We start from the raw sequence: 57,671 nt of genomic DNA, 5'->3' as shown, positions 1-57,671 counted from the left end.
TATGCCTGCCGTCCCGCGGATCTACATTAATGTTGCCAATATTGGATTCAGCTTCAGAAATAGCTGTAGCTAACGCCGCAAGCACCCCGCGCTGATTCGTCACTTCAACGGTAACATCCACAGTGAATTCGCCCTGTACGTCCTCATCCCAGCGCAAGGAAATAAATTGTTCCGGATTGACCCTGATTTTTTTAATGCTTGGGCAATCGCTGATGTGCACCAATATCCCCCGACCTTGTTGAAAACGTCCAACAATGTTATCTCCTGGAATGGGCTGACAACATTCGGCAAAATGTACCACCATTCCTTCCGTCCCTTTAATGGCCAAAGGTCTGCTTTTGGCTGTTTTTACCAAAGCACCACTTTCCTCTGCAACCACCAGACGTTTGGCGATTACCATAGACATTTGATTACCAATACCGATGGCGTAAAGTAAGTCTTCTATTGTTTTGTAGTTTAAATCACTTAATAAGGCTTGCATCGATTCCTGCGGAATTTTGCTGTAATCGCTTCCCGCTTCCGAGAAGGCCTGCTCAAGAAGCCTTTGCCCTAAGATGACGGACTCAGCATGTTGCTGGCTCTTCAGGAAACCGCGAATGTTGCTGCGGGCTTTACCGGTGACTACGAAATTGAGCCATGAAGGGTTGGGACGTGCACCGGGGGCCGTGATAATTTCAACCGTCTGCCCATTCGTAAGCGGGATGCTTAAAGGTACGAGGCGGCGATTTACTTTTGCAGCAACGCAACGATTTCCTACATCTGAATGAACAGCATAAGCAAAATCAACTGGCGTCGCCCCTTTAGGCAATTCCATGATTTCTCCCTTAGGCGTGAAAACATAAACCTCATCAGGGAATAAATCAATTTTAACGTTTTCAATAAATTCAAGCGAGCTGCCCGTACTGCTTTGCATTTCCAACAAACGTTGCACCCATTCCCGTGCACGCAACTGGGCTTCATTGACTTCCAACCCGGATGATTTATATATCCAGTGGGCTGCCACGCCATTTTCCGCTACATTATCCATATCGCGCGTGCGGATTTGCACTTCCAGGGGAATGCCATAAGGCCCGAATAGGGTCGTGTGCAGGGATTGATATCCATTGACCTTGGGGATACCAATGTAATCTTTAAAACGTTGCGGCACAGGCTTGTAGGTTTGATGCAAAGCCCCAAGCACGCGGTAGCATGAATCAATGTCTTCCGTAATGACCCGGAAAGCAAACACATCAGTAATTTCTGCGAAGGAAGCTTTTTTATAGCGCATTTTACGATAAATGCTGTATAAGTGCTTTTGTCGGCCAAATACGTGTTCGTAGGGAATGTTTAATTTCTCTAAGGCGGCTTGCAGATCATGTTCTATTTTTTGGGTTAATTCGCGACGGTTACCACGGGATTTTTCTACTGCTGATTTAATAGCGCGATAACGCATGGGATACAGGGCTTTGAACCCCAAATCCTCCAAGCCGGTATAAAGTGCGTGCATACCCAAACGATTGGCAATGGGTGCATAAATTTCCAGCGTTTCTATGGCAATGCGCTTTTTTTTACCCCGTGGCATAATGGACAATGTCCGCATGTTATGCAACCGATCGGCAAGCTTGACGATGATGACGCGAATATCCTTGACCATCGCCAAAACCATTTTACGAAAATTCTCTGCCTGTGCCTCTGCCTTGGATTCGAATTTTATTTTGGTTAATTTTGTGACGCCATCTACCAAAGCGGTAACTTCTTCACCGAATTTGCTTAATAAATCGGCTTTGCTGAGCATGGTATCTTCCACCACGTCGTGCAATAAAGTGGCCATGATGGTTTGATAATCCAAACGCATCTGAGCAAGAATAAGGGCGGCAGCCACCGGATGAGTAATATAAGGTTCACCGGAACGGCGCATTTGACCATGATGAGCTTTTTTTGCTACCAGATAAGCCTGATAACATTTTTTAATATGCAAAGGCTCAAGGTAGCATTTTAACTCCTCATGTAAATCCTTAAAGTAATTCACGCAGCGCTCCTGCATTTCCGCCACATCTGTTGTCATGCATCGTTCCTATGACTCGATCTTGGGCAACCTGAGTTTTAACACTCAGGAATGGAAGAATGAGGCAATAATAAACCTCTTATCGAGTAAAGCAGAAAATCATTATTTGAGCAAAATCTTATATATTTATCTATAAAGTTTAGTCTTTATCCAGAATTTCAGGCGTAATCAACCCTTCAGCAATTTCCCGTAAAGCCACTACAGTAGGTTTGTCATTTTCCCACTCGACTAAGGGTTGAGCACCGCGTACTGCAATTTGGCGGGCGCGCTTGGAAGCGACCATGACCAGTTCAAAACGATTCTTAACATTTTCCAAACAATCTTCTACGGTTACACGAGCCATAATACCCCCAAAGTTAAGCGACTAAATCAAAATAAAGCAATTTCATTGTGCGCAGAATTAACTGCTTAAGCGATTACATTATAAAAAGTCAAACATTATATTTTACTGCGATGACAAAAGGAAAGAAAGCAATTTTCCCAAATGCCTGGTTTGCCGCGAAATATGCAGACGGTTGGCCAATACAATGGCTTGCAATTCCTGCGACGCCTTATTGAAGTCATCATTCACAATTAAGTAATCAAACTCGGAATAATGGCTCAATTCATCCCGGGCGCGCTGCATACGGCTGCTAATCACTTGTTCATTATCCTGTTGCCTTGCCAGCAAGCGTTCTCTTAATGACTGCAGGGAAGGTGGAATCACAAAAATCCCCACAGCTTCGGGGAATATACGACGGATTTGTTGAGCACCTTGCCAATCGATATCCAGAACAACATCTATTCCCGCCTGTAGACGGCTATGAATTTGCGCGGTGGATGTACCGTAATAATGATTAAACACACGAGCATGCTCAATGAAAGCTCCCGCATCCATCATGCGTAAAAACTCGTCTTCATTTACGAAAAAATAATCCACTCCGGAAATTTCCCCAGGACGCTGGGTACGTGTCGTATGCGAAATAGATATTTCAATATCCTCTAAATCATTAACCAGCCTTTTTACCAGACTGGTTTTCCCTCCCCCGGAAGGCGCAGCAACAATAAAAAGGTTTCCTTGACATGCATTAGCCATTCTTAATCCTGTTCAACAACCCGTTATTCGATATTTTGAATTTGTTCCCGCATTTGTTCAATTAATACTTTCATTTGCACGGCGCATTGCGTTAGCTCTGCTGAATCGGATTTTGAACTCAAGGTGTTGGCTTCCCGGTTTAATTCCTGCATTAAAAAATCCAAGCGCCGCCCTATCGCTTCTTTTTGGTTATCCAGCGTACGACCTACCTCTTGCATATGCGTTTGCAAGCGATCCAATTCTTCGCTAACGTCCAAGCGGGTTAGCAATAGAGCAATTTCCTGCTCTAATCTGGATTCATCGACGCTCATTTCTAAATTATGCAAGCGGCTTATTAACTTTTCCCTGGTTTGCAAGACCAGTGACGCTGCCTTTTTAGCAGCTAAACTTACTTCTTCATGTAATAAGTGCAAGCGTGTCTGGATGCAATCCTTCAATGCCTGCCCCTCCGCTTTTCTTACCTGAACCAGTCGCTGCAAAGCCTGTGAAAACAACTGCATTATTTCTTCGTTCAAAGCATCTGTATCTGGTTGGTTAACTCTGACCACCCCAGGCCAGGCCAGCACCTGACTGACAGACAAATCATTAGCCAACTGCTGCTCTGAGGTTAAGCGGACCGCCGTATTTAATAATGCCTGCACCAATTCTTCATTAATCAGCAGGGATGGAGTATAGGTAAGAGCGTCACTTATTTTCAATTGGCATTCGAGCTTGCCTCGATGAATAAATTCCCGTAATTGATTGCGTAAATTCATTTCCAAATGGCGGAAAGGCTCGGGCAAACGAAAAGACACATCCAAATACCTGTGATTGAGCGATCTAAGCTCCCAACACAATAAATTTGGGCCCATTTGATTTTGCATTCTTGCAAAAGCTGTCATACTTTGCGGCATTTTTAAACCTTTCTCGGAAGAAACCATTAACACTTGCTTAATATTAAGCCATTTTGCGCCTTGACTATACCCTAAATTTGCACAAATGCAAGATTCTGGCTTTGTTTTCGCCAGCATTTAATCGCTACACAAACAAATTGCAAATTACTCGATCTGCACGAAATATTTGCAAAAAATATAAAATTAGTGTACATTTAAAAAGCAAAAATTTTTTTTAAAATTATTATTTTGGGGTGCACCCACTTGGTTATCAAATTATGTTGTTAATAATAAATAACTTTAGAATTTTTGATTTTATTCGATTTTTTATCGCTTCTTCCTGCGCCAAACAAATTACATTCCCAGGGGAATTTCTATGAAGAAACAAATTAAAGAGCTCACGACTACCTTAGAACAAACGATATTAGATTCCTTTCGTGTTAGCCTATTACAAGCGTGGATGAAATTTCACAAGAGCAGCATTGAGCGTGAAGCCGCGGAAGAAATTAGGAAAGAAGAAGCGAGAATTAACGAGCTTAAGCAAAAATATCAACAGAATTTGGCAACACACAAAAAAGAACTTGAAGTTCTTGAGAATGCTTTTACAGAATGGAAAGAAAAACATCCCACTGCCTTTGATTCTGAATTCCCGCAGGCAGAAGCACTTCGTCGGAAAAGACATAGTGCACCTTGGCCAGTAGACGAATTCGTCAATAAAGATGAGATTGAATTCGAAATTAGAGAGAAATATCGCAAAAGATTTCAGAATGAACAATGGGCTTGGAATTCCAGTTTACGTACCACCCTGCTGGAGCGAATTAAAGCATACCCCAACCCCCAAGCTTTTGTTGAGCAATTAGATACACGACACCCCTGGTTCATCGAAGGAAAGGATGGTCCGGCTGCAGATTTTGCAATAGGTTTCTACACACGCCATATTAGCGGTTGCCTGCCACCCCCTTATGACAGCGACCCTGAGCAGTGGCCGTGGAATGAAAAAACGCTACAAACTTTTGCAAATGCAAGTGCCTGGAAAACCCTTGATGCGGAATTGGTTCGCAAGGAAATTGAAGGTGCACCATTCCTTGATATCGGAAAAAATTACAATCGCAATGCAAGAAGCATACCCAATTTAGTAGCGACTCTTGAGGATGTTGAACTGCGTGCGCCATTGTTAAACCGTGCAGGCGGCCTATCTTCGTATGCATTGCAACGTGTGGATATATTCCGTTTTCTTTGTACCCATTATGAAACACAATGCCAAGCCACGCTTGTCGACCAGAAGACCATCGCCGTACCAAAAATTGCCCCATTTATTCATACGGAATTAAACGAGTTAGGAACAGCGCAGTTAAATCATTTGCAAACCATGTTAATCAACATTAACGATGAAGCCAACCCGGTTTGGATTTGTTTGCAAAAAAAGAGTGGCAGTCAATGGACCGCTTATATTCCTGACATGGCAGAGCCAATATTTCAAAATATCCCTGCGAAATTGCAAGAATTGAGCAATAAAAATCAAAAAATAGATTTTGTTAAAGTGGATTGCACCCATAATATTGCTAAAAATGACATCCAACATTTCAGTAAAACTGCTCAATGGCAACATATTTTGTTAGCCAGAGTATTGCCTTGCTGTATGGAACCTAAAAAAGGCCCAGTAGAGAAATACCTTGCCAATGTGCCGGTAACTTCTTTTATGGAGCATGTCTTTTTATCTTCCCTGGGCATTCTTTATTCGAACACTGAATCCCTTCTAAAAACAGCTTTATTTATCAGGGAACCTTTCTCGGATAAAGCCAGCGAATCCCTTTATCCCAATTCTTGGACAGCCCAGTATTTATTATCGCGTGATACATTTGATTTTATTCAGCCCAAAGAAATCCTTAATGTTTTCCATGAGAAAACCCTGCAAATAAACGACGACTCACAGCATATCCTTCATTTAAAAAAAGGCGCCAGTGAAAGAGAATTAACGCACGCTTTATATGTTGCCCACCATAACCCTGCCTTAAGCAGATTTGAATTACCAGCCGTTACGAAGCGGTTTTGGGATGAGACTGCTGAGTCTCTATTTGATTTCAGTACGACCTTATTCAGTATCATTCCTGGCCAGGATAATCCGGTCAAAAACTCCACAGATGACTTCCTGCCACTGGCGATGCGTGCTACTGCGCGTAACCGCTTTTTAAAATCTATTCTACCCAATGACGAGTGGGAGAAGGCGCAAACAACCGTCAAGGGCAAACGCTCCATTTGGAAGACGGCTGGAAAAGAAACAACCAAATTTTTCCAAGCAGCAGGCAAAAGCATTGATCTTGATTTCATCGACGAGATGCTGAAGTTCAAAGCCAATTGGCTTAAAAACAGCTGTAATCATGAGCAAGAAAACGAAATTTCTGCAGCAATGTGGCAATTCGCGCAAATTTCCCAATTAAGCACAAAAGGGTTAGATGAATTATTCGACTACGTAAATAGTGCTCACATTTCCAGCTGGAAAACCACCTTAAGGCTTAATCCGCCTAATTTATCTGCTGTATTCGATTTGGCAGGCAGCATTACCGACAAGCCTGGCGATTATCTCACCTACCTGCATAACAAGATAAAAACTTACGGTCAAAACTCGCGACAATGCAGCCCGTTGTTCTCCTCATTAGCACTGATTATGCCGGGGACCGATGCGATAAATCAGCGGTTTATTAATGAATTGGCTTCCGTATTTACTACAGTCAATGGCCAAAAATTATCCCCGGCATTTAAAGACGGCGTGGGCGAGATTACCTTATATAATCTAAATATTGACGATCAATACACCAAAGAACTTTTTAGCAAACTGGAAGCAGCAGCGGGTTCCAATAACCTTTTCTCCCTGCAAATCCAAATTCGTATCCCTGCCTGGGACAGAGCAGCCTTTATTACCCCCGAACAACGTGAAATGAAGGCGCGCTATAAAGCCTTGCAAGATAAAATCCTTGATAATCAAAGAATTGCAAAAAATCGAGAGTTAGAGCAACAAACCAAAAACATTTATCTTTGTACGACGGAAGAACTGCAGCCTGAGGTCGTCATTGACGAAAAAGAAGTATTGCAGGCTCAACCATTTGAAGGCAAGGATGTCCTTTATCCATTAACCTCAGCCAGACTGCAAGTCCAACAACAACAGCAGCAGCAACAGCAACAACAACAGCAGCAACAACAAGAACAGGAGCAAGAGCAGGAAGAAGAACAAGAGCAAGAACAAGAACAGGAAATATCCCGTTACATGGGAGACGAAGGGCTGCTTATCACCCGGGATAATATTGATGAAAAATGCATGGCTGCCTGGGAAAAAATACCGAAGGAAACCAAGCAATATTCAGGATTTGACAAAAAATTAGCTCAATTATTTTCTCTCTGGGTCGGCAGTGACCTGGATGCTGAACTGGTCATTAGAAAAATAACTCCTGAAGCCATACAAAGATTAATGGAAACGGCTCCGCAATTTCGCTTGTCTCTAAACAAGGATAATCTACCACCAGGTTTTTGGCTGGAGCGTTCTCAAAAAGATTCCGGATTGGTTCTTTGTTATACTAAAGAACGTGAGGCGCAAGACTTATTAGCCCTTGATGCCAAATCCTTTAAGGATAGAAACCCTTTTACCATTCGTTTTCCCAAACCTATGCAAGCGGAGATTTTTAGAGGCGATTACCGTCAATTTGCGCCGCTTTCATCACACTTGAATGATCAATTGTTATTCTGGAAATACCTTGCACTGGAAGACAAAGATCCAAAGCGGATAGCTAACCTGTCCGCTCTCTCGCAACTCAATATTAATGCGAAAGCTGAAGACCGCTCTGCACTCATGCAAGCTTATACGGTTGACTCCCAGAAAATCAAACCGGGCAATCTCAGCGTAGGTGAGTGGAAAGCTTGTCTTGAGAAATTAAAACATTGGGCCACTCAAAAATTTGGTAAAGAATTAACCGTTTTTAATGCAATCTTTAATCCGGAAAGCCCACTCGCCTTCACCCAGGATAACCTTCTTGCGTTTGGCCAATTATTTTATGCTTATGATCCGCTCTCGCAAACTTATAAAAAGAAAGATGGTACCGCTCACTTCTTGTTTATGGCGGAACAAATTTACACCACCTTCGGTGCAGAGCACTTTGCCGTCTGGAAAAACCGTCTGCTAAACCCATCGCAAAATTTAAGTGAATGCTTGCGTAAAGAAGAAGTAGACGCTGTCGCATTAAGCATCAGCACCCTGCGTAAATTAAACAATAAAAGCTATGCCAACGTCTGGTGGAAACTGGTGGATGCTCATGGCAGGGCTACAGGTAACATGGACTATGCACCCTTATGGCACAGTTATCAGAAATTAGTGACTTATCTTGAGAAAAATAAAAAGGCAAAACTGCCGTTTAATGAACAAAGCATGGCGGAATACCTGGGCAAGGTAGAGAATTTTAATGGCCTGGTATTCCTGGAGCGCCTGCACACTGTATTGCGTAAATGTGAAAAACAAGCTGATCGCCTAGAGATCCAGCGTGATATTTTAGATAACATTCATCGAATCGATTGGCGTCACAATGGCTTGTATTACGCTATGAAATATGAGAGTTATCCTTATTGGGATGACTCCCTCAAATTAAGCGAATTTACATCCGTATTGGATCGCAAAAAACCAAGCTATATACCTGGTTTGGATCGGTACGAAACACTGCAAAAAGAAGAAATGCTCGATCAGAGTTTGCGGTTCGTCACGCAGCGCCTGCATCCTAATAAAGAAGAATTCGTGCGTTACCGCGACTTGATTAAGCTCGCCTTCCCTAAAGAACTACTGGAAAAAAATGCAAACGCACCTTATGTCTTGCGCTTATTGGTTGCCTGCATGTCACGCGGTGTAAACCGGCTGGTAGACCTCAATCCTGAAGAGGTAGCAACACAAGTTAAGCTCCTGCTAACTGCCGATAAGGATGTATTAAAATGGTTGAACAAATCCATTCCGCTGGATGGAGATATTAAACCAGGTTCCCTGCATCTTAAATTTGAGCATATCGGTGTATTGGCCCAGATCATCAGTCAAGAACAATACAAGAATCAAATCTTCCAAACTAAATCCCTGGAATTTATCAATTCTTGCGGCCGCGCCTTACAATGCTACCACAGCGCCACCACCCCGAAACAATATCTAAAAAATGATACTCCTGCCCAGGCATTAAGCAAGTTAATTAAAATGCATGGATTGGTGGATAATGAAACATTTAAATCCTTCCCCTGGCTTTATCAGCAGGAAAATCATGCATCATTTAACAAATTATTTGAACCGCTATCATACTCGCACAACACCACCATGTTTGGGCAATTGCAATTATTCACCCGGCAAATGCAATCCATTGATTTTACTGCTTCAAGGCACCTCCCCGCAGCAGGCGATGTCATCACCCTGATGACTGACTTGCAAAAAATTACTAAGCAATATGAATACATGCAACGCCAGGAAATGCAGAAAACACGTAAGCAATTTGTCAAACAGGAAATTCAGAAAGGATGCGCCATTCGTTTCCAAGATGCACCGTTTCGCCCACTAAATGAAGCGGAAAGAGAGCATGGCTTAAAACTGCTCAATAAAGAGCTTCTCGCCAATTATAAAGAACAAAATAATAAATTGTGCGTTCGGCTGTTTGAAGAGTGCATGGCAATCGGAGTAGAAGGAGCCGAACAAAAAGAACTCGTCAAACGTTTTACCGATAAATTAAAGCGTATTGACAACAAAGACTATTACAACGACTTAGGACAGGTTTTAGGTTTACTGGTTGATAAAGCCACTTATAAAACTATTTATAACGAATCCGGGCAAGTAGTAGGGAAAGAGAAAGATCCCAAACGATATTGTCTGGAACAATTAACGCTATGGCTGGATACACTGACCGATCCACAAGGCATTGACAACCAGCATTTTCCTGTAAGTCTACTCAATGAGCTTTTGGAAAAAGAATTGGCCAATCCAAATTCTTCTTTAATAAGCAAGGACTTAAATAATCTTGATTCTCGTTTAACTAAGCAGGCAAGCAAGGTGGAAAAACTCATGCGTGAAATTGTACGCGAGTCTTTTCCTGCTCAATTTAAAACGGTTTTAGTCAAATACTTACTCTCTAATCCCAATGAGACTGCCTTTATCGAGGCTGCAAAAAATACCATCGAAGAATTATATAAAGGCTACAAAACAGAAAAAGATAAAAAGGAAAATGCGGATTATCATCGCCTCAAACTCCTCAATACGCGTTTGAACAATGTAGCCGACTTAATCGGCCTGTGGAGCAGTAACAAAGTAAATGTTGTCGGGGAATACCGCTCTGCAATCCTCGAGCAGCTTGAACTCAGTCTCGATGATATTATCTCATCTCACCGGGATCTTGCTACACAAGACATGTGGAATAAAACCCAGCTTACTTTAAACGAAATTTATATTAACGAGGTAAGCAACAAAACTACTGTGGTCGATCGGAACTTCATTTCCTTATTCAATACGCCTTATAACGATAAAGGAATGTTTATCCGCATCATCCTGTTGCAAGCCCTGGGCAACCAGTTACAAGTGGATCGCACCAAACATCTCAAGAAAGAACACATTGCATATCTAGGGATGCTAAAAGGAAATTTAGAAAATCTCAGTGTGGAACAGCTGCGTGGCCTAGCGAAATATTGCAACACGCAACCTATCCCAACTCTGAAAACATTCAATGAGTTGCTGACTAAAGGCTATAGTCAACCACAGCAGTTTATTCATCGATTTGAAACCCATCATCAGAATTTGGATGCCAAAACGGGAAGCGGCAAACGTCATTACAGCATCACTAAGAATGACCGGGTTAATTTCGTTCGTATATTGGAGAATTTCAAACGCAAAGGCGAAGGCGATAAATCCGGCTTTATTCCCGATACGGAAAAGAAAGAATTAATCAATCTGCTGTACTACCTAAACAGTTACAGCCAAAAAGAAGATTTAAGCAATATTCAATTTGATGACCTACGAGAAAAATTAAAGGTTGCCAGATCAAAACTGATTCCTAAGAAGGGATCGGAGCAACAGCCACTGACGCTGGAACAGCGAAAATATGCAGCACAATTGCTTGCCTGCATGCGCGAAATGATGCTGCGTAAAACCGGTATGTGGGCCAACCATACGCAGATGCTCATTCTGATTTATGCGGCTATATACAATGAAAGCATCCTCTATCAGGTTAAAACCGGGCAAGGAAAAAGTATTTTAACCGGGATGAGAACCGCATTCCTGGCCTTACAAGGATACGTAGTCGATGTCTTTTCTTCGAAAGATAGTTTGTCCGAACGCGATCATGAAGAATTTAAGCATTTCATGGATGCCTTGGGCATCCGCAATGCCTATATCACGCCACACTCCAGGGGTGAAACATATCAAACCAACCATGATCGTGGCGACATCGGCGCCATCAACTATGCAACCATTGGTAATCTTGCTCTCTTTAGGGCAAACCAGGTATGGAAAAAAGATAATCCTATCTTCATGGAAAAAACAATGCGCCGCGCCTGGATTGATGAATGCGATCATGTTCTTACCGATGAAGACACACAATTTAACTATGCGGACAATGCCGGTGTGGACAGCATTTACAACTATGAAGAATGGGTTTATCGCGCAGCATATGAGTTCTATGAGCAACATCAGAATGATTTCAAACAACATTCGCTGCAAGAAGTCCCCATGATTTCCACGCAGAAACATCTGCAGGGTTTGTGCAAAATGTTGCAGCAGAAAGCACGTACCGCGCCTAAAGAATCGCAATTCATGCAGAAATACATCGTGCCTGCTTTGGCTAAAGATCCGCAAATGGTGCAAAAACGTGACACAGAATTGAAAAAACTTCTAGTTGCTGCCCATGCTGCCAAGAATCTAAAAGAAGGCCGTGAATTCACAGTTTACAATGAAGATAAAATTGTCGCCGATGGTGTGGTCATCGGTACCCGCTTTGCCAAAGTCCTCATTGCCAACCAGGTGAAACACGGTTCTACGTACAGTGAAGGGGTACAACAAGCCAAACACGCGGCGTTGAACATGAAAGCCATCGAAGAGGGTGAAGCACCCAACTTCTTCACAGAACCGGACAGCGTCATTGCCATTTCAAGCAATGCCAAATACATCATTAACAATGATTATACCGTTAAAGAAGGTTGTACCGGTACAGCTGGCGACCTGCAGGACGTGAAAAGCTATGAAGACATTTTCGATATTGATCACGTCATTAAGGTCCCAACGCATGAGGAATCACGGACTACCTTCCTGCCTCCTGTTTATTGTAAAGATGAGAAAGCACACATCACTGAAATTGTTAAGCAGATTCTTAATCGGACAGATAAACATCCGATTTTAATCACTTGCGAAGATGATATTGCCGTAAAAAATATTGCCGCAGCGGTTAAACAGGCGCTGGAAGCTCAATCCAAGGATGCGATCCTCAACCGGATCACGATAGACACCAACGACAGCGGCAAATCTGAAAATGAGGTGGTTCCATTTGCCGGTAAACCCGGTGCCATTACCTTTAGCGCCAGGATGGGACGCGGCACAGACATTAAACCGGAAACTAAGGAAGGTTTGATGGTCTTGCGTACTTATCCGGATATTAAGCGTAAGGCAAACCAGGAACGCGGACGTCAAGGACGAAACGGTTGGCCTGGATTAACCCTCGATGTGTATAACGATGCGGAAATTGATAAAAATTATCAATCCTTATTAAAAGGCCCTTACAGAGAGAAATTTCAACAGTCTGTGCAGGCCCAAATTGATCGCATTAAAAAGAAATTGGAAACACATCCGCAGGGTAAATACCAATATCTTAAGGGCAATGAAGACTTATTATTCAAGCATTGCCGAACCCTGGTGGTACAGCAATTAATGTATGATATCAATAAACAGAATCAATCCTTTTTACGACGAAAAGAATCATTAATGTCTGTCCTTTGCGGTGATGTACTTACGGTATTAAATGACTTCGTTCGCGAGAAAAACGATAAGGCTACGCAGTTAAAAGAAAAATGGATGGAGTGCCGTGCCCAGATCGAAGAATACTGGAACGTACGCTTGAAAGGCGAGCCCGGTGACAGCGAAAAAGTTTTTGCCAAATTCCAGTCTCAATCCGCCCAGTCCTGGGGCGATTTATGTTCCCAGTTCCCTGAATTAAATCCAGGCTTATGCAGTGACTTTAGCGAGCTTACTGTTGAAAGCTTCAAGAAGGCAGCCCAAGAGATCGATCCGAGGAAAGCCAAAGCCTTGATAACGCGCCTGCGTTTGCTGTTCGAAGGGGTCAAGCATAAAGATATGCAACCAACCCAGCAGGTAGAAGCCTTATTCAAAGGGTTAGTGGAGGATAATACAAACATTTATAAACGTGTATATAAGCAAGTAGCGGAGACAGGATTTGAGGCAAAAGCACGCACTTTATTTAACGACATCAAGAATTATTTACATCCAGAACTGCAAATACCCCTGCAAGAAAAGGGGGAAACTCAAGCCAGCAAGCCCAAAAACCGCGAGTTGAAAAAAGCAGTGGCATTTTATCAATTGTGGGTAGCAGGTGCTGATATTCATTATTTTGACCATGGCGCCGAGAGGATTAATGAAGAGGTCATTCAATATGTGTATGAGGATTTGGATACATTCTATGACGTTTTGTATAAAGCAAGTTATGGCAGTCAGGAACAAAACGAGGAAAGAATCAAGCTCTTCCAGACGTTAAGAAACCTCCGTAACGAATACAAAGAACCAATACCCCAGCTCTTTCTTGTCTCTACGAAGGCTTTAGGTGCGAGCATTGCAATGCTGCATTCCCTCCAGCGACATCAGGATTATGACAATTATCTAAAATGTTTTACGCAATTTTTCAAGGCAGAAGCATTCAAGGATGATCACCCCAGCGATATGGATGTAGAAGATATCAAGAAATACGATCGCCTGCTCATGCTGGTTGGCGCCATAGCCACTACTAAATATTTCGATATTGAGGAGGAGTATGACCTAGAGTTGGGAACAAGACCTGCACGCAGCACCCTGGTTTTAATTGAAAATTTATGCAGGGTCATTCGCGAGGAGTTTTGGGAAGATTTTGACGATAAGTTGGCGAGCAATATTGCGGAAGTATTTGCAAAGGATAAGAATGCGACAGAAGTGTTGTCAGCCAATATTCTTGGCCAGGATTTGCATGAGCTTATCGACAATATTAATCATTACACGAAACATGGAGCCAGGAACCAAGAATATCGCCTGAGAGACTTAAGAGACTATTTGGCCAGGAATAAGGAGCAGTTGCTTACTGAGAAAGTGGAAGCGGTGCGGCCTATATTCCAGGCCGTATTGGGCAGCTCGCATAATCGTACTCAAGATTATTTCCTGCCAACACAACCCTATGGTTTCGCAGGTTTGAATGAAAAGGAAACAGGCCAGTTCTGGGATTTCCTGGCACAAAGGCACCCGGTTACCAAGAAAGATGTTGAGGCGCTTATTACCTTCCTGGAAACCATGAGTAAAACCGAGCATTTCCGCGAAAAATGCTTCCTGCCTTTAGTTGGCTTACCGCCTTATATTCCGGTCAGTTATATTCTTGCCAACTTAAAAATAACCGGCAGTAAAACCAACCCGGGCGATATTGCGCGCGGTCTAAAAGAAATTGGCGAAGCCGCTGAAACATTTAATAAACTGGCTTCACGCTACAATTTAATTGTGTCAGCCCGCGATTACTCGCAATTAGAACATGATGACCGTTACGATGATTTGCTCGCGCAATTCTGTAAAAAAGCACCGGAAAAAAATAAACAATTCTTTGAGTTGTGTGCGCAATATCCGACGTTAACCATAGAATCCATCCAGCAGGTTAAGGCGCTGAGTCAAACACCTGAAATGCTGCAACAACCTCAGAAAGTGTCGCAATTACTGGGGCTGGCAGCAAATATTGACGATGGCACGATGACGCAGGTATGGGCTGCCTTTGAAGCTAAAAAAATAGCCGATGCATCTCAACTGCAAGAGCATTTGGCGGGGATAGCTAAAACCCAGCAAAAAATGCCAGCTTTGGGCAAAGAAGGTACTGCCGGGATTTATGAAGCAGTTGCTTCCAACCGCTTGACATCGCAACAGGCGGAACAATGCGTAGCCATGATGCAGAATATGTCTAATTTCAGTAAAAAATATCCTGATCTGGCGAAAACAGTGCTTCCTAAATTCCTGGATGAAGAGGATAAAGGCGAAAAAACAGTTGCATCCTATAATGCCTTTTTTACTGCGGTAAAAGATAAAGCGTTCCCCGGTGAAACAATGAATGGGCTATTTACCGCTTATTTTGATAAAAGAATCCATTCTGTAGAAGCATTAAACCGTTCGATCAAAACGATTGAAATTGCGCAAATTTTAAATCAGAACTTGCAAGACCACAGCATGTGGAATAGATATTTTGGCAAATTTAATAGTCAACGCTACGAACGCCAAAATTTGATGCAGCTTCTGGTCCAGGGTGTTTTGGATCTTGGCAAAGCTTTCAGCGACGCGTGTTTTGCCGCTTATGAAAAACTTGCCAAATCCATTGTGACCGTCCCTGAATTGACTAAAAATGCAGCACAGCGGCGCAGCGCTTTGAGCGCAAGCTATCATCAGGTCATTGAATTTACCAAGGAACTGGCTTATGTAAGCTCTGAGAACCTGGCAGCAGATAATACGCAGCTTTCCGAAGAAATTTCCAAAGCGCAAATTTCTTTCTTTCATGATAAAAGACTCGCTTATGCTGGTGAGTGGTGGGTAAGCCTGCAAAGACGCGCTGCTGCCGAAATGTTTTTTAATGCCATGGAAGGGGCAGCCAGCAATACAGCAGGAAAATCGGCGCAACAATATTTAATGGGTCTTTTGCAAACACTCGGTGAGGCGCAGAAAATGCTTTTGGAAGCAGATAAAAACACCCGGCACCATAAAAAAGGATACAGCCGTCTTTATGACATTTCCGTACAAATGGTGCTGCATGTGGTGAAACAATACGTCGAGTTGGAAGGCATCAGTATGGCTGATAAAGCACAACTAAAGACTTTTATCGATGGCCAAATGGATACTCAGGTGGATATGCTGCTGCAACGCTTGCCTGATGACCATAAAATGAAAAGCTTCCTTTTGGCTAATCGGGAGCGAGCCGAGGTAGCAACCTATCTTAAATCAATGAATTTAACCGAACTGGAGGAATTCAGGAAAGGATGGAATACCCATAAAGCTGCGGTTCCAAAACATCTGCAATATCTTGTTACCAATGTGGAATGTTTTATTGATGTGAACGAACCCAGCAGCGGCTCTCGTTTAGGAAATTCCTTGGGTGCACATTAAGAAAGTAAGTATGGGTTAGGCGATCGCCTGACCCATCCCTGACAGGCAAATACACAATCTTCCGCCAGCGTACAAACCAGCAAAGATTGTGCCTTCGGTGGTTGCAGTTATGTACTTCCCTGTAATGGCAGCTTCTCTTTTATCTCGTAAAGTAATACTTAAATAAGATATACTCATTCATTTTTATCAAGGATCAATATGCGTCCCAGCAATCGTGAAGCGGATCAATTAAGAGAAATTAAAATAACCCGCAATTACACTAATCATGCGGAAGGTTCCGTATTAGTGGAATTTGGTCAAACCCGTGTACTTTGTACAGCATCGGTAATCGATGGGGTGCCAAGGTTTCTTAAAGGGAAAAATCAAGGGTGGGTAACGGCTGAATACGGCATGTTGCCCCGCTCCACGCACAGCCGCAGTGAACGTGAAGCCAGCAAAGGTAAACAAGGCGGCAGGACTCTCGAAATCCAACGGCTCATCGGCCGCTCTTTGCGCACCTGCCTGGATTTAAAGCTTATTGGGGAAAACACCATTACGCTTGATTGCGATGTGATTCAGGCTGATGGCGGTACACGCACTGCCGCCATTACCGGTGCCTGTGTTGCACTCAAGGATGCCGTAGACTGGATGGTCTCGCGCGAAAAATTAAGAAGACGCCCCGATTTTCATTTTGTTTCGGCCGTTTCAGTAGGAATTTACCGCGGCCAGCCAGTCCTTGATCTCGATTATGCTGAAGATGTATTGGCTGAAACCGATATGAATGTGGTCATGGATGAAGCAGGCAATTTCATTGAAATTCAAGGTACAGCGGAAGACGGCAGCTTTAATCGCAATCAGCTTAACGACATGCTGCAACTTGCCGAACACGGGATACGCCAGTTGATTGAATTGCAACGCAATGCCTAACGGCACAAGTCTCCTCTGTGAAATAAAACTCAACTATTGCCAAATTCATAACCGGATGCCGCATAAAAGCATCCGGAGTTGTTATTACCCATTAAAAGAGAGTCTTATTGATGGCAATATCCCTCGCGGTGATGCGCGAGACAAGATTGGCATTGACCAGTTGCGTTAAATGTTGATCCAGAGTCATCATTCCCTGTGCTTGCCCTGTCTGAATGGATGAATACATTTGCGCGACTTTATCTTCGCGAATTAAATTGCGGATGGCGGCATTACAAATCATAATTTCCAAAGCAGCAATCCGCCCGCCTCCTGTTTTTTTAAGCAAAGTTTGCGCGACCACGGCTTGCAGTGATTCTGAAAGCATGGAGCGCACCATCGCTTTTTCCTCTCCCGGGAACACATCAATGATGCGGTTTATGGTTTTGGTGGCGGAATTGGTATGCAAAGTCCCGAATACCAGATGGCCGGTTTCAGCAGCAGTCATGGCCAGGCGTATGGTTTCCAAATCGCGCAACTCTCCAACCAAAATAATGTCAGGGTCTTCACGCAGCGCAGAACGCAAAGCCGCGCTAAAACTCTGGGTGTCGCGGTGTACCTCGCGTTGGTTCACCAGGCATTTATTACTCTGATGAATGAATTCAATCGGATCTTCAACCGTCAGGATATGATCATAGCGACTGCTGTTAATGTAATCGATCATGGCAGCCAACGTGGTACTCTTCCCCGAACCGGTAGGCCCGGTTACCAAAACCAGCCCCTTGGGGTAAGAAGCCATTTCCACAAATACAGGCGGCAACTGCAAATCATCCAGAGTCAAAATTTTAGAGGGAATAGTACGAAAAACTGCTGCCGCACCACGGGCCTGGTTGAATGCATTCACGCGAAAACGGGCAAGGTTGGCAACCTCAAAAGAAAAATCGGTTTCCAAATGTTCTTCATATTCCTTGCGTTGCTTATCATTCATGATGTCATAAACGATTTTTATCACTTCTTTATGTTGCAAAGGAGGAACATTGATCTTACGCAAGTCCCCATCGACGCGAATCATGGGCGGCATTCCAGCCGATAGATGCAAATCGGATGAATTGTTTTTTACTGCAAAACCTAATAATTCGGTAATATCCATGGGCAATAACATCCTGTTAATACTTAATTTTTGTAATTAGAGTAGGGGCCGTGTTGACAATTGCCCCAACCTATGCCTCGGCTTGCAGGAATCTAGATTAAGAACAAATTCCTTTATACAGATCATGCCATTCAGGGTTAAGCTCTTCCATCAAATTAATTTTCCATTGTCTGCACCAGTTTTTAAATCGTTTTGCACATCGAGCAGCTTCTGGATAAATTGAATGCGTTTCATAATAGACCAACAGATGAACATTATACCGAGCAGTAAATCCTGGTACCATCTTATTTTTTATGCTCCCAAACCCATTTAATCAGATCTGAGGTTAGGCCGACATATAGAGTGCCATTGCGCTTACTTGCCAACATATAGACGTAAAATACTTTCATCTTCTTTCTTCCTTGATATCGAGCATTGGACTTACTCACTTCGATAATATCACTCAAATTGAACTGATTACATAGGAAGCCCAATATAAGAAAACATGCCATTGCCAACATGGATGCATAATTTCGCTGAGCAATTCTGCTTTCAATAATCACTTTCTTGTTATATTTTTAAAACTCGCATCCATAAAAACAAGGAGAACAAAATGGGACTGTCTAAACAAAAAAAACAGGAAGAACAGGAAAAAATTAAAAAAGAAAAAAATAAGCTGGCGAGCGCTATGGAAACTGTACAAAAAGAAATAAACAGCATCAATTCAATTGTTTCCTCTTATGAAAAAAGTAAAAACTCAATTCTGTACAGTTTTGAATCGACCAATCCCGAACGCATGCATGACGTCGCTTTGCTGAAAGCCATCAGTCATTTAATCAGCCATTCTACCTTTAAAAATCTGGAGCAAGCCCCCGAAAAAATACATCCATTAAAAGAATTAACCAAGAAAATCAATAAGGAAATAAGAACGCTACAAGGTGTAAAAAGTGCACTTGCCTATAAAATTGATAAAAGCTACCAGGGAAATTTTTTCTTTAAAAGTGCAGCAAGAAGCAATTTTTTTGTGGAATTGGATAAATACATGGAAAAAGAGCCACAAGAGCAAGTATATAACCTCCAGGCTCTACAAACTTATTTGCAGCCTGCATCGCAACAGAAGATAGTAGAAGCAGTGGTCACGCAACTTAAAGAAAAAAGTGCAGCAAAAGAAGAAAAAGAATTGTTACAAATAGCCCATTCTCAAATAGCAAAAGTTAACGCCTTCCTCCCGGGAATTATAAAAGAAATAGAACTTTCCATGGAAAAGCCGAAAGCCAAAGCGTCCATTTCAGTATAATAATTTGGCATTGATTCCCTCAATCAATGCCAAAGTTAAGCTATTATTGACCAGACATTACCTATTTTTTCGAAACATATTGTATTTAAATTGAAAATAATGTATAAATACAAATCAATAATCTACTACTACTCTTTGAAAGAAGAACAGAATGTGATAAATCTTAACATCTTTGTCACTCTTATATCGAGTGAGCAATTAAAGCAGGATAGTTATTAGACAGAAATGATGAGGATTAGTTTATGCCGCCAGATGTAGCTCTAGCTAAAGAAACACCCATTGTAAAAGAGCGGAAACAAGATACCGTTTGGATGCTCAGCTTATATGGCACAGCCATAGGTGCGGGTACTCTGTTTCTCCCCATTGATGCGGGCTTACACGGCATCTGGCCGCTAATCATCATGGCCCTTCTAGCTTTCCCGATGACTTATTTTTCACACCAGGCACTTTGCCGGTTTGTGTTATCCGGTTCTGCGGCAAAAAATGATATTACCGATGTGGTGGATGAACATTTTGGTCCCTTTGCCGGAAAAATACTGACGCTGTTTTATTTTTTTGCAATTTTTCCAATCTTACTGATGTATAGTGTGGCTATAACCAACACAACCAACAGTTTTATCGTTAACCAGTTGGGTGTTTCTGCTCCCCCAAGGGCTTTGTTAGCCTTGTTGCTCATTCTCGGTTTGATGGGTATCGTGCGTCTTGGGCAACAAGTCATTATTCGCTCGATGAGTTATCTTGTATACCCATTCCTCAGTATTTTAATTTTATTATCACTTTACCTCGTGCCGCACTGGAATGGTGCAATTTTCCACCACGCAAACACCACGCATCATCCACATGGTTTCCTGATGACTTTGTGGCTGGTCATTCCGGTAATGGTATTTTCATTCAACCACTCCCCTATTATCTCTTCTTTTGCCGTCAGTCAAAAACAATTGTTTGGGGCAAAAGCCGATAAAAACAGTTCACGGATTTTAAGAAATAGCCATATTTTAATGGTTACCACCGTCATGTTTTTTGTATTCAGCTGCGTTTTTAGCTTATCTTCACAGGACTTAGCTTTGGCCAAGCAGCAAAATATTTCCATCCTCTCTTACCTCGCCAACCATTTCCATACACCTTTTATAGCTTATGTCGCCCCAGTGATCGCCTTTATTGCCATCGCCAAATCCTTCCTTGGCCACTATTTGGGCGCGAGCGAAGGTTTGCATGGCCTCCTTGGCAAAACATTGCAATCACGCGGCAAAATGATAGGCAAGACGCCTTTGCAATACCTGATTGAAGGTTTTATTATCTTAAGTTGCTGGTTGGCTGCAACGTTTAACCCCAATATCCTCACCATGATAGAAACATTGGGCGGACCAATCATTGCCATCATCCTGTTTCTTATGCCGATGTATGCGATTGCTGCGGTTCCTGCGATGAAAATCTATCGGCGTCCGCTGCAAAATGGATTTGTTACCTTCATAGGATTAATCGCCATCTCAGCCATACTCTATGGTTTATGGAAAACAATATGCGGTTAATATGACGATTGCAGAGCGTATACAAATTATTAAAGCTTGCATCCATCAGGCAGAACAGGCGGGCAACAGAGAACCAGGTGCAGTAAAATTACTGGCTGTCAGTAAAAGCCATCCGGCTGCTGCAATTGCTGAAGCTTATACTGCTGGCATCAGGGATTTTGGCGAAAATTATTTACAGGAAGCTCAACTAAAGATTAAGCAATTAGCTCATCTACCCATCAGCTGGCATTTCATTGGCCCTATGCAAAGCAACAAGGTCAAGGGGATAGCCAGCCAATTTTCCTGGGTGCATAGCTTGTGCCGCTATGAAATAGCAGAAGCACTTAACAACTTGCGGCCTCCTCATCTGCCACCGCTCAATATATGCCTGCAAGTTAACTTTGATGATGAGAAAAAATCCGGTATCAAGCCGGAAATGGCCCACACCCTGGCTGCACAAGTTTTCAACTTACCGCGCTTGACATTGCGCGGCCTGATGATGATACCCAAACCATTGCAAACTCATGAGCAGCAATATGCAAGTTTTATGCGTTTAACCCACTTGCGGCATGAGTTGAATGAGCAATTGCATGTGCAGTTGGATACCCTTTCCATGGGAATGAGCGATGATTTGTGTGCAGCCATTGAAGCCGGCAGCACATTGGTTCGCATCGGCAGGGCAATATTCGGTGAACGGCGATGAAAATAACTTTTATTGGTTTTGGCAACATGGCGAAAGCTATTGCTGCAGGATTGGCAGGAAACAGCAGGTATGAATTGCGGGCCAGCGCTCCTTCCCTGCCCCAAAACACATCCACTGCAAAAATAAAAACCGATCCCAGTAATCTGGCTTTTTTAAGCGATGCTGATGTGCTTATTTTGGCGGTTAAACCTGCGCTCATGAAAACGGTCTTAACAGAAATTAACGAACATCTTTCACCCAGTTGCCTAATCCTCTCCATTGCTGCCGGACTTAGTTTGGCCTGGTTCGATAAGCAGTGTAAAACCACCAAACCGGCCATCGTGCGCGCCATGCCGAATGTTGCCGCTGCAGTGGCTAAAAGCGCTACTCCGATGATTGCCAATGCACGAGTGACTCCTCTACAAAAAAAATGGGCTGAAGAATTGTTTCGGCAAATCGGATTAGCAGCCTGGGTTGATGATGAGCAGCAGATGAATGCATTTACTGCCCTGTCAGGCAGCGGTCCTGCCTATATCTTTCTGTTTATGGAAAGTATGATGCAGGCGGCGGTTCGTCTTGGGCTTCCTGCAGAGACTGCCCAATCGTTTACATTACAAACGTTTGCAGGTGCAGTAAGCTTGTCTTTGGCAAAAAAACAACCTTTAGCTGAATTGAGGGAACAAGTGACTTCACCGAATGGGACAACTGCAGCAGCCCTGGACATATTCATGCAACAAAATTTAAATACTCTCGTTGAAACGGCTATGCAAGCTGCTTTTAAACGTGCAAATGAACTGGAACAATCATGAGGTTACCATGGGCAGTGGCTTAGTTGCGGTAGGTTATTTTTTATTCCACCTTTTTTTCGGTCTACTTATTTCTTTATTGTGGCTGCGTATTTTGCTGCGTTACTTCCGCATCAGTGCGTTAAATCCCGTGAGTCAGTTGCTGCATAAATTTTCGCAACCCATGTTAAAGCCCATAACAGGGTTATTTCCCGTAAAAACGCTGATCAGTCGCTACGATTGGCCGGCGATCATTGTATTAATTGCCATAGAAATCATCAAATTTGCCTTAATCAATATATTGTTCTTAGGCATGGCATTGCCTTTGCTATGGATTCTCATTTATGTACTCGCTGATCTCATCATCCAACCCTGCAATTTACTGTTTTATGCCATCCTTGCTTATGCGATTATGAGTTGGGTTAACCCGATGTGGAAGCACCCCCTGGCGGATATTTTATACCGGATTACCCAGCCAGCTTTAAGCATTGGCCGCAGAATCATTCCAAACATTTCAGGATTTGATTTTTCCCCCATTGTGATCATGATCATTTTAAAAGTTATTGTTTTATTCATTCAGGCATCGTTACCTTTGCCATTAATATGACGTCACTTCGTTATCTTTTAGGCGAAAGTGCCAGAGTGAAATTGCTTGTACCTGACGCATAAATAAGGCAAACGAAGCTATAATAAGAATAGCAGCTCATGTCGGGGATAGGATAATGAGATTAAAACATCTTGGCTTGCTTGGTATTTTTTTATTTCCATTCGATGCATGTGCTGTTCAATCTCTCTATTGCCCGCAAAATCAGGGATATATTAATGTAGGCATGACGGAAGCAGAAGTGATTGCAGCTTGCGGCGAACCGCTTAGCAAGGAAGAAAGCAATCGACCTGTGACACAAAAAGTCCCCGTAAAACAATTGATTTATTCCACGGTCAATAAGGGCAGCATTTATCCAAGCCTTGATCCGATTTACAACCAATGGTCGCTTCCAAGCGGCACTAATATTAACCTTGAAGTGGACATCATCAACGACAAAATCAGCGAGATCCGCCTTAATGGCTCAGATACCAATGCCATGACCGTATGCGATGGCATCAATGTAAATGTCGGAGACAATGAAAGCGCCGTGTATAATGCTTGCGGCAGTCCAGATATGGTAAACAATACGTTTATTAATCAGCCTATCCCAAGCAACGAACCGCCGCACGTATGGGTCTATCAAGTTGATCAATTCCAACAACCCTTCACCTTGACATTTGTGAACGGCCAATTACAATCCATTGATTAACCCCGAAGGCTGAAATTATAAGCTTTGGTGCATTTCTCTTGAGAAATTGCATGTAAGCTGCACACTTCAACTTCTAACATTCCGTTTTTTTGGAAATTATTTTATGAGTGAAACCATTGAAGATTTAACCATTGCGTTCAACGAAGATGGCATGGATACAGTAAAAGAATTGGACAAATACGTATTATCGAAAGGTGCATGGACCACCATTCTTTTTCGTTATCAAGAATGGGATCGAACGGCACAGGAATACGGGCCTGTTAAATATTCAATACGGCGCTATCAAAAACGCAATAACCAGTATTGGCAAAAATCAAAATTTAACATTTCCAGTGAAGAACAAGCCCGCAAAATCATCAGCGTACTGTCAGACTGGCTAAATAAAGATGGGGCTTAAGACTTATGGTGAAGATATGCCCAAAGCCGCCCTGCTATTTCATGCCATGCTTGGTTTAAATAAACTAAATTATGCGGATTGGGTAAATAATATTTTCCCCAGCGTTCATCATACCAGTAATAAGTAAAATCCGTGGGTGCTGCAATCGGATGCAATCCCTGTTTCCTGCAAAGCGCTATCGCTCTAGGCATATGGAGAGCCGAAGTCACCAAATAAAAAGGCTCATCCCGCACCCATTGCCTAATTTTCTCAGCTTGCGACGCCGTATTGGTGGACGCAGTTTCCAGCACTCTGTTGTCTTCGGGAATTTGCAACCAGGCTGCCAATAAATCCAATTGCTGCGCTTCTGCCAATTCCCCGGCAAACTCGCCACCTGATAATAACAGTTTGGCATGCGGTAACTGCCGGTATAATCGCACCCCTTCAATGAGGCGACGTAAGCTTGCTGTATAAATTTGGTTGATTGCCACATCAGCCTTGGCAAATTGTGCCTGCCCTCCTGACAGCACCACTATCCAATGTATATCTTTATTTATTTTAGTAACGACAGGGTATTGATCTTCGAGCTTGCGCGTTAACAATTCAGGAATGATGCCTGTACTTAACAATAACAAGCTGGCCAAGGCAATAGTCAATAATATGCCGGCGCGACGATTAGCTTGGCGCAAAAATAATATCCAGCTAACGGTTAATAAGAAAATAACCAGAAAAAAGGGATTAAGCAGCGCTTCAAACAAATGCCTCCAGATAAACATCTTTATCGAACCCGGCGCATCAAATACATCCCCAGGAAGGCAAACAAAAAGGTGGGCGCAAACGCGGCAATTTCAGCAGGCCACTGAAACACTTGACTTATAGGCCCAAAAATACGGTTGACGATATGAAATCCGAATCCCATCACCGCTCCTGCCAGGAGTTTCGATCCCATGGTAGAGGAGCGCAAGGGACCAAATATAAAAGGGATGGCCAATACCATCATAACCACCGTGGTAAATGGCTGCAACAAACGCTGCCAATAAGCCAACTGGTAATTCAAAGCAGTTTGATGATTCTTTTTTTGCACGCGTAAATAGCGGTTTAGTTCAGGCAGGGTCATTTCATCCGGCTCATTGCCGCTGATTTGTAAAATCTTGGGGTTTAGCGGCACATCCCAGTTCATTTCCTGATACTGAGAAGCTTTGGTATTGTCTCCTCCAATAATGGATTCTGCTACGTTGGAAGCTATCCAGGCACCATTTTGATAAACCACTTTTTCAATCTTGCGCGCCAATTGCATATGATGGGTGTCGTCAAAACGGAATTGTGACACATCATGCAAAGTATTATCCTTGGAAACCGAACCTATGCTGATAAAATCATTTTGATTACGCAACCATATTCCCTTGGCTGTACGCGTCGCTTGCCCCTCACTCATGGCTTGCAGTTTTTTATCAGCTGCCAGGGCAGCCAATTTTGGGACTAAAGTTTCCCCCAAAAGTGTGACCAGAACAATGGTAATCAAAGCTGCTTTTAACACCGCCACGGTCACTTGCCATACGGACATTCCGGCCGCTCTCATCACCACCAGTTCGCGATGGTTGGCAAGAATTCCCAAGCCAATTAAACTACCCAAAAGGCTTGCCATGGGAAAAAACAAATAAACCTGATAAGGCATTTGCAGCAAAATAAAAACAGCAGCCTCCACGATGCCATAATTTACTTTGCCCAAATCATCTAACTGGTTCACAAATAATATAAAAACTTGCAAGCCTGCCAGCATCAGCGTAATCAAAGCAATCGATGCCATGACAGTTTTGGCGATGTAGCGATCTAATAAATTCATCTTCATGCTAATTTCACCTGATTGCGCCAAATTAAGAACAATCCCAGCAAAGCTACTGCCAAATGCAGCCACCACATCCCTAACCATACTGGAATTTTTCCTACAATAAGCCAATCACGTGCCACGAATATAAAATTTGCATAAATGATATAGAGCACGATTGCAGGCAATAATTTTGCAAATTTGCCAGCACGTGGATTAACTCGGCTTAAAGGCACTGCCACCAGAGTTAAGGTCAACACCATCAAAGGCACCGCAAGTCGCCATTGCAATTCCGCCGCCTTACGCGTATCAGGGTTGTTCAGAGGAAGAAGGCTTGCCGTATCCGATGTGCGTATATCGTTTTTTAAAGCTACGACAGGGTGTGGGAGCCGCGCTTCGTAGTTACCAAATTCCGCGATTTCATAATCTGCGCTGCCGGGAATTCCTTGATATGCTTTACCTTCTTCAAAAACGACGTAATCTTCAAAAGTTTGCGCATCGGTTTTGGCAAATGCTTTATCCGCCCACAATATATTCCATTGTTGCTTACCGTCTTTTTCCCCAAGTTTTGCCAAAAATACATTTTTCGCTACTGTATGCGCCGGATTCATTTCCTCCACATAAAAAACCTGCCGCCCGCCCGGCAGCTCACGAAAGCGCCCTGGAACAATAGTCTTAATTAACGTTTGTATCCCGGACGTACGCAGCAGTTTGGCGCGCTCGATTGCTATCACAGGACTTGCCCAGATCATAATGATTAATACCAGGACGGCCACTACCGTCGCCATGATGAGGCTATGCTTCAAAAGCTGGTTGGGTCCATAACCGCAAGCTTGCAATACGGTCATTTCGCTTTCCGCATAGAGACGCCCGTAAGCTACTAAAAGTGCTACATAAAAGCCAAGAGGCAGTAATAAACCCATGAGATTGGGTAATTCGAGCATCATGAGTTTCATGATGAACATAGCGGGAATTTGGCCACTGGCTGCGCGGGTCAAATAACGCATGAATTGATTACTCATAAAAATCAGCAATAAGATGGTCGTCAAACCTGCCAAGGTTACAAATACTTCTTTGGCTAAATAGCGAAAAATGAGCACCGGTTTTCCACCTCTTTTGAAAGAATAGAGTAATTAGCTAACAATAACGCCAAATTATATACTAAAAACCCGATTGGGGATATCGGTTAACAAGTGCTTTGCCACTTAAAAAGTATGCTCGCTTTATTATTTACCGAGGCAATTCCATAGTAATAATTGGCCTTAAGAAACTTTTATAAATCCATCATGAATACTTAATTAACCTTAAGACTATACCTGACCTAGATTCGAGTAGCCAACTCAAGCAAACCTAAGTAAACTAGCAATTTTTTATTGCATGGGATACTCATATGGAATATAAAATGGTTGCTGCGCCAAGCTTACATACCAGCGAATGCTTAGTTTTAGGTATTCTAAACGATCTATCCCTGCCTTCTTTCACCAGTAATTTTCCTAAAGAACAGCAAGCTCTTTTCCAGAAATTAACAAATAAATTATCAGAGCCCGGCGATGCAGTTTGGCAAGAAGATTGTTACGGCGCAAGCTTGCTACTTATCCATTGTGGTGCGCGAGAAAAATTTAGCATCGAAGCCTTAAACAAATGCATTGAAAATATAGTTTCCACCTTATTAAAACAGCGTGTCGAGACAGCTACCATTTGCCTGCCGCAATTAGAAACACGCGATGCCGACTGGCAGATGCAACATATGATCTTGCAATTTGATGCACAAGCTTATCAGTTTCTGGATTTTAAAAGTAAAAACAACAAACCCCACCGACTGAAATCCCTTTCTTTTTTCACCCCAAATGCACAAGCAACGTGCTTACACAAGGCCGAAGCATTGGCTCAAAGCCTTCGTTTGACCCGCACCCTGGCCAATTTACCGGCTAACATTTGTACGCCTTCCTTTCTTGCCGAGCAAGCTCAGGCACTCGCAGAGGAGCATCCGGAATTGCAAACCAAAGTTTTGAACCGTACGGATATGGAACAATTGGGTATGGGCGCCTTACTCGCTGTCGCCCAGGGCAGTCAGGAACCCCCTAAACTGATTGAAATAAGTTATAAGAACGGTGAAGGTGCTCCTGTCGTGCTCGTTGGCAAAGGCATCACGTTTGATTCAGGCGGACTTTCCCTGAAACCAGCCGATGCCATGACGGAAATGAAATATGACATGGCCGGTGCTGCGACGGTGTTGGGTACATTAAAAGCTTGTGCACTGCTCAAACTGCCCATAAATGTAATCGGCTTAATGGCTTGTGCTGAAAATATGCCCAGTGGCAGTGCGATGAGGCCAGGTGATGTGGTAAAAAGCATGTCGGGACAAACCATCGAAATCATCAACACCGATGCCGAAGGCAGGCTGGTTTTGGCTGATGCGCTCACTTATGCTGAACGGTTTAAGCCAAAATTCGTGATTGACATTGCCACGCTGACCGGAGCCATGGTCATTGCGCTTGGTTATTTAATGACGGGCTTCATGACCAAAGACGAAGAACTTGCAGAACTTATTTTATCTGCAGCTGCACGAAGCGGTGATAAGGCTTGGCGCTTGCCGTTAGACGATGCCTATCAGGAAGCATTGGAAAGTCCAGTTGCGGATATGGTCAATGCAACGGACCGGGCTGGCAGCAGTATTACAGCCGCCTGCTTTCTTGCAAGATTCGCTGAAAATTTTCGCTGGGTGCATATGGATATTGCAGGCACGGCATGGATTTCGGGTAAAAAACGCAACGCCACTGGACGCCCTGTTTCTCTACTCATACGGTTATTAGAACATGTCGCCTATTCGCATTGATTTTTATTTATTAGCTCACGAATACCAGCAAAATGAATGGCTAACTGCCTGCCGCTTGCTGGAAAAAGCTTACACCCGTGGCCATCAAGTATTTGTTTTTTGCAATAAAAAAGAAGACGCCGAATTAATCGATGAATTGCTATGGACTTATAAGGAAGACAGTTTCATCCCTCACAATTTACAGGGTGAAGGCCCGGAGCCACCTCCACCTATCCAGATAGGATACAGCACCGAGCCAAGAGGATTTAGCGATATTCTTCTTAATATGTCTTCCATCATTCCGCCGTTTTTCACGAGATTTCGCCGCATTATGGAAATTGTTACACCAAATGATGCGGCAAAGGAAATCAGCCGCGAACATTACCGGGAATACCGCAAGCATGGCTGTGAGTTACACACGCACACCATTGAAACCATGCGTGCGTGATGGCTAGTTAACCATAGCGCCGAAATAGGTACTGGCCTACAGCTTGTACACCCATGGCCTCGCCCCCTTCGGGTTTACCCGGCTTATTGCCAACGTTCCAGGCCATGATGTCGAAATGCACCCAAGGGATGTTGTCGCTAATAAAATATTGTAAAAACAATGCGGCAGTAATTGCACCTGCGTAAGGAGAGCCGCTGCAATTTACCAAATCGGCAATGCTGGATTCCAGCAAGTCTTTATAACCGGAATGTAAGGGCATCCGCCATATATAATCATTGGTTTCATTTGCAGCTTCGCATAAAGCTTGCGCCATTGCATCATCATTGGAAAACATGGCCGAAATTTCAGTGCCTACGGCCGTGCGGGCAGCTCCTGTTAATGTTGAATAATCAATGATTAATTCAGGCTTTTCTTCGCATGCTTTGACCAGTGCATCAGCCAACACCAACCGGCCCTCAGCATCTGTATTGTCAATTTCAACCCGCAAACCATTACGCATGGTCAATATGTCCCCGGGACGGTAGGCATTGCCGGATACGGCATTTTCGACTGCAGGAATCAAGACGTGCAAACGGATGGGTAAGCGCTTGGCCATAATCCATTGCGCCAAACCGATGACTTGAGCAGCTCCACCCATGTCTTTTTTCATCAGCCGCATAAAATTGCACGGCTTGATATCCAGTCCGCCTGTATCAAAGCATACCCCCTTCCCAACCAAGGTGACCTTCGGGTGTTCAGGATTCCCCCAAATTAAAGACAATAAACGAGGTTCGGCAGCCGCCGCTCTCCCGACCGCATGGATGGCAGGGAAGTTATGGTGCAATAATTCTTCCCCTACCCATTGTTTAAATTCAGCCCCATGCGTCTTAGCCAGTTGGGATACTACAGCCGCAAGCTCGGCAGGCCCCATATCATTAGCTGGCGTGTTAATCAAATCCCGAATTAAAAAAATTGCATCGGCTTGCGCCAATATTTCCGCGAAATCATGCGCTGCAACAGATAAAATTTTGGGAGCACGCTCTTTTCTTTTGTAGCGATCAAAATAATATTGCCCCAAAGACCACATGACTTGCGAAGACAATGACAAGGGTTGCTCAAAAAAATAATGGCCCGCGGGCAAACGGTTTAAAGCATGCGCCACCGCTTGTGCCTCTGCTCCTTCACCGGTCCCAATATAAATTTTTACGGTGTTTCCTTTTTCATCACCCACGATACCAACATCACCATACCGGCCCTGAAACTGTTGAGATGCCAAACAATTACGATCATAGGGGTTAGTTAATTCGTGCATGTCGTCTTTACCCAGCAACACAAGTGGTAAAGCGCCTTCAATTCTGGTTTGATAAAAAATTTCCGCTCGCATGCTTACTCCTTCATTTGCCCTCGGAATTGAGAAGGCCTCATTCCGCAAAGAACCAAAGAGAATACGTAAATGATCGCAGCCGCCAATACATGAAGCAGCAAGGTAGCCAATCGCAGGCTGACTGGTTTGGCTACCCAAAGCACAGGATCACCGACCGCCCATAGCAAATAAGCACTCATGATCAAATTGGCCACACCCAATTGCAATAAAAAACGGCGCCATCCGGGACATGGGTGGTAAATATCACGTTTTATCAATAGGACCAGCAAAATACCGCAATTAATATACCCGGCGAGAGTGGATGCAAGGGTCAAACCGGCATGAGCCAAGGGTTTTATTAACAACGCGCAAAAAATAGTATTGGCTACCATAGCCAATGCACCTACTTTTACCGGTGTTTTAATATTTTGACGCGCGTAAAATCCTGAGGCAAGAACTTTGACCATCATAAAGGCCGGCACGCCTAAAGCCAAGGTAAACAAACTTTTTTGAGTTTGCACTACATCAGTGAGAGAGAATTCGCCATAAGCAAAACAGCTTGCTATCAACGGCATGGCGAATAAGGCAAGACCTAGCCCGGAAGGGACACCAACCAGCAATAAAGTCCGCAACCCCCAATCCAAAGCGCGAGAAAAAAGGTTTGAACTTTGCTCGGCATGGCGGCGCGACAAATGCGGCAAAATCACCGTCGCAATGGCGACGCCAAAAACTCCGAGCGGGAAATCGGTCAAACGATCGGTATAAAACAGCCAGGAAACGCTGCCTACTGCCAGAAAAGATGCAAAAATGGTGTCCACCAGCAAGTTAATTTGTGCGATTGAAACACCGAACAAAGCAGGAACCATTAATTTCAAAACACGCCTTACGCCTTCATCCTTCATCATCAAACTGGGTTTGACTAACAATTTCCTGTGGTAGAGAAAAGGCAACTGGAACAATAACTGGGCGATCCCCGCGATGAATACCCCCCATGCAAGCGCTACCACCGGTTCTGCAAAATGAGGACTTAGGTAAATCGCGGCTAAAATCATGCATATATTCAACAATACCGGCGTAAAAGCGGGCACCCCGAAATATCCGTAGGTATTTAAAATAGCCCCGGCCATAGCCGTTAGTGAAACCAGCATTAAATATGGCGAAGTGATGCGCAGCATTTCGGTCGCCAATACTGAGCGGCTGGTATGCTCCCCAAATCCTGGGGCAAAAATAAAAACAATATAAGGAGCCGCTATAATGCCAATTAAAGTCACCAGGGTTAAAACAATGCTTAAGCTTCCGGCAATTCGTGCCAGAAACAAACGGATTTCCTCAAGTGTTCTTGTTTTCTGGTATTCGCTTAAAACCGGAACAAACGCTTGTGAAAAAGCGCCTTCGGCAAATAAGCGTCGCATGAAATTAGGAATTTTAAAGGCGATGAAAAAAGCATCCATTCCTGCCTGCGCGCCGAATAACTGTGCTAAAATCATGTCGCGTACAAAGCCCATAATACGGGACATAAACGTCATTGCGGATACCAATGAGGTAGAACGCAGTAAACTTTGTCGTTTGGGCAGCATGGTTTCCGTCACAGACATAGGCGAATGAAGTATAATTTGAAGTGTCTGACCAAGCATAAGCCACCTTGACAATTTACGTCAAGATAGGCATGATTAATCTTTTTTATTATTGTAATGAGTGGAGAGTGTAAGTGGCAAATATTAAGTCAGCTATTAAGCGCGCACGCCAAAACGTTAAACGACGCCAGCATAATGCAAGCGCACGTTCTATGTACCGTACCTATGTCAAAAATGTGTTAAAAGCTGTAGAAACCGGTGATCAAGACGCCGCTCGCGCAGCCTATGCAAAAGCCCAGCCTGTTATTGACAAAGCTGCTGGCAAAGGTCTAATTCATAAAAATAAAGCAGCCCGCATCAAAAGCCGTTTAAGCGCCCGCGTAAAAGCTATGGCTGCTGCCTAAGGTTCCGTTGCTCTAACCGAAATCCGAACCGGAAAACCGGTTCGGCCTTTTGATTATTCTTCGACTCGGACTTCTATCTTTCTGGATTTATTTTCTTTCTTAGGAATAACAATTTCCAAAACGCCTTTTTTGTATTTTGCCTTGATTTTAGATTCATCCGTGGTTTCAGGCAGTATAAAACGACGATAGAATTGTCCCTGCATGCGTTCAATACGGGAAAAACCTTCTTTTTCTTCCGTCTTCTCGTAGCGGCGCTCACCTTTTATGGTCAAGGCATTATTTTCCAGTGACAAATGAATGTCGTCTTTTTCTACACCCGGAAGATCTGCGGTTACAATATATTTATCATTAGTTTCTTTAATATCAACAGCCGGACTCCATAAACTAGCATCTGTTCCCGTATCTTCTTCATAATTAAAAGGCCGTAAAAATTGGTTTAACATGGTACTTAAATAATCTCTGGGCCAAATTTGTTGATCGCGTTTGATAAGAGCCATTTTTCTTCTCCTTGTTAAGTAAGTATGTTTACTACAACTAGAAAATGATTACAGCAAATTGAAAGCTACATAGGGTAATATAGGGAGTTTTTACAGAAAATCAACTCCCTGAAACGATACCTTTTATGTTTAGCCAAAGATAGGTGAATTTAAAGTCTGGTTGAGTTGCTCATAGGCACGCTTGGCCGGGACATAATGAGGAAATTGCATCATGATTCTATCCAAGATTATGCGCGAGGATTGTTCATCTCCCAAATTCCATTCATTTAATGCATCCAGATACATTAATTCCACAGGGCGGCCTGCTAAATGGGGCGCAGAATTCAAGGAAACAGGTTCGATGTAGCTTAAGCGTACTTGCCCTTGAGCTTCCAGTCTTTGTAATATTTTACGCGCCTGGGCACTGCCATTTTCTTGCGCTTGCAGCAATAATTTTTTACCTTTCTCTGGCATGCGCTCCCCAGCGGCACCATCATAATAAAAAGTGGCCAATTGATATTGTGCATAGGGATTATTCAGTGCGGCTAATTTCTCATAGAATTTTGCAGCTTGTTGATTATTTTTCTCAACCCCTAACCCATATTGATACATGCGCGCCAAGGCTAACATGGCTTTTGCATTGCCTTTATCAGCGGCTTGTTCGTAATATTGTAGTGCTTCTGGAAAATCAAGTTTGAGCGCTACTCCAGTTTCAGATAATAAACCCAACTGATATAAAGCCTCACGTTCGCCTAAAGCCGCTGCCTTCTTGTACCAATAAAGAGCCTGCTCTTGATCGCGTGGCCCACCCTGTCCATTGAAAAATAAACCAGCCAATTGCGTCATAGCCTGGCTATGATTTTTTTCAGCAGCCGATGCATAAAGCTCCCTGGCTTTTTCGAAATCAACAGCACGGCCTTTCCCTTTTTCATAAATTAAACCCAGGTTAAATTGCCCATTTGGATCATTTTGCAAAGCTGCCATTTCATAATCAATAAAGGCTTGCTCATAATCATCCTCAACCGTTTCATGAATAAAGCCAAGCGCCACGGCAGCAGGAGAGTAATTCGATTGCGCCAAGCCATACCATTTTTTCGCTTCGACGTAATCAGGCAATTTTCCAAGCCAACCTAATTGATATAAATGGCCTAGCAAATATTGCGCCACAGGCTGCTCTTGATTGGCTGCAGCGGTATACCATTGTTGCGCCATCGCCATATCTACAGGGCCACCCAAGCCCTTTTCATACATAAAACCAAGCTTTAACTGTCCTTCCTTATCTCCCTTTTCAGCCAATTGCTGATAAATCTCACGGGATTGCTGCATTTTTTGCTCATCTGTTGCTTGCGATAAGTAATAATCTGCCAATAATAAACTGGCCTTGCTGTTACCCAGAGCATGAGCTGCATCGAGTTCCGGTAAAAAAGGTTCGCCTTGTTGTTGTTTTAAAACAGCGAGGTTCAGATCTGCATAAGGAAAGCCTGCATCGGCTGCTTGCTGCAATAAAGCCCGCCCTTTTTCTTTATCCTGGTTCACCGACTTGCCCTCAATAAAATACGTACCCAAAATAAAGGCACTCACCGGATTTAGCGAAGCTTGCTGATACCAGTACATGGCTTCAGCGCTATTTTTTTCAACGCCGAGGCCGCGGTCGTATAAAATCCCCAACAAAAGAGCAGCTTGACCATTGCCTTTGCTTACTTCGTTCTTGGCCACGTTAAACGCTTGCACTTGTTTCGCCTTATCGGAATCCATGGCATGGAAAAAAGCGAGCGGTAACGCAGCTTGTTGTACTCCGCCGGCTACAGCCCCTTCGTATAATTGTTTAATTAACTGATTTCGCCTTGCTTTTGCAGCCATGCTGACATCGGCGGGCTTTTCCCGTACTAAAAGTTCAGCCAAGCGATATTGTGCCGTGCCGAAATCATTGGCCGCAGCGAGATAATACATCGCGGTTGATTCATCTGCATTAGCCGCTATCACTTCTTTGCCGCTTGCATCACGTAAGCCTCGCTCATTGATGCGGCCTAAAGCAAATTGCGCATACGCATTGCCTTTAAATGCAGCGTCTTGCAGCCAGTTCATCCCGCGTTGATAATCAGGGGCCATACCTCCTTTACCCTCAAGATATAAGAGACCCAAATTATATTCGGCGCGCAAATCTTTTTGCTCGGCAGCCAATTGATAGAATTTTATGGCTTCCTGGACGTTTTGTTTAACATCGATGCCATCTTCATACATTTGTGCCAACAGAAATTGAGCGCTTGAATTCCCAAGAATTGCTTGCTCATAAAGGCGATCAAAAAATGATAAAGAAGGAGGCGCGGCAGGTTTGCTTAACAAAGTGAATACATCAAATGATTCGCTCTCTACCGGATTAGCAGCCACTTCCCATAATTGCGGGCTGTTGGGCACGCTGGGAGGACTGTGGATAACAAATTCGTTTTTATTAAGCGCATATTTGGGAAAATTAACAACATCATCCAAATTTCCCAAAGAAGCGGCTAAGGCATCATAATACTCGCTGACTACTATTTCATTAGGTGTAGTAAACACAAAATTAGGACGATACAGGGCGGTCCTATCAACTACATCCATTTTTGGAGACTGGTTGTAATTGTTTTCCTTTAAGGCTTCGGGATTTTGCCAAGCGCTGAAAATCCCACCCAGTTGATACCCGCCTTGGGCGAAAGTAACCGCTTTTTGATTGCTCAACCATTGCGCAGCCTGTGCACTTAAAGCCGCAGGCCCCTGCATTGCTTTTTCAGTGGCAAGCGCTTTTTGCTCCCATTCTTTGCCTAAAACTTCATCCTTCGCAATGACCTTACCTTCCTGGTAAAGCTTTGCCAATAAATGTTGAGCCTCAGCAGAGTCGTGTTGTGCAGCTTTTAATACCCACAAATATCCTGTATGTGGATTGTAAAGCGGGCTGTCAGTCCGTAAGTATAATTGGGCAAGAGCGACTTGTGCAGGTAAATAATTTTTAAAAGCACCTTTTGCGTACCAATCTTTTGCAGCATTTAAATCTTTTTGTTCTTCAGCAATTTTTCCGGCTTCATAAATAGCATCTACATAATCTTGTGCTATGGCTTGATTGATAAGCTGGCTGGATTTATCCAAGTCTTTCGGGACAAGTTTTCCCTCTGCATATAATTCCCCCAATTTTAACTGCGCCTGCGGGTTGCCTTTTTCAACTGCCTTATTCAGCCAGATTAAACCCAGTTTTTTATCATTGCCATGTCGGCTTTGCAAAAAGTGCTCGGCCAGTGTGTATTCAGCGATGCTGTTGCCATTTTTGGCGGCGTCAATGTAATATTTTTTGGCAAGATTGGAATTCTTATTGGTGCCAATGCCAAATAGATAAGCTGCTGCGCAATACATTTGCGCCTGTACGTCATTACCTTCAGCCGCTTTTTTAAACCAGGACAAGGCTTGTTCTGGATTATTTTCCACAAGTAAAGTATATCGCGCCATGATATTCTGAGCAGGTAAAAAACCTTTTTCTGCTGCTTGTTTGAAGTGACGCAAAGCCAAGGCATTATTCTTAAGCTGGCCATAACCATATAAACGCATGCGGCCTAAATAGTAATCCACGATTGGATCCTTGCCGGCATCCGCTGCCAGTTTTGCAGCAGCGTTCACATAATCACCTTCCCGGTAGGCATCTAAGCCCTCATTTGCAAAGGCTACCTGAACGCTTGCGGTAGCAACTAAACAAACCCATGGCATCAGCGATTTCATTATATTCCCCTTGTTATTGCGCCAAGGCAGCTAACCGGCATTAGCGCACGCAATGGCTTATGTATAAATTCCCTGCAAATACATCACTATCAATTACTATTGCGGAATAATGCCATAATGGACTACTTCCCTTACCGCACCGCTACGGTTAGTGCTCTTGACCACCCAATAATTGCCCCGATTATTCAATCCAAATCTAACACGTGCATACTCACAAACTTGCAGACTTTCTCCACAATCCACTATTTTTCCATAGGGAGATTTGCCTTCATTCACGGTGCAAATGTATTTAAGATTTTTCTCACAGGTGGAAAGTACCGCCCATTGATTACCCTGAATAACATGGTTTAAATACATACTCCTCGCGCTGTCATTGCTACGCATTTGATACAGATTAATGGGTTTGTCCAATTTATTTAATATAAAATAAAGTGAGTTTCGCTCACCCGCAGCTTCTGGCAGAAGCTCTAATACTTTTAATTCGAATTGATACCCTACGTCGCGACAACCTAATGGATTCTGCCTTTCTTCATTTGGTTTTTCTTTTTTCGGAGCGGAGGGCGCTGCAGCCTGCGCCAAACTTATACCGCATACACAGAGAAGCAATGGGAGAGTGGCGTTACGCATAATTGTTTTTATTTTTTTCATTGTATTTTCTCAGTTGCTTGTTTTTTTCCAGTCACTTGCTTTTTTTCGACCGCAATTAATGGGCGTATGACAACTTTTGTGCCAAGGAAATTATTCCGCTCATTGGATAACTGTACGAAATTTAAATTCAACCATTTTGCATCTTGAACAAACATGCGTATGCATCCATGGCTTGCCCGATAACCCGGGATGTCATCCGAACCGTGTAGAGCCAAACCTTTGTGAAAATACATGCAATAAGGCATTTTTGCCCCCCCCTTACCTAAAGGGAAAACATCGGACTTGCACTTCTCATTTTCTTTACTAAACACCCGGAATATTCCAGTCATGGTCCGACAGGTAGGGCTGCTGTTATCAGAGCAACGATCGCTACCGGAGGAGATAGGGCCCCACTTAACCAAGTTGCCTTGCTCATCGTAAGCCCCCCATGCAAGCTTTTCTTGATCAACGATGATTTGTTTTTCTTTTTCTTCAGGGTTAATTTTTAATGGGAAAGGCGAAATATCGAATAAAGTGATCTGCGAGAGATTTTTAGGAACCACAATTTCTTTCCCTGGCCATAAATGGTTGTAGCTGCGATTAAGCCTCTGCACCAAATCGCGTTGATTTTCATCAGGAAATAAACGTTCCCACGTGTCACCGCGTCCCGTTTTTATGCATTCAAATTGCGGATAGGCGCACAAGGCAGGCCCGTAGTAGATTGGTGTGTCAGCAGCTTTGGCAAGCATTGCCGTCATAGATAACACAGTTGTTATTATTAGCTTCCATCGGTTCATAATAGATACCTTCCAATTATTCTAATCAAGGAATTTTCTGTGCTATTGCTTATATTAATTATCGGCCTTTTTTAATAAAAGTTTAGCCCAAAATTTAAATAAAGCTATTTGAATAGTAAAAAATATCTATATATATCGGTAGCTTAGAAGAAATATACCTGATGCATACGCAGTTTAATTGTGTAAGTGTTGATAAATCCGCTCCGCCAAACTGCGGCTTATTCCCTGCACTTTAGCAATTTCTTCGACAGGAGCACGCGTCAACTCACGCAACCCTCCAAAACGCCTTAATAAAGCTTGCCGCCTTTTCGCGCCGATGCCTTCTATAGATTCTAAAGAAGAATCGAGCCGGGCCTTTTGTCTTTTTTTACGATGCAAGGTAATGGCAAATCGATGCGCTTCATCCCGAATGTGCTGCAGCAAATGCAATGCCGGAGATGCGGGCGCTGCTGTAATTTCGCGCGCTTCATCCGCCAAAATTAACTGCTCCCAGCCTGCCTTACGGGTCGGACCTTTAGCAATACCTAGCAATTTAACGCTATTGATTTGAAAAGACTCCAGCACCCTTTTTGCAACAGCGACTTGTCCTTTTCCGCCATCGATGATCAATAGACTCGGCAAATTCTGCTCAGCGGTTAATTTTTTAAACCGGCGGGTAATGGCTTGCTCCAACGCCGTATAATCGTCACCTGCAGTAATGCCGGTTATATTAAAGCGCCGATATTCATTTTTGGCAGGCCCTTGCTGGTTAAATACCACACATGAGGCAACCGTAGCCTCTCCTTGAGTATGGCTTACGTCAAAACACTCCATACGTTCTATTGCTTCCGGCATATTCAACAATTGCCTCAGCGCTTCATAGCGGTCAGCCAGAAGCTGGGTTGAGCTGGTTTGCTCAAGCACACTGACTTGCAGATTCTGCCGGGCAAAATCCAGCCAACGAGCTTTTATTCCACGTGGGTTTGCTTGTATCTTACAAGCCTTGCCGCGCAGAGTGCCCAGCATGTCTTCCAATGCCCCTTGTTCTGTGATGTCATGATCAGTCAAAATCAAGGAAGGGATCCGTTCTGGTGTGTCTATATAAAAATAAGCAATGAATGCTGAAAAAACTTGCTGCCACAAATGTGCGCTTGTATGTTCATCTTCAATTAATCCTTGTTCCGGAATACTTGGAAAAAAACTTTGGCTTGCAAGAATTTGTCCGTCGCGCACCGTCACCCATTGCACGCAGGCAAAACCTGGGCGTGCGTCAATTACAATCACATCCGCATCACCACGCAGTTGAATAACACCCTGCTGCTCCTGAATTAAACGTAAGCTTTTAATTTGATCTCGCAAGCGTGCAGCTTCTTCAAACTCAAGTTTGCTGACTGCATTTTCCATGCGTTGTTCCAATTCGGAGAGAATTAGTTGGCATTTACCTTGTAAGAAGCGGGTCGCATCATCAACTGACTGTTGGTAATCTTCCCTGCTTATGTTCCCTACACAAGGAGCGCTGCAGCGTTTAATTTGAAATTGCAGGCAGGGCCGCGAACGTCCATTAAAATAATTATCGCTGCAATTGCGGATTTTAAATACTTTCTGAATAACGCCCAAAGTTTCACGCACCGCAGCGGCACTGGGATAAGGCCCAAAAAATTGGCCCTTTTTAGGCTTCTTTTTGACACGCAAAAATTCCATGCGCGGAAAAATATGATGGTTTACATGAATATATGGATAAGATTTATCGTCGCGTAATAGCACATTGTACTTGGGACGAAGTGATTTAATCAAACTGCTTTCCAACAGCAATGCTTCCGTTTCGCTGCGGGTTATGCTCACTTCAATAGCAGCAATTTGGCTTATCAGCGATCGCGTTTTTACCCCAGAATTATTTTTATTAAAATAACTGGAAACTCTTTTTTTTAAATTGGCGGCTTTCCCTACATACAATACTTGCCCTTGTGCATCCAGCATCCGGTACACACCAGGCTTTGGGGTAAGAGACGCAAGGAAATCGCCTAGATCAATTGAAGAATTACGCTTATTCATTGGTAATCAAAGGTACATCATTCTGTGGTGGATTCAGTCATACAGTGCCTAAGATGACATGGCTTTTTATTATACACGACGATGCACTTTATGTTGCACTTTGTATAATTGGCATGCAATATCAAACAAAATTGCGCTAATTGCAACAAAGAAGGCGCCGCGAAGCATACCTTAGATTCATCCTGGCCAACTGAATTAGTTTATATCTTAATTATAAGGCAGAAAAAGTTAACTTTCTTGCGTTGATTCGCTAGGGTTTTCAATCACGCCATGCTTCATTGCCAAATAGGTCAATTCCACATCATTCTTGATACCCAGTTTTTCAAACATACGATAGCGGTAACCGTTGATGGTTTTACTGCTTAAAAATAGCCGATCGGCAATCTCCTGTGCCGTCATGCCGCGCGTTATCATGAGCATCACTTGCATTTCACGTTCAGACAATAAATCAAACGGGGATTCATGAGGCGCCTGCAAACTATTAATCGCCATTTTTTGTGCAATTTCTGCACTTAGATATTTTTCACCTTTATATACCTTCCGAATGGCAGCTGCCATTTCCTCTGCACCGGATTCCTTGGTTAAATAACCCATGGCGCCCAACTGCAGAACTCGTGCCGGCAAAGGTTCAGTATATACGGCAGTGACCGCAATGACTTTTACTTGAGGGAGGGATTTTGGCTCTACCCCAAATACAGGGGCACTTTAATCGGATTATAGTAATCTAACTCTTTGATTTTGCAGTCAAAAGAGGATTAAAGTGCCGAAGAAAGATATTATCCTAAATTTACCTGGTTATTCAATAACCAAGGTGACAGGAAACAATCCTGTTTTTATACAAATAAGTTATAACCGAGTTGTTCGCTGTATTTATTGCAATGGTAAGCGGTTAAGGAAGAAAGATAGTTTTGAGAGGGAGAGAAGAAGTCGTTAGAATGCTTCGCTTTACGAAGAACAATGGAATAACTGAAGGGTTTCATCGGAAGATGAAATTGATTCAGAGAAGAGCTTACGGATTTAGAAATTTTGAAAATTATAGGTTGAGAGTTAGAGTGCTGTGCGGATAAGTGAAGTGCCCCCGGATTTGGGGAAGACCCGGGATTTCTTCAACCGTCGGGTTACCTCCCAACCATCAATACCAGGCATCTTCATATCCAACAAGACGACATCTGGCTGCTTTGCTTTGACTAAAGTTAAAGCTACCTCACCGCTTTCGGCTTCACCGACAACTTCCATATCGGACATATCTTCCAATAATCGTCGAATGCCCATTCGCACCAAAGCATGGTCATCAACAATTAGAACTTTTATCAAAGGGATGCTCCTTGACAAGACATAGCCAATGAACACAAAGGTGAAACGATATTAACAAGAGAAACCAATCATTACAATGGGAATGCCATTGGAAATGCAGCAGCATGAACCCCTTATAAAAATCAACAAGCGTGGATATGAATATTTGGATTCCCTGCAGTTACTGGAAAAAAGGGTGGGTATTCTCCAAGTGTTCTTGCTCGCTGAATTAATTCCTTAACATCGGACATAACAAAAGCATACAATTCTTCATAACTGCGTATAACAAAGTACACGGGCTGCAACATGTCAATGCGGTAAGGCATACGGAATCCAGCAACTGGATCGAATAAAACTCGGAGAGGGACATCGCTCTCAACACTGTAAAGAGTCTCGCTGATGGAAGATAGGATTCCGCCTCCATAAGCCCGCATTCCTTTTTCCGTAAGGATTAAACCAAATTCCACGGTAAACCAAAATAAACGTTGCAGCAATGCCCATTCGCATTCGGGGAATTCCAATACCTTACGCGCATAATTATGCACAAAATCGGCATAAACAGGATTAGTTAACATGGGGCAGTGGCCGAATAATTCATGAAATATGTCGGGCTCTTTTACATAATTCAATTCTTCTTCGGAACGAATAAAAGTAGCCGCGGGAAAACGGCGGTCAGCCAGCAATTCAAAAAATTCCCGCGCTGAAATTAAAGCCGCTACAGGAGCCACTTCCCAACCAGTTAGTGCTTTAAGCCGCGCACTAACCTCAGGTAATTGCGGGATTTGAGTAGCAGTTAAGCCCAAATTCTCCAGACCCAATAAAAATTCATCGCAAGCTCTACCGGGCAACAACTTGCATTGTCGCTCAAACAATATTTGCCATACGCGATGCTCGTTTGCGGAATAACTCACCAGGCCTTGTTCGTCTGGCTGATGCGCAACATAACGGCTGACAAATTCCATGATGCTCCTTAAGTAATAATCCGCAGTTTTTATTTATGATAATGCAAAATTTTATAAAAGATGAATTTCTGTCTATCTTCATTCAGTAATAGTTAATTTTTTTCAAGTTTTTTACGCAAACTATCGACAGAAATTAAAGTTTCCGTGCCCGTCCCGATTCGCCGCCCAGCTCCTTTCCAAGCATGACCATAAACTACTTCATAAGTTAATGGATATTTTCCCATGGTTGTACGCAGATTTCCCATTGCAGCAGTAAATTTCTGCCAGGTTTTCTTTCCAGTTAAACCACGGTTGCGGGAAGAATTAATGTTGCGCACGCCTTGCGATTTCAATGCATTTACAAGCTGCGGCAAAGTTGAATAGTGCATGGTTAATTTTTCCATATCCACCACTGGATCCAGAAAATGTTCTGCTAGCAATAAATCGCCGAGATCATGCATATCAGTAAATTCATTTGTATGCGCATGATGATCTACCACAGACCAAGCCTGGCGTAGCTCTAGAAAAGTATCCGGGCCCAATGTGGTGAACATCAAACAGCCATCAGGTTTCATTATCCGACTTAATTCAGCAAAAACAGCAGACAAGGGTTGCGACCAATGCACCACTTGATTGGCAAAAACCAAATCAAATAAATTTGCTGCAAACGGTAATGCCGTCATGTCCCCTGTCACTAAAGGCCATTTTTTCCAGAAGCGTTGTTTTTTCTTTGCCTGCAAAAGCATTGCATGAGCCAAATCTAAACCGATGACGTGGGCAGCAGGATAATATTGTTTTAATTTTTGTGAAAAAAAACCTGTCCCGCAACCTAAATCAAGAACATAGCGCGGCTGAACCTTAAGGTATTGGAGGCGGGCAAAAAGACGCTCGCCTATTTCCAGTTGCACCTTGGCATGCTCTTCGTACTCTGCTGCATGGGTATTAAATGCATTGCAAATTTCGGTTTTTATATTCATGATGAACCAAATGGAATAAGAGCTTCAGCCCGCATGCAAAAAAGGAAAAGTATAACACAAATTCTGCGATTACCTTCTATTTGCACACTCTGCAATCATTATCATTATGGTGCTTTTGCAGTTTGCAATGACTGCATTAAGCTATTACAACCAATAAAACAGGCATGTCAACTTTGCGCGCTGCCGCTGCAGGGTGAAGATACCTTTTTAATTTGCGGATATTGCTGCAAACAAAAACCTTATTTTGATGAAGCTGTCGCTGCTTACCATTTTGAAGAACCACTGCGTACCTTGCTGCATGAATTTAAATACCGCGAAGGACTTTATCTCGCCACGCTTTTTACTGAGTTGATGCTGGAAAAGATTCCCCGCCGCATGACCGATTCGCAATGTTTGTTGCCTGTGCCTATGAGTACTGCGCGCCTTCGCATGCGAGGATTCAACCAGGCGGTTGAGTTAACCAAACGTTTGTCTAAACGCCTGCAAATACCGTATGAGCTAGATTTATGTAGAAAAATAAAAGAAACTGCCGCGCAAGCCAGCTTAAATAGCAAACAACGACAGAAGAACATTCGCGGTGCGTTTATGGTGAAAGCCATTCAGTATAAACATGTGACACTGGTCGATGACTTGTTAACCACAGGCAGTACTGCAAATGAATTAGCACGAGCGTTAAAAAAACAAGGAGTCGAGCAAGTTGACGTTTGGTGTTGTGCGCGTGCTGTTCTAAACTGATTGTTTCATTCACCGTTTACAATAATAGTTGGTTCTGCTTAATTTAAATCATTAAACTAAATTGCCGCTTATATTTTTTCTTTCGGCACGATCGGCATTTAAGTCCTCCATAAACTCAGCTGTTTTTTTACTTGCTCCATACCATATACCAAAACCCGCCCCCACTATTAATCCCACAGTAGGTGCGATACTCGCTATGGAAGGTGTAACTTGATTAAAATGCTGATTACGAGACATATGTAAAAAACGCTGGTCATCGGGCACATAATCTTCTAAACCATGAACAGATTGACTATGTTTGGTAAGGAAACTTTTCCAAAGCTCAGCAAAATTATAAGCACACCCCCAACCTAATAACATGCCGCATGCTCCAAATTTCACAGAATTTAACAAAACTCTTGGAATGAATTTCAGGGTAAATAATAAATCCTCGGCATCGACTGCATTGGAGAAAGAGCGTGCGTCATTAAGTTCATAACTGGCAGACTGAAGAGAACTGGTGGAAGTTTTCATGATATTAAATTAATAGTAAAACAGTATTATTTTATAACAAAGAATAAATTATTTTACAACATGATTAATTGTTAATCTTTTAGAAAAAAGATAACCTATTTAAAAATAAACTATTTGGCATAAAAACTTAAAGCTTAATAATTTATTAAGCAAAGTGGATTAAAATAAAATCCTCAACCACCCAATAAAAATAATTCAAATGAATCAAATAATTAACGCATTGTTGAAACCGAAACAAGCAGGATTAACAAACAAGAACAAACCGGCAGCCCTAATTGTTTTATCCCCTTATGATGAAGGCTCGCATGCGATAGAATTTAAAGATGCAGAATCCATGGTACGTGATGAGCTAGGTTACGGGATCATCAATAAAAAACCCCTCTTTTTTAACAGCGAAGACACCGAATTCTCGGCAGCCATCAAACCAGTAACCTTAAAGAACAAATCACTGACCATATGGCTTTCAGCACATGGTGCTTCAGGTTGGCTTTTTTCGGGAAGACGTGATGCAAATTCCGAATTGGAAGCAACAGCCAATTTCGTGGAATTCGTGCGGCGTGTGGAAACTTATACGCAATGTGAAGTGGCCAATATTGTTTTAAGCGCATGTTTTACCGCGAATGAATTCGTTAATGTAAAAGATGGTACTTATTTTAATTCTCCCGCACGCCTTTTAAGCTTTTTCCTTCCCGAGGTAAATGTGCTTGGTTTTATTGGAAAAAACGCAGAAAGCAAAGTACACGTATTTAAAGAAACAACAATGGGATACTTAAAAGAAACACTAAATGCGGAACATGCTTCAGTTTTGTTTAAAAATGGAAAACCAATTGAATCTTGTTTTGACAACAACACTGTACCCATTTATTGCAATCATGAATACACGCCGGATTTTATCTTGCAAGCTCTTAACTATAACTTTGAAGATAAAAATGTAGAGTTTTATGCTCCCTGCCTAGCAGCCGAATTTATAAGCAAAAATAATATAACTTTGGCCGCAGCTTCTTTGGGACAATGGCAAGAAAGGCGCGTCAGGGAGCTTACCCGAAATGCGCAACAAGAACCGCACCCCAGCCGCTTGCCTAGCTCTAGTTGCTAATCGCTGCCAGGCGGCTTTTGTTAGAAATCTAACAAACCGCCTCGCTATTTTTCTAGATAGCGGGCGACATCATTCAAAATTAACTGGATGAACAATACGCAAAAAATAATCATTGCCAAACGATGCAATAAAATCTCCAGCGCAATAGATACAGGTTTTCCACGAATTTTTTCCAGCAAAGCATAGATAATGGACCCTCCATCCAAACCCGGAATTGGAAATAAATTAACAAGGCCTACGGCCAGGCTTAAATTTGCGATAAATAATAAAAAGACAATAATGCCCTGCGCAAATGACGTGATCATGGTTGTAAACAGCCCCAATGGTCCTAGTAACGCAGCAAAGGGAAGCATCCCTAATAACAATTGTTTAAGCATAACCAAATAAAAGGCAAGCGTATAAAACGAGCTTAAAAAAGCCTCCTTCGCTGCCTGCAGGAACGGCAAACCCATTTTTTGCGTGGGTTGAATGGTGATATCAGCTTCTATCCCCAATCCTTTCAACAATGCATTGGATCCGCGCACATAATGCCAGTGCGCAAGGTTCATAATCACTTGGCGTCTGTCCCCTTGTTTATCTTCAAGAATAACAGGCACATTTTTTTTACCTAAAACCATGATGAATCTCATGCCTGCATCACGCCAGGAAAACACTTCCTTGCCAGCGATGGCAATGAATTGGTCGCCAGCTTGTATGCCTGCAGCGGCGGCCATGCTGGCGGGGTGCACTTCAGCAACCACAGGTGAAACCCGCTGAAATCCCATCATGAAAATAACTAACAAAGCCAGCCAGGCAATGAGTAAATTTACCATCGCGCCTGCCAAAAGGACAATAATACGCATCCAAACGGGTTTCCTATCAAAACAAACGGGATAATCTTTGGTAGATACTGGCTCAATACGCGAATTGAGCAATTGCACGTAGCCCCCAAGCGGCCATAACGCCCATATCCATTCGCATCCATTTTTAGCGTGCCATTTAAGTAAAGGTCTGCCAAAACCAATCGAAATCCGTTTTATTTTTACCCCGAATAGGCGCGCAGCGAGTGCATGCCCCAACTCGTGCAAGCCAATGACCAACACCAAACTCAAGACAATCGCAATAACCGATTTAACCACCAGAATTTTCCCCTCGCGTGTTATCAACCACCAATTTCAACACGGGCAAGGAAGGACGTCTACTCAACTCATAATTTTCACGATGTACTTCAAAAAATCGATAAACTTCCCCTGTCTCACTATCCACAAGCTCTACATCATCGCCCTGCTCATCCAAAAGCGTAACGGTTAGATGAATTTCGCGAAATTGCTTAATGCGGTAACGGTCTTTAAACAATTTTATAACGCTTAAAATGCTCTCAGCTGCTTCCTCATTCTCAAACTTGCCCTGGAAAATTATTTCCATTTCACTCTCCTATCAGGAAATCAAGCCTGTAAAAAGTGTTTAATTCATTTAACGGCGGCAACTTATAAGACTTTAGAAATTGGAATAAATATTATGACAAAAAACCAGTAAAGCCAGATTAATCCTAACTTAGCAAGTAATGTGCGTATGATTTGCGATGCAGCTCACTGGATTGACTTACAGCAATAGCGAAGACAAAGTAACCTTTGGCATTGGACGCATTTATCCCGCAGCCAGCAATAAATCTATAAATTTTACCTGTAATAGGTTACAATTTATCCTATTGACAGTTATCCCTTCATTCTCCTGATATGGTGTTTGTTGCCTGCGGACTCAATCATAAGACTGCCCCTCTCGACGTGCGTGAAAAAATCGCACTGCCGCTTGCCATGCAAGATACCTTGCTGGGCGAGCTTGTGGATTTGCCTTCAGTAAATGAAGCGGTTATTTTATCTACCTGCAACCGCCTGGAAATTTATTGCGACGCAGCCCATCCGGATGGTATTCTTCCCTGGCTTGCAAAAAGCCGCCAACTCTCACCCGAATTCATTAAACCCTTTTTCTATAGTCACCATGGGCGCCAAGGCTTACAACATACGTTTCGGGTAGCAAGCGGTTTGGATTCGATGATGCTCGGGGAACCGCAAATACTGGGGCAAATGAAACAAGCTTATCAACAAGCTTGCCGTGCAGGAACTGTTAAACATAATTTGCGCCAGGTGTTTCAATACGTTTTTCGGGCAAGTAAACGCATTAGAACCCGCAGTGGCATCGGCAATAACCCAGTTTCAGTTGCTTTTGCCGCCGTCCAGAAAATTGGCCAACTTTTTACCGAGCTATCTTCCCTAAAGGTATTACTTATTGGCTCTGGCGAAACCAGTTCCTTGGTAGCAAAATACTTGCATAATGCAGGAGTAACCCAATTCCTGGTAGCCAGTCGCAATCCTGAAAATGCAAAACAGTTGGCCGATGCATTTGCAGGCAAATCATTAACAATTGGCGATATCCCGCACTACTTGGCGCAAGCCGACGTTGTTGTAACCGCTACGGCCTGCCCACTGCCTTTTATTACCAAAAGCCTGGTCGAGCATACCATGCAGCAGCGCAATGAAGCCCCCATGTTTTTCTTGGATTTAGCTGTACCAAGAGATATTGAAGCTGATGTATGCGAGATAGCGGGCGTTCATTTGTTTAATATTGATGACTTGCAAAAAATGACAGAAAAAGGAATGGATGAGCGTAAAAGTGCAGCCATGCAAGCTGAAAAACTGATTGACTGCGAACTTGATAATTACATCCGCTGGCGTCGTTCCCTACAAGCAAAAAAAGTTATTTGCGACTACCGTAAACAAATGCAGGAACTTGCCCAACTTGAATTGCAACGTGCCATGCACAAGTTGGACTCGGGTCTTTCCCATCCGCATGTTTTGACTGAGTTTAGCGAGCGTTTACTGAATAAATTGATTCATAGCCCGACCGTCGGGCTTAGACAAGCTGCCATGGATAATCGCGAAGACTTGCTCGACTTGGCACATTATCTTTTTACTTCACCTGCCGATTAATCACACTTATGAAGAAATCCCTTGAGTTAAAATTGGAACAAATGCTGGAACGCTTTCAGGAAGTTGAGCGTTTACTATCGGAAGCGTCCGTCATTGCGGATCAAAATCAATTTAAAGCGCTTTCCAAAGAATATGCCCAACTTGAGCCTATAGCCGCATGCTATAAACAATACCTGGATGCGCAAGCTAATGTAGTTTCGTTGCAGGAGCTTCTTGCAGGGGAAGACCAGGAACTGGCTTGCATGGCTAAAGAAGAGATCGAGGCAGCAAAAGCTAGTTTGGCCGCTTTGGATGAAGAATTGCAATGGCATTTAATCCCGAAAGATCCGGATGATGAGCGTAATATTTATCTTGAAGTTCGGGCCGGCACAGGAGGTGATGAAGCAGCTATTTTTGCCGGGGATTTATTCCGTATGTATAGCCGTTATGCAGAAATAAAAGGTTGGCAAGTTGAGATCGTCAGCGCCAGTTATGGTGAGCATGGCGGTTTTAAAGAAGTGATTGCCCGGGTCAGCGGCACCAATGTATATGGAGATTTAAAATTTGAATCCGGTGCGCATCGAGTACAACGGGTTCCTGAAACGGAATCTCAGGGGCGAGTTCACACCTCGGCATGTACTGTTGCCATTTTGCCAGAAGTTGAAGAAATTGATGACATTGAGATAAATCAGGACGAGTTGCGCATTGATACCTATCGTTCATCGGGGGCAGGCGGCCAGCACGTCAACAAAACAGATTCAGCAATCCGTATTACGCATTTGCCTACCGGCTTAGTCGTTGAATGCCAGGACGAACGCTCACAGCACAAAAACCGTGCCAAAGCCATGGCCTTGTTAAAAACCCGGCTTTTAAATGCAGAGCAAAGCAAGCAGCGTCAGCAACAGGCAGAAACACGCCGCTCTTTGGTGGGAAGCGGGGATCGTTCGGAGCGTATTCGCACTTATAATTTCCCACAGGGACGGTTAACCGATCACCGTATTAATCTTACCCTTTACCAATTAAATGATGTGATTGCCGGCGATTTAACCCCTGTAATTGAAGCATTAAAGCGCGAATATCATGCCGAGCTGCTTGCTGAATTGGGCCACAATGATTAGTTTGAAAGAAAGTTTACAACAAGCGGCGGCGGCCCTTGCCCACACGAGTGCTTCTGCTTACCTTGATGCGGAAATATTATTGGCCCACACACTGCAGGTATCCCGTACTTACTTGTATGCTCACTCTGAGAAACCAATAAATCAGGCAGAGCGTGAAGCTTACCTGCAACTTGTTGCTCTGCGGCAAGAAGGGTTGCCTATTGCGTACATTACCGGGCAGCGTGAATTTTGGTCTTTACCTTTGCAAGTCAATTCCACCACACTGATCCCAAGACCTGAAACCGAGCGCTTGGTTGAATTAACCTTAAGTTTACTTGCTGATAAACCGCAAACCATTTTGGAATTAGGCACAGGCAGTGGGGCGATTGCTTTAGCCCTGGCTGCCGAACGCCCGCATTGGCGTATTTTAGCCTGCGATGTATGCGAGCAAGCAACGCATACAGCACGTGAAAATGCGAAACAGCTTAACTTAAGCAATGTAACCATTTTATGTTCCAATTGGTTTGCCTCCCTGCCTAAGCGGCAATTTGATGCAGTGATTTCCAATCCCCCTTACATAGCCGAACACGATCCCCATCTCTCCCAGGGGGACGTACGGTTTGAACCACGCCTGGCTCTAATAAGCGGTGCAGATGGCTTGGAAGCTCTCCATCATATTATTGCAGAGAGCAAATACTATTTACGCCCCGGCGGCTTATTGTTGCTCGAACACGGCTGGCAACAAAAACACGCGGTACTGAGTAAATTAAATCAATGCGGTTATCAACACACACAATGTTGGCCTGATATTCAAGGGCATGATCGCATCAGTGGTGGTTGGTGTTGAAATAAACCTTAGCTTGCTAAGAATGCTAATTTTTAAGCAATTTTTTTTTAATGAGCTATAGTTGATGAATAATGGGTTTTTTGATATACCTAGCCGTTTTCACATGGCGTGACTATGGAAAGAAAGTTTGCAGGAGGCCTTATGCCACAAGAAACGATTGATTTAACTAAAAAGAGTGAACAAAACGTGAAAAATGACGCAGTTGGGAACATGGGCATCTCCCCTTACCAAGAGGTAGCGGGTGAAGAGTATATGAATGAAAAACAGCTGGCACATATTGAAAAAATTTTGCTGGCTTGGCGCCAATCATTAATGGAAGAAGTGGATCGTACTGTCACCCATATGAAAGACGAAGCAGCTAACTTCCCTGATCCCTCTGATCGTGCAAGTCAGGAAGAAGAATTCAGCTTGGAGTTGCGAACAAGGGATAGAGAGCGCAAATTGATTAAAAAAATCGAGGATGCCTTGGAACGTCTGCGTGATGAGGATTTCGGTTACTGCGAGGCATGCGGGATTGAAATCGGGTTGCGCCGTCTGGAAGCACGCCCTACTGCGACACTTTGTATCGATTGCAAAACCCTGTCCGAAATTAAAGAAAGGCAAAACCAAGGCAATTAATTTAATACCTGACTGCACTCGCAGTCAGGTATTCCCCAACACCGTATTAATCTTTTGCAGGTAATCGGCAACTACTCCCTGATTTTCTTGTAATAGACGAAAAGCCTTTGCAATCTGATCTATGCGGTATTGTGGATTTTTATGCATCGTAATAACTGCGTGGACCACTTCCTGTGCACTTGCAAGCCGTTGCATGCCGCCAGCTTTGAGCAAATCCTCACAGACAGCTTTAGAATTATGGAGATAAGGTCCGCAAAATACAGGAACCTGCATAGCAATTGGCTCCAACACATTGTGCCCGCCTATCGGAACAAGACTCCCTCCGACAAAAGCATAATCGCTTAATTTATAAAAATTCAATAACTCACCTAAGGAATCCACTATCAATACTTCTATCTTGCTCGTAATGCTTTCAGGCTGACTGCGTAAAGCCGTGGCAAAGCCTAGTTGCCTGCTAAGCCCGGCAACAAAAGAAAAACGTTCAGGATGACGGGGGACAATGATAAACAACACATTATTTATAGCGTTTTGCAATTCGGGCAGGCATTGCAGCAATTGTTCTTCTTCATTCTCATGAGTACTCGCTGCAATAAATACTGGACGCGTTGCACCCCATTTTTTTTTGTAATCCATAATGGCACTAATAAAAGTCCCTGTCTGGATAGCGAATTTTATATTCCCGGCTGCTGAAACCATTCCTTTTGCCGCCCCTAACTGGATAAAACGATTTTTATCTTGCTCGCTTTGTGCCAAAATCGCCGTAAATTGATTTAAAACGGATTTAAATAAGAATTTTACGCGTTGATAGGAGCCAAATGCTTTATCAGATATGCGTGCATTGACCAATAAAAGGGGGATTTGCATACGTTTTGCTTCATAAATTAAATTAGGCCATAACTCCGTTTCCATGATGACACCTATTCGGGGAGCATAGTTTCTGAAAAAACGGCGCAGCACAAAAGGTAAATCGTAAGGAATATACTGATGTTGGATTTTTCCTCCATATTGTTTTAAAACTCTTTCCGATCCAGTCGGCGTCATGGTAGTGACCAGAATTTTTTTTTGCTGTGCGAGCAATGCATCAATTAAAGGAAAGGCGGCAACCACTTCCCCTACAGAAACAGCATGCAGCCAAACATCCACCGGCTTATTGTCCTTAATATAAAGTCCAAAACGCTCTTTTATGCGTAAGCGATAAGCAGGCAAACGACGTCCCTTCCAGTAAAGCCGCCACAAGAGAAATGGAATCAAACTGTAAAAAAGAAGTGTATAAAGACGACGCATAGAGGTAAAAATACAAAACAAACATTATAAGCTGATGCTTGGCGATTGACTATCAATATTGTCAGCCTGAGGGTAAAGGCGCAAAAGATAATCAAGAAACACATCACGTAGAAGCCAGCAAAAATAGCAAAAACCCATCTAATTCCAGTTAATAGTACAAAAAACAATAAAGTACAGCTAAAATTATTATTTATCGAGCTAAGTACAGCTACGCTTTTCAATTTTTATGGATTTCAGATGAGTCTACGTCAATTTTTTATCAATCAGACGTGGTGGGGAAAAATCATTGGTGCTTTTTTAGGATACTTAATGGGCGGGCCTCTCGGAGCGCTATTCGGTATTCTCATCGGTAATTTTTTCGACCGCGGTTTAAATGAACATTTCAGTCGTCCCTATTGGCATTATCATGCTGAGAAGCGTAAAAAAGTGCAGAAAATATTTTTTGAAGCAACTTTTTCCGTCATGGGGCATATTGCTAAAACGGACGGCAGAGTTTCTGAACAAGAAATTAGGATGGCTAGAGGCTTAATGGAAGAAATGCGCCTCAATGCTGAACAAAAGAGAACAGCCATATCCTTATTTAATGAAGGTAAATCAACCAATTTTAATTTCAAGCGAATTTTAACCCTTTTGAAAGAAACATCCCATGACAATTTGGATCTATTGAAATTATTTATTGATATCCAATATCGGGCGGCGAAAATTGATGGATTAACTGATAAAAAAATTCAAACGATTAATACCATTTTGCAATATTTGGGATTTGCACCTTTAGAACAACAGTATCGTTTTTATGAAGACTTCCAATTTCACTCTACCCATCGGAATCATTCGCGACAGCAATCTTCGCAGCGTCAATCTTCTTCATCTTCCTACACCAGCTATACGCCGCCTAATAGTTCGCTGGCGCATGCTTATGCAATACTTGAAATCAATCCCGATAGCAGCAAACACGACGTGAAAAAAGCTTACCGGCGCCTAATGAGCCGTAATCATCCAGACAAACTTATCGCACAAGGGCTACCCGAAGAAATGATTAAGCTTGCGACTGATAAAACGCAAAAAATTCGGCAAGCTTATGAGCAAATTTGCGCAAGTAAAGGCTGGGAATAAGGGCTCACAATTCTGTAAGCTTAAGATCGGCTTAAAATTCATGATACTGCCCCTCTACAAGAGACAGTATCACGATAAAGAGTTGGTGTTATTGAAATTCAAGGCCAAGCTCATCGAAAAACGCTTTAGACTTTTCTGCCAAAATTTTATGGGCAGGCCCAGTAGGGTGGACGGGATCGAAGAATAAATAACCCTTACAGGCGTCATGGCCTTGCCCTGCATTGATTTTAGCGACCATGCTTAAAACAGGATTGGCAGAACCCAGCTCTAACAAAGATTCGTAACAAGTGTGCGTAATATTTGAAAAACCATATTCTTCTGGCGACTGAAGTACTTCTCCCAAAATTTCATACACATCCAAATGAAGAACACGTCTGTCCGGGTAGCCGGCCTGCAAATCCACCACCATTTGCCCCAGGATTTCATTATGCTTTCTGGCAATATCTGTTAAGAATTGCTCGGCTTCAAGCTCGCGGGCCATGGGTGTTCTCCCTAAATCGGGAAGATTAACCACCAACAGGTTTTGCGCGCCCTTGTTCAGTAGGCGCTCAAGATCATGCCTAATACCCAAGGTAACTTCTTGTAAGGATTTTTGTGCATCATCAGGAATGGAAAGATAGTTATTCGCACCAATCCATACCACGTATAGACTATTTTCATCTGCTTTATCGTGGTGAGCCAATAAATAACTGTCTACCTCCCTTTTTAGGGTAAACAAAGTATCATCCGCATCCTCTTCAGAAACTCCAGCACCGCCAAAAGCAAAATCAAGCAAATGTTCGGAAGGATTATTGGGATAATAAGCTTGCGTCAGCAATTCGATCCACACAGGACCATTGGTAAATCGGCCCTGGAAATAAGGAGGAGATACTGGCAGTTGGTGTTTCATGTATTCATACAAGTTACCATTGTCAGACAAGCTGTCGCCGAATGACACAATTTTGTTGATAGGAGCTGCGAAGGTTACCAGAGAAGCAAATAACAGAAAAAAAGAAAAGATAATTTTCATGCTTGTCCTTTATTATTTTTAACCATCATTATAGTTGAAAAAAAAGCCCAATCAAAAGGTAGCGCCTGAACAAACACCGAAATGAAAAAACTATTTTGGTGTTTCTTTTATGCCTCTACACCCTGATTGGGTCGCCATATTCGTAAAATTAACTCATGCAATAATAAAGACTAAGCTGTACCCATGGAAGTAATCTTCAATTGCCGCCCACAAACCCAAGCCTTGTGAATGTGTTGCACGATTTCCTTTGACATACCTTTGGGCAAACGCACAGTAGAATAATTATCGTGAATTTTTAAACCGGTAATATACCGGCTTTGTAATCCTGCTTCATTCGCAATGGCGCCAACAATATTACCCGGTTTAACACCGTGCACGCGGCCTACATCCAGGCGGAATAATTCCTGCGGATAATCTTCAGCTCCCCGTTTACGCTCACCACTTGCCTTGCGCTCCCCATTGAATTTTTTGGCGCGGTTATCTTGTCTAAAATGACGCTCCTCATGCATTGTTTCAGGGAAAGGTGCTTTTTGAGAAGCTGTAATTTTAGTCTCCCAGGATTTGTCCTGATTTAAAAGCAATGCCAGAGCTGCCGCTGCATCCAAAGCTGAAACAGAATGCTCATTAGCGAAATTTTCCAGCATATTTTTATAAGCAGGTAAATATTCATGTTGCAACCGCTCCTTAATCTTGGCCAGGAAACGCTGCTGTTTTGCCACCTGAATGGCATAATCACTGGGCACCGAAATTTTTTGGATCCGCTGGCGTGTGTGCCGTTCGATAACATTCAACATACGTCCTTCCTTGGGCGTAACAAATAAAATGGTGACGCCGCTGCGCCCTGCTCGACCTGTACGGCCTATACGGTGTACATAGGTTTCACAATCATGCGCAATATCATAATTAATTACATGCGTAACCCGCTCTACATCCAATCCGCGCGCCGCCACATCAGTTGCCACTAACACATCGATGGCCCCTTGTTTAAATTGGGCAATGATGCGTTCCCGCAACGCTTGCGTTAAATCCCCATGGATGGCCATGGCATGGTGTCCATGCGCTTGCAAGAATTCTGCAACTTCATCCGCGCTGCTCTTGGTACGGACGAACACGATAACACCTTGGTGATCTTCTGCTGCTAAAACGCGAGTTAATGCTTCCGGTTTTTGCGCTTGTGACGCGAATAAAAAACGCTGTTCGATGCTTTTTACGGTTGCTGTTTCCGCACGGATTTCCACGCCAACCGGATCATGCAAATACGACTGAGCAATCTGCCGGATACGAGGCGGCATCGTAGCTGAAAATAAAGCCATTTGTTTTCCGGCAGGCAATTTGGCCAATATCGTCTCAACATCTTCGATAAAGCCCATGCGCAGCATCTCATCTGCTTCATCGAGCACGAAAGTTTTCAGCTGCTCCAGCTGCAAAGTACCACGCTCCAGATGATCAAGGATTCTTCCCGGTGTTCCGACGACAATTTGCGCGCCTTCACGCAATTCCTTTAATTGCGGCCGATAATCCTGCCCACCGCATAGAATAGTCACCCGGATATTTTTTTGATATTTACTGAGTGTCTGAAAATGTTCGGCAACTTGAATGGCCAATTCCCGCGTAGGAGCCAATACGAGAGCTTGTGGGGTTAATTCGGCTGCAATAATACCTTGTAAGACCGGTAAGGCAAAAGCTGCTGTTTTTCCAGTTCCAGTTTGTGCCTGGCCAATTAAGTCCCGTCCCTGCAATAACCAAGGGATCGTTTGTTCTTGGATTGGCGAAGGATGTACGAATTTCAAATCATCTAATGCTTTCAATAACGCTTCGGATAAGCCAAGAGAAGCAAAAGTAGTTTTATCTTGTGTCATAAAATTCCAAAAATAGATTAATCAATGCAAAAAATGCTCACTATAATAGCAAATTTTACACCAAAATGCATTTTTTATTTGGATTATTATTGACATTCCAGTCAATTATTCTCTAAAAAGGATAAAACAGGGTTATAACTGCTTTAGGAGCAGGCACCTATTTTTACAATATGCAAATTCAATAATAATTTTCAGGCCCTGCTATTGGGATTATTTAAGTAATTCAAAAAAATGCTTGTAAAACGTTTTGCATCCACGCCGGTCACCACACGCACACTATGGCCTGCTTTATTATCAACAATTGTTCTGCCAGATTGTATCTCAGGGGATAAAACAACCTTCAGGCGTTGTACCTTGAACGCGGCAATGGATTCATCGCTTGCAATAACGGCAGCTAAGGGATCCCAGAAAAACCACTCCTTGGCCCGCAAGATTTTGATGTTGTTTTGCAACATGGAAAAAACATAATCAGCCGCTGGGGTATGATGTTTGTTTTTCACGGCATTATAGAAACCCATGTCAATGGGTAACTGATTGGTGACATCAAGCGGTACAAGAACGATCGGCAGGCCCTGCGCTAATACGATTTCTGCAGCCAGCGGGTCTAGATAAAAATTCCACTCTGCCGTATGGTTTTTGCTGGCAGAGTCAACTTCAGGAATATTTCCCGGCACATCAATAGCTCCCCCCATAATATAAATAACACGAATATTCCTTTTGATTTCAGGAGCTTTTTGCAAGGCTTGGGCAATATTGGTCAATGGTCCAATCGCAAGTATGGTCACAGGCTGCGAAGCATCCTGGACTGTTTTTATCAGCAAATCCACGGCAGTATGAGGTGATTGCTTAGTAGATACCTTAGGCAATAATTTTACAGTACCTGCCAGTGTATCGGATTCTAATAATACCGCCTGTGGAAAATGATGCTTGCCAAGCAACGGTGTCT

Annotated in this window: 44 protein-coding genes and 3 pseudogenes (2 of these 47 cut by a window edge); 20 read left to right on the top strand and 27 right to left on the bottom strand. The window is 43.1% G+C overall.

The window, feature by feature from the left end:
* The 4 genes from spoT to NKV53_RS07120 form a co-directional block, all read right to left on the bottom strand.
* Window positions 1-2,023, bottom strand: partial view of a bifunctional GTP diphosphokinase/guanosine-3',5'-bis pyrophosphate 3'-pyrophosphohydrolase gene (spoT, locus tag NKV53_RS07135; protein WP_371923207.1) — the 5' portion only. It extends 116 nt beyond the left edge of the window; 2,023 of the gene's 2,139 nt are visible here — the first part of the coding sequence; the start codon lies at window positions 2,021-2,023; the stop codon falls past the left edge of the window.
* Window positions 2,024-2,183: 160 nt separating this feature from the next.
* Entirely contained in the window at window positions 2,184-2,387 is a 204-nt protein-coding gene (gene rpoZ / locus NKV53_RS07130) for a DNA-directed RNA polymerase subunit omega (protein ID WP_126954051.1), read from the bottom strand.
* 102 nt (window positions 2,388-2,489) lie between these two features.
* The gene (gene gmk, locus NKV53_RS07125; protein WP_127032553.1) at window positions 2,490-3,119 is read right to left on the bottom strand and encodes a guanylate kinase; all 630 of its coding nucleotides are present in this window, start codon (window positions 3,117-3,119) and stop codon (window positions 2,490-2,492) included.
* A 23-nt stretch (window positions 3,120-3,142) separates the two neighbouring features.
* Window positions 3,143-4,012: a YicC/YloC family endoribonuclease gene (locus NKV53_RS07120; protein ID WP_126954053.1), complete on the bottom strand. Its 870-nt coding sequence runs from the start codon at window positions 4,010-4,012 to the stop codon at window positions 3,143-3,145.
* A 355-nt stretch (window positions 4,013-4,367) separates the two neighbouring features.
* Here NKV53_RS07120 and NKV53_RS07115 point away from each other — a divergent pair, with 355 nt between their 5' ends.
* Both NKV53_RS07115 and rph read left to right on the top strand, forming a co-directional pair.
* Window positions 4,368-16,364, top strand: a complete 11,997-nt coding sequence (locus tag NKV53_RS07115; protein ID WP_253350910.1) for a hypothetical protein — start codon at window positions 4,368-4,370, stop codon at window positions 16,362-16,364.
* A gap of 198 nt (window positions 16,365-16,562) precedes the next feature.
* Window positions 16,563-17,270 (top strand): ribonuclease PH, encoded by a 708-nt coding sequence (gene rph, locus NKV53_RS07110; protein ID WP_126954055.1) that lies wholly within the window; start codon window positions 16,563-16,565, stop codon window positions 17,268-17,270.
* Window positions 17,271-17,361: 91 nt separating this feature from the next.
* On the opposite strand, the gene NKV53_RS07105 is transcribed toward rph, so the two are convergent.
* Both NKV53_RS07105 and NKV53_RS07100 read right to left on the bottom strand, forming a co-directional pair.
* The gene (locus tag NKV53_RS07105) at window positions 17,362-18,396 is read right to left on the bottom strand and encodes a type IV pilus twitching motility protein PilT (protein ID WP_126954056.1); all 1,035 of its coding nucleotides are present in this window, start codon (window positions 18,394-18,396) and stop codon (window positions 17,362-17,364) included.
* A 97-nt stretch (window positions 18,397-18,493) separates the two neighbouring features.
* A pseudogene (locus NKV53_RS07100) lies at window positions 18,494-18,785 on the bottom strand (GIY-YIG nuclease family protein).
* 203 nt (window positions 18,786-18,988) lie between these two features.
* Between NKV53_RS07100 and NKV53_RS07095 the strand changes: the two are divergent.
* The 7 genes from NKV53_RS07095 to NKV53_RS07065 all read left to right on the top strand — a co-directional run bounded on the left by NKV53_RS07095 (window position 18,989) and on the right by NKV53_RS07065 (window position 24,339).
* Complete coding sequence (locus NKV53_RS07095) at window positions 18,989-19,672, top strand: hypothetical protein (protein WP_126954057.1); 684 nt, start codon at window positions 18,989-18,991, stop codon at window positions 19,670-19,672.
* Window positions 19,673-19,914: 242 nt separating this feature from the next.
* Entirely contained in the window at window positions 19,915-21,201 is a 1,287-nt protein-coding gene (locus NKV53_RS07090) for an HAAAP family serine/threonine permease (RefSeq protein ID WP_126954058.1), read from the top strand.
* A 1-nt stretch (window position 21,202) separates the two neighbouring features.
* A complete protein-coding gene (locus NKV53_RS07085; protein ID WP_126954103.1) occupies window positions 21,203-21,883 on the top strand; it encodes a YggS family pyridoxal phosphate-dependent enzyme in 681 nt (226 codons plus the stop codon).
* Entirely contained in the window at window positions 21,880-22,671 is a 792-nt protein-coding gene (proC, locus tag NKV53_RS07080; protein ID WP_253350908.1) for a pyrroline-5-carboxylate reductase, read from the top strand. Before NKV53_RS07085 ends, proC begins: the two co-directional genes overlap by 4 nt.
* Window positions 22,652-23,254 (top strand): YggT family protein, encoded by a 603-nt coding sequence (locus NKV53_RS07075; RefSeq protein ID WP_233579618.1) that lies wholly within the window; start codon window positions 22,652-22,654, stop codon window positions 23,252-23,254. The genes proC and NKV53_RS07075 overlap by 20 nt, the downstream gene beginning before the upstream one ends.
* Before the next feature lie 115 nt (window positions 23,255-23,369).
* Window positions 23,370-23,942, top strand: coding sequence for a DUF2845 domain-containing protein (locus tag NKV53_RS07070; RefSeq protein ID WP_126954061.1), 573 nt, complete (start codon window positions 23,370-23,372; stop codon window positions 23,940-23,942).
* 103 nt (window positions 23,943-24,045) lie between these two features.
* Entirely contained in the window at window positions 24,046-24,339 is a 294-nt protein-coding gene (locus tag NKV53_RS07065) for a hypothetical protein (protein WP_126954062.1), read from the top strand.
* Here NKV53_RS07065 and NKV53_RS07060 read toward each other — a convergent pair.
* The 3 genes from NKV53_RS07060 to lptF are packed head-to-tail and all read right to left on the bottom strand — an operon-like array spanning window position 24,336 to window position 27,243.
* On the bottom strand, window positions 24,336-25,094 hold the full coding sequence (locus NKV53_RS07060; protein WP_126954063.1) for a YdcF family protein: 759 nt from the start codon (window positions 25,092-25,094) through the stop codon (window positions 24,336-24,338). The genes NKV53_RS07065 and NKV53_RS07060 overlap by 4 nt on opposite strands.
* 2 nt (window positions 25,095-25,096) lie before the next feature.
* Window positions 25,097-26,167 carry an LPS export ABC transporter permease LptG gene (gene lptG, locus NKV53_RS07055; RefSeq protein WP_126954064.1) on the bottom strand — a complete coding sequence of 357 codons (1,071 nt, stop codon included), beginning with the start codon at window positions 26,165-26,167 and terminating at the stop codon, window positions 25,097-25,099.
* The gene (gene lptF / locus NKV53_RS07050) at window positions 26,164-27,243 is read right to left on the bottom strand and encodes an LPS export ABC transporter permease LptF (protein WP_126954065.1); all 1,080 of its coding nucleotides are present in this window, start codon (window positions 27,241-27,243) and stop codon (window positions 26,164-26,166) included. The genes lptG and lptF overlap by 4 nt, the downstream gene beginning before the upstream one ends.
* A 290-nt stretch (window positions 27,244-27,533) precedes the next feature.
* On the opposite strand from lptF, the gene NKV53_RS07045 reads away from it, so the two are divergent.
* Both NKV53_RS07045 and NKV53_RS07040 read left to right on the top strand, forming a co-directional pair.
* Window positions 27,534-28,979: a leucyl aminopeptidase gene (locus tag NKV53_RS07045; RefSeq protein ID WP_253350906.1), complete on the top strand. Its 1,446-nt coding sequence runs from the start codon at window positions 27,534-27,536 to the stop codon at window positions 28,977-28,979.
* The gene (locus tag NKV53_RS07040) at window positions 28,960-29,406 is read left to right on the top strand and encodes a DNA polymerase III subunit chi (RefSeq protein WP_126954067.1); all 447 of its coding nucleotides are present in this window, start codon (window positions 28,960-28,962) and stop codon (window positions 29,404-29,406) included. The genes NKV53_RS07045 and NKV53_RS07040 overlap by 20 nt, the downstream gene beginning before the upstream one ends.
* 7 nt (window positions 29,407-29,413) lie before the next feature.
* Here NKV53_RS07040 and NKV53_RS07035 read toward each other — a convergent pair whose 3' ends face one another.
* On the bottom strand, window positions 29,414-30,769 hold the full coding sequence (locus NKV53_RS07035) for a M17 family metallopeptidase (RefSeq protein WP_253350904.1): 1,356 nt from the start codon (window positions 30,767-30,769) through the stop codon (window positions 29,414-29,416).
* A 2-nt stretch (window positions 30,770-30,771) separates the two neighbouring features.
* On the bottom strand, window positions 30,772-32,343 hold the full coding sequence (murJ, locus tag NKV53_RS07030; protein WP_126954104.1) for a murein biosynthesis integral membrane protein MurJ: 1,572 nt from the start codon (window positions 32,341-32,343) through the stop codon (window positions 30,772-30,774).
* 113 nt (window positions 32,344-32,456) lie between these two features.
* Between murJ and rpsT the strand changes: the two genes are divergently transcribed.
* A complete protein-coding gene (gene rpsT, locus NKV53_RS07025) occupies window positions 32,457-32,726 on the top strand; it encodes a 30S ribosomal protein S20 (protein WP_126954069.1) in 270 nt (89 codons plus the stop codon).
* A 53-nt stretch (window positions 32,727-32,779) separates the two neighbouring features.
* On the opposite strand, the gene NKV53_RS07020 is transcribed toward rpsT, so the two are convergent.
* The 6 genes and pseudogenes from NKV53_RS07020 to letA form a co-directional block, all read right to left on the bottom strand.
* Window positions 32,780-33,223: an Hsp20/alpha crystallin family protein gene (locus NKV53_RS07020; RefSeq protein ID WP_126954070.1), complete on the bottom strand. Its 444-nt coding sequence runs from the start codon at window positions 33,221-33,223 to the stop codon at window positions 32,780-32,782.
* A 129-nt stretch (window positions 33,224-33,352) separates the two neighbouring features.
* Window positions 33,353-36,943 (bottom strand): tetratricopeptide repeat protein, encoded by a 3,591-nt coding sequence (locus tag NKV53_RS07015; RefSeq protein WP_127032546.1) that lies wholly within the window; start codon window positions 36,941-36,943, stop codon window positions 33,353-33,355.
* Between the two features lie 96 nt (window positions 36,944-37,039).
* Complete coding sequence (locus NKV53_RS07010) at window positions 37,040-37,591, bottom strand: endopeptidase IV (protein ID WP_253350902.1); 552 nt, start codon at window positions 37,589-37,591, stop codon at window positions 37,040-37,042.
* Window positions 37,588-38,328: a L,D-transpeptidase gene (locus NKV53_RS07005; RefSeq protein ID WP_126954105.1), complete on the bottom strand. Its 741-nt coding sequence runs from the start codon at window positions 38,326-38,328 to the stop codon at window positions 37,588-37,590. Before NKV53_RS07005 ends, NKV53_RS07010 begins: the two co-directional genes overlap by 4 nt.
* 213 nt (window positions 38,329-38,541) lie before the next feature.
* Window positions 38,542-40,398, bottom strand: coding sequence for an excinuclease ABC subunit UvrC (gene uvrC, locus NKV53_RS07000; protein WP_126954073.1), 1,857 nt, complete (start codon window positions 40,396-40,398; stop codon window positions 38,542-38,544).
* Between the two features lie 228 nt (window positions 40,399-40,626).
* Window positions 40,627-41,076 (bottom strand): annotated as a pseudogene (gene letA, locus NKV53_RS06995) (two-component system response regulator LetA); the annotation flags it as partial.
* Window positions 41,077-41,312: 236 nt separating this feature from the next.
* Here letA and NKV53_RS06990 point away from each other — a divergent pair.
* Window positions 41,313-41,465, top strand: a pseudogene (locus tag NKV53_RS06990) (transposase); the annotation flags it as partial.
* On the opposite strand, the gene NKV53_RS06985 reads toward NKV53_RS06990, so the two are convergent.
* From NKV53_RS06985 to bioC, 3 genes are all read right to left on the bottom strand, one after another.
* Window positions 41,446-41,712: a response regulator transcription factor gene (locus tag NKV53_RS06985; RefSeq protein ID WP_371923181.1), complete on the bottom strand. Its 267-nt coding sequence runs from the start codon at window positions 41,710-41,712 to the stop codon at window positions 41,446-41,448. The pseudogene NKV53_RS06990 and the gene NKV53_RS06985 overlap by 20 nt on opposite strands.
* 122 nt (window positions 41,713-41,834) lie before the next feature.
* Window positions 41,835-42,653 carry a phenylalanine 4-monooxygenase gene (gene phhA / locus NKV53_RS06980; protein ID WP_127057217.1) on the bottom strand — a complete coding sequence of 273 codons (819 nt, stop codon included), beginning with the start codon at window positions 42,651-42,653 and terminating at the stop codon, window positions 41,835-41,837.
* Window positions 42,654-42,745: 92 nt separating this feature from the next.
* Window positions 42,746-43,609 carry a malonyl-ACP O-methyltransferase BioC gene (gene bioC, locus NKV53_RS06975; RefSeq protein WP_126954076.1) on the bottom strand — a complete coding sequence of 288 codons (864 nt, stop codon included), beginning with the start codon at window positions 43,607-43,609 and terminating at the stop codon, window positions 42,746-42,748.
* A 33-nt stretch (window positions 43,610-43,642) separates the two neighbouring features.
* Between bioC and NKV53_RS06970 the strand changes: the two genes are divergently transcribed.
* Window positions 43,643-44,344, top strand: coding sequence for a ComF family protein (locus NKV53_RS06970; protein ID WP_127032544.1), 702 nt, complete (start codon window positions 43,643-43,645; stop codon window positions 44,342-44,344).
* A 51-nt stretch (window positions 44,345-44,395) separates the two neighbouring features.
* Here NKV53_RS06970 and NKV53_RS06965 read toward each other — a convergent pair whose 3' ends face one another.
* Window positions 44,396-44,857, bottom strand: a complete 462-nt coding sequence (locus NKV53_RS06965; RefSeq protein WP_126954078.1) for a hypothetical protein — start codon at window positions 44,855-44,857, stop codon at window positions 44,396-44,398.
* A gap of 199 nt (window positions 44,858-45,056) precedes the next feature.
* On the opposite strand from NKV53_RS06965, the gene NKV53_RS06960 reads away from it, so the two are divergent.
* The gene (locus NKV53_RS06960) at window positions 45,057-45,953 is read left to right on the top strand and encodes a hypothetical protein (protein WP_253350900.1); all 897 of its coding nucleotides are present in this window, start codon (window positions 45,057-45,059) and stop codon (window positions 45,951-45,953) included.
* A 44-nt stretch (window positions 45,954-45,997) separates the two neighbouring features.
* Here NKV53_RS06960 and NKV53_RS06955 read toward each other — a convergent pair whose 3' ends face one another.
* Both NKV53_RS06955 and NKV53_RS06950 read right to left on the bottom strand, forming a co-directional pair.
* Window positions 45,998-47,071: an RIP metalloprotease gene (locus NKV53_RS06955; RefSeq protein WP_126954080.1), complete on the bottom strand. Its 1,074-nt coding sequence runs from the start codon at window positions 47,069-47,071 to the stop codon at window positions 45,998-46,000.
* A complete protein-coding gene (locus NKV53_RS06950; protein WP_126954081.1) occupies window positions 47,064-47,357 on the bottom strand; it encodes a hypothetical protein in 294 nt (97 codons plus the stop codon). The genes NKV53_RS06955 and NKV53_RS06950 overlap by 8 nt, the downstream gene beginning before the upstream one ends.
* Window positions 47,358-47,668: 311 nt before the next feature.
* Between NKV53_RS06950 and hemA the strand changes: the two genes are divergently transcribed.
* The 4 genes from hemA to dksA all read left to right on the top strand — a co-directional run bounded on the left by hemA (window position 47,669) and on the right by dksA (window position 51,460).
* Window positions 47,669-48,919 (top strand): glutamyl-tRNA reductase, encoded by a 1,251-nt coding sequence (gene hemA, locus NKV53_RS06945; RefSeq protein ID WP_126954082.1) that lies wholly within the window; start codon window positions 47,669-47,671, stop codon window positions 48,917-48,919.
* Between the two features lie 8 nt (window positions 48,920-48,927).
* Entirely contained in the window at window positions 48,928-50,016 is a 1,089-nt protein-coding gene (prfA, locus tag NKV53_RS06940) for a peptide chain release factor 1 (protein ID WP_126954083.1), read from the top strand.
* A complete protein-coding gene (gene prmC / locus NKV53_RS06935; protein WP_126954084.1) occupies window positions 50,009-50,842 on the top strand; it encodes a peptide chain release factor N(5)-glutamine methyltransferase in 834 nt (277 codons plus the stop codon). The genes prfA and prmC overlap by 8 nt, the downstream gene beginning before the upstream one ends.
* 141 nt (window positions 50,843-50,983) lie before the next feature.
* On the top strand, window positions 50,984-51,460 hold the full coding sequence (gene dksA, locus NKV53_RS06930; RefSeq protein ID WP_126954085.1) for an RNA polymerase-binding protein DksA: 477 nt from the start codon (window positions 50,984-50,986) through the stop codon (window positions 51,458-51,460).
* Between the two features lie 24 nt (window positions 51,461-51,484).
* Here dksA and waaA read toward each other — a convergent pair whose 3' ends face one another.
* Complete coding sequence (waaA, locus tag NKV53_RS06925; protein WP_126954086.1) at window positions 51,485-52,744, bottom strand: lipid IV(A) 3-deoxy-D-manno-octulosonic acid transferase; 1,260 nt, start codon at window positions 52,742-52,744, stop codon at window positions 51,485-51,487.
* 237 nt (window positions 52,745-52,981) lie between these two features.
* Between waaA and djlA the strand changes: the two genes are divergently transcribed.
* A complete protein-coding gene (djlA, locus tag NKV53_RS06920) occupies window positions 52,982-53,857 on the top strand; it encodes a co-chaperone DjlA (protein ID WP_126954087.1) in 876 nt (291 codons plus the stop codon).
* Between the two features lie 88 nt (window positions 53,858-53,945).
* Here djlA and plaA read toward each other — a convergent pair whose 3' ends face one another.
* The 3 genes from plaA to NKV53_RS06905 all read right to left on the bottom strand — a co-directional run.
* Window positions 53,946-54,866, bottom strand: coding sequence for a GDSL family lysophospholipase PlaA (gene plaA / locus NKV53_RS06915; RefSeq protein WP_126954088.1), 921 nt, complete (start codon window positions 54,864-54,866; stop codon window positions 53,946-53,948).
* A gap of 170 nt (window positions 54,867-55,036) precedes the next feature.
* The gene (locus tag NKV53_RS06910; RefSeq protein ID WP_126954089.1) at window positions 55,037-56,725 is read right to left on the bottom strand and encodes a DEAD/DEAH box helicase; all 1,689 of its coding nucleotides are present in this window, start codon (window positions 56,723-56,725) and stop codon (window positions 55,037-55,039) included.
* 191 nt (window positions 56,726-56,916) lie between these two features.
* Window positions 56,917-57,671 carry the 3' portion of a nucleoside hydrolase gene (locus NKV53_RS06905; protein ID WP_253350899.1) on the bottom strand. 220 nt of this gene lie beyond the right edge of the window, so 755 of the gene's 975 nt are visible here — the last part of the coding sequence; the start codon falls outside the window, past its right edge; its stop codon occupies window positions 56,917-56,919.

Origin of the sequence: Legionella sp. 27cVA30 (genome assembly GCF_024160945.1) — a bacterium.
Classification (GTDB): Bacteria; Pseudomonadota; Gammaproteobacteria; order Legionellales; family Legionellaceae; genus Legionella_A; species Legionella_A septentrionalis.
The sequence above is the reverse complement of the archived record's forward strand: the minus strand, read 5'-3'. Positions and strand labels throughout refer to the sequence as shown.

What these genes read in the sequence shown, in the direction of transcription:
- NKV53_RS07045 (WP_253350906.1), top strand. Translation starts at nt 27,534, where the DNA reads ATGGAATATAAAATGGTTGCTGCGCCAAGCTTACATACCAGCGAATGC.
- proC (WP_253350908.1), top strand. Translation starts at nt 21,880, where the DNA reads ATGAAAATAACTTTTATTGGTTTTGGCAACATGGCGAAAGCTATTGCT.
- gmk (WP_127032553.1), bottom strand. Translation starts at nt 3,119, where the DNA reads ATGGCTAATGCATGTCAAGGAAACCTTTTTATTGTTGCTGCGCCTTCC.
- NKV53_RS07035 (WP_253350904.1), bottom strand. Translation starts at nt 30,769, where the DNA reads ATGCGAGCGGAAATTTTTTATCAAACCAGAATTGAAGGCGCTTTACCA.
- NKV53_RS07120 (WP_126954053.1), bottom strand. Translation starts at nt 4,012, where the DNA reads ATGCCGCAAAGTATGACAGCTTTTGCAAGAATGCAAAATCAAATGGGC.
- phhA (WP_127057217.1), bottom strand. Translation starts at nt 42,653, where the DNA reads ATGGAATTTGTCAGCCGTTATGTTGCGCATCAGCCAGACGAACAAGGC.
- djlA (WP_126954087.1), top strand. Translation starts at nt 52,982, where the DNA reads ATGAGTCTACGTCAATTTTTTATCAATCAGACGTGGTGGGGAAAAATC.
- NKV53_RS07095 (WP_126954057.1), top strand. Translation starts at nt 18,989, where the DNA reads ATGGGACTGTCTAAACAAAAAAAACAGGAAGAACAGGAAAAAATTAAA.
- NKV53_RS06965 (WP_126954078.1), bottom strand. Translation starts at nt 44,857, where the DNA reads ATGAAAACTTCCACCAGTTCTCTTCAGTCTGCCAGTTATGAACTTAAT.
- NKV53_RS07075 (WP_233579618.1), top strand. Translation starts at nt 22,652, where the DNA reads ATGAACTGGAACAATCATGAGGTTACCATGGGCAGTGGCTTAGTTGCG.
- murJ (WP_126954104.1), bottom strand. Translation starts at nt 32,343, where the DNA reads ATGTCTGTGACGGAAACCATGCTGCCCAAACGACAAAGTTTACTGCGT.
- NKV53_RS07060 (WP_126954063.1), bottom strand. Translation starts at nt 25,094, where the DNA reads ATGTTTATCTGGAGGCATTTGTTTGAAGCGCTGCTTAATCCCTTTTTT.
- NKV53_RS07020 (WP_126954070.1), bottom strand. Translation starts at nt 33,223, where the DNA reads ATGGCTCTTATCAAACGCGATCAACAAATTTGGCCCAGAGATTATTTA.
- uvrC (WP_126954073.1), bottom strand. Translation starts at nt 40,398, where the DNA reads ATGAATAAGCGTAATTCTTCAATTGATCTAGGCGATTTCCTTGCGTCT.
- prmC (WP_126954084.1), top strand. Translation starts at nt 50,009, where the DNA reads ATGATTAGTTTGAAAGAAAGTTTACAACAAGCGGCGGCGGCCCTTGCC.
- NKV53_RS07085 (WP_126954103.1), top strand. Translation starts at nt 21,203, where the DNA reads ATGACGATTGCAGAGCGTATACAAATTATTAAAGCTTGCATCCATCAG.
- NKV53_RS07010 (WP_253350902.1), bottom strand. Translation starts at nt 37,591, where the DNA reads ATGAAAAAAATAAAAACAATTATGCGTAACGCCACTCTCCCATTGCTT.
- NKV53_RS07015 (WP_127032546.1), bottom strand. Translation starts at nt 36,943, where the DNA reads ATGAAATCGCTGATGCCATGGGTTTGTTTAGTTGCTACCGCAAGCGTT.
- NKV53_RS06950 (WP_126954081.1), bottom strand. Translation starts at nt 47,357, where the DNA reads ATGGAAATAATTTTCCAGGGCAAGTTTGAGAATGAGGAAGCAGCTGAG.
- rph (WP_126954055.1), top strand. Translation starts at nt 16,563, where the DNA reads ATGCGTCCCAGCAATCGTGAAGCGGATCAATTAAGAGAAATTAAAATA.
- NKV53_RS07105 (WP_126954056.1), bottom strand. Translation starts at nt 18,396, where the DNA reads ATGGATATTACCGAATTATTAGGTTTTGCAGTAAAAAACAATTCATCC.
- waaA (WP_126954086.1), bottom strand. Translation starts at nt 52,744, where the DNA reads ATGCGTCGTCTTTATACACTTCTTTTTTACAGTTTGATTCCATTTCTC.
- plaA (WP_126954088.1), bottom strand. Translation starts at nt 54,866, where the DNA reads ATGAAAATTATCTTTTCTTTTTTTCTGTTATTTGCTTCTCTGGTAACC.
- NKV53_RS07065 (WP_126954062.1), top strand. Translation starts at nt 24,046, where the DNA reads ATGAGTGAAACCATTGAAGATTTAACCATTGCGTTCAACGAAGATGGC.
- bioC (WP_126954076.1), bottom strand. Translation starts at nt 43,609, where the DNA reads ATGAATATAAAAACCGAAATTTGCAATGCATTTAATACCCATGCAGCA.
- prfA (WP_126954083.1), top strand. Translation starts at nt 48,928, where the DNA reads ATGAAGAAATCCCTTGAGTTAAAATTGGAACAAATGCTGGAACGCTTT.
- NKV53_RS07090 (WP_126954058.1), top strand. Translation starts at nt 19,915, where the DNA reads ATGCCGCCAGATGTAGCTCTAGCTAAAGAAACACCCATTGTAAAAGAG.
- hemA (WP_126954082.1), top strand. Translation starts at nt 47,669, where the DNA reads ATGGTGTTTGTTGCCTGCGGACTCAATCATAAGACTGCCCCTCTCGAC.
- NKV53_RS06910 (WP_126954089.1), bottom strand. Translation starts at nt 56,725, where the DNA reads ATGACACAAGATAAAACTACTTTTGCTTCTCTTGGCTTATCCGAAGCG.
- dksA (WP_126954085.1), top strand. Translation starts at nt 50,984, where the DNA reads ATGCCACAAGAAACGATTGATTTAACTAAAAAGAGTGAACAAAACGTG.
- NKV53_RS07070 (WP_126954061.1), top strand. Translation starts at nt 23,370, where the DNA reads ATGAGATTAAAACATCTTGGCTTGCTTGGTATTTTTTTATTTCCATTC.
- NKV53_RS07115 (WP_253350910.1), top strand. Translation starts at nt 4,368, where the DNA reads ATGAAGAAACAAATTAAAGAGCTCACGACTACCTTAGAACAAACGATA.
- NKV53_RS07040 (WP_126954067.1), top strand. Translation starts at nt 28,960, where the DNA reads ATGTCGCCTATTCGCATTGATTTTTATTTATTAGCTCACGAATACCAG.
- NKV53_RS06970 (WP_127032544.1), top strand. Translation starts at nt 43,643, where the DNA reads ATGCAAAAAAGGAAAAGTATAACACAAATTCTGCGATTACCTTCTATT.
- NKV53_RS07005 (WP_126954105.1), bottom strand. Translation starts at nt 38,328, where the DNA reads ATGACGGCAATGCTTGCCAAAGCTGCTGACACACCAATCTACTACGGG.
- lptG (WP_126954064.1), bottom strand. Translation starts at nt 26,167, where the DNA reads ATGAAGATGAATTTATTAGATCGCTACATCGCCAAAACTGTCATGGCA.
- rpoZ (WP_126954051.1), bottom strand. Translation starts at nt 2,387, where the DNA reads ATGGCTCGTGTAACCGTAGAAGATTGTTTGGAAAATGTTAAGAATCGT.
- NKV53_RS06960 (WP_253350900.1), top strand. Translation starts at nt 45,057, where the DNA reads ATGAATCAAATAATTAACGCATTGTTGAAACCGAAACAAGCAGGATTA.